Here is a 46,487-nt window from a genome sequence, read left to right as displayed (position 1 = left end):
AGCCACCGCCACCGACAAAGCGCCCCGGCGAGCCGGAAACCAGGCCAGCCAACAGGCCGATGATGGCTGCACCGACGCTGGCCAACAGCAACGAAGTGAACAGCAGGGCGGCGCCGCCGGCGGCGACACCGGTCAACACCGCGCGCAACGGCCGCGGCAAGGCGCCGAGAATGCCGCGCGCCACCATGGCGACCACAAATCCGATGAACAACGCCATGATCCAGCCGCCACCGCCTGCACCGTTGCCCACACCCCCATCGGCGTGCCCGCTGACCGGTTCCGGCAGGGCTTCTCCCTCGATCAGGCCGGCCAGCGTCGCGGTCGCATCGCGAATGCCGCCGCCGTAGTCGCCCTCGCGAAAGCGCGGCGCCAGATACTCCTGGATGATGCGGTTGGCCACGATGTCGGGGATGGCGCCTTCCAGGCCATAACCGGGCTGGATCCGCACGCGGCGATCGTCCTTGGCCACCAGCAGCAGCACGCCATCGTCCACGCCCTGGCGCCCGATCTTCCACTGATCGAACACGCGCTGGGTGTATTGCTCGATCGCCTCCGGCTGGGTCGTCGGCACGATCAGGATCTGCAGCTGCGCGCCCTTGCGCTGCTGCAACGCCAGCGCCTGCTGCTCAAGCTGCTGGATCTGCGCCGCATCCAGGGTGCCGGTGACATCGACCACCGGGGAGCGCAAGGGTGGAATGGCCGCAAGGTCCTGCGCCAGCACCGAAGCGGGCAACAGCAGTAACGCCATTATCCAGAACACCCACCTGTCCATTTTCCGCATTACCAACTCCTACCTGATAAGTGCTGGCAATTCATCAGCACTGACACTTGGCTTTTCCTCCTCCGTGCGGGAGAAGGTGCCCCGAAGGGGCGGATCAGGGGACGAGCGACGCCACGCGCAGTGGGAACTCTGCAAGGGCTTGGCTACGTACCCTCACCCCAACCCCTCTCCCGAGGGGAGAGGGGCTTGATATCCCGCATCTGAACGTCGGTCGATCGAGCAGGCGATAGGGTGGCTGCCATCGCCAACGCAGCGATTGCCTCGACATGCCGTGCAGCACCCCGCGCAGTAGTTGGGACTGCGCGGTGCAGGTATTCAATGCGCAGGCTGCGGTTGCGGTTGCTGCTGCGGCGGTTGCTGCGGCGGCTGTTGCTGCGGCGCTTGCTGATTGCCGAAATCCACCTGCGGCGCGCGCGAGATCTGCGCTTCGTTTTCCACGCTGAAATTCGGCTTGGGCTGGTAGCCGAAGATCTTGGCGGTGATCACCTGCGGAAACGAACGGATGTAGGTGTTGTAGTCCTGCACGGTCTGGATGTAGCGGCCGCGGGCCACGGTGATGCGGTTTTCGGTGCCTTCCAGCTGCACCTGCAGGTCGCGGAACGACTGGTCGGACTTGAGCTGCGGGTAATTTTCGCTGACCACCAGCAACCGCGACAACGCGCTGCCCAGCTCGCCCTGCGCCTGCTGAAAACGCTTGAGCGAGGCTTCGTCATCGGCATTGACCTGGATCTGCCCGACGCGTGCACGCGCATTGGTGACTTCGGTCAGCACCTGGCGCTCCTGCTGTGCATAGCCCTGCACGGTACGCACGAGGTTGGGAATCAGGTCGGCACGGCGCTGGTACTGGTTCAGGACTTCCGACCAACCGGCTTTGACGCCCTCTTCCTTTTGCTGGATCGCGTTGTACCCGCACCCCGACAGAGAGGCGGTCAGGAGTAGCAATACCAGGGCACGCATCAGGACAGACATGCAGGCGATTCCGTTGAAAGAGTGCCGCAGCATGCCACGCGTCGGGTCAAGCCGGCATACACATGCCTGCGCCTGGCGCGCGCGGCATTGCTGCACACCCAAGCGGCCGAAGCTACGCACTGCGCGACGCTGTCGATCGGCGCTCCATCGCGACAGCGCTGGCGCCCAAGCCACTGCCAGCCGATGCATCGCAGCACCTGTCGCCAAGCCGATCCTGCGTTGCGCGAACCGACGAACGTCGCCAACCCGAGTGCCCAACGCGTCATTGCCAATCGCGTGGGTCCGAGCGCGGCATGCAACGCCCAGGGGAGAGAGCAGTAGCGTCCGATCCTGGGGGCGCCAGCGCGCAGTTGCCGCAGCAGCCCGCTGATACGGGAGGGTTCTAAAGACCGATACCGCCCTTCACAGTACCCGCGGCACCAGAATCACTCCCCAGCACAGCAGCACATTGAGCAGCAGCAGAAACACCGCTGCCGAGCCCATGTCCTTGGCGCGCCCGGCAAGCACGTGGTGCTCGGGGCCATAGCGTTCGATCACCGCTTCGATGGCCGAATTCAGCAATTCGGCGGCCAGCACGATCAATAACGGCGCGACCAGCGCAATGCGTTCCAGCGGCGACTGACCCAGCCAGATGCCCAACGGGGCCATGACCACGGCCAGGCAGACTTCCAGCCGGAACGAGGATTCGTGCAACCAGGCTGCACGCAATCCCTGCCACGACCAGATCGCAGCCTTGAGCATGCGGCGCGGTCCGCGCGGCACGTGTCCCAATTGATCGGCCACGCGTCAGTGCTTCCGGCCGCAAGGGCGCGTCGGGGGACAAGGAGAACGCATGGCATGGTCGCTGCTGGGGAAAGTGCGAATCTTGCACCGTGACGCTGCACACCGCCAGCCACGGTTCGGTTTGCCCTCAGCTCGCAGACTGCTGCACCATGGGCAGCCCGCTTCATTTCTGCAGGTTTTCGCATGACTCGATCCGCCTTGCGCGCACTGCTGTGCACCCTCGCACTGTGCACCAGCCACGCCATCGCCCAGGCCCATCCGGCGCCACACGCCGCACCTGCGGTGCCCACACAGATCTCCAACGCGGCCTGGGAAGAAGACATGCAGCGCTTTGCCGCCAGCGACGCGCGCCAGCCGCCGCCCAGGCACGGCATTGTGTTCGTCGGCAGTTCCTCGATCCGCTTCTGGGACACGCTGGCGCAGGATTTTCCCGGCAAACCGGTCATCAATCGTGGTTTCGGCGGCTCGGAAGTGCGCGACAGCACCTGGTACGCCGACCGCATCGTGATCCCGTATGCACCACGCCAGGTGCTGCTGTATGCCGGCGATAACGATCTCAACAGCGGCCGGACGCCCGAGCAGGTGCGCGATGACGTGGTCGCGTTCGTCGCCCGCATTCGGCGCGACCTGCCCGATACGCGCATCAGCTATCTGTCGATCAAACCCAGCCCCTCGCGTGCGCAATTGCTGCCGTCGGTGATCGCCGCCAATCGCCTGATCAAGGACGCACTCGCGCCTCTGCCGCGCGTGGATTTTGTGGATGTCTACACGCCCATGCTCGATGCCAAGGGCAAGCCGCGCCCCGAGCTGTTTCGCGAAGACATGCTGCACATGACTGCGGACGGCTATGCCCTCTGGCGCAAGGCCGTGGCGCCGGTACTGGAGCCAAAATAAGGGATTTTCCAAGCGATCCGATGGCGCAGGCCATCGGATCGCTGGATTGGCAGCGGCCGCCGCGAAAACCTCATGCCCAGGAGGCGCAGCAAGGACGCAGCGCATGGCAACGGCTGCACTCACCGTCCTGCATCGTAGATCCGATTCGCGTTCTCACCACCGCACGCAACGCCAGCGACGGTCCAGACAGCGCCAGCGGATGAAAGCGGGACGAATCACTTGAGGCATCCCGCACCTCGTCGCCCATGTGCGGATGGTGCATGAGCGCCTTCGTGCCGAAGCGATCGATCCACAACGCCGCGCCTGGCGGACAGCCACCGGCTTACGCCACCACGACCGCCACCGCCGTCCCCACGCCTGCCTCGCTGTGCAGTTCGATCCGCCAGCCGAAGCGATCGCACAGCCTGCGCACGATCGACAATCCCAGGCCGGTGCCCTGCGGGCGCGTGGGATCGGCGCGAAAAAACGGCTCGAACGCACGCGCACGCGCTTCTTCGCTCATGCCGATGCCGGTATCGCGCACCACGATGCGGTCCTGGGTCACTTCGACCTCGATGCTGCCGGTATCGGTATAGGCGCAGGCGTTGCGCAACAGATTGCTCAGCACCACCCGCATGACCCGTGGCGGCGCGAACATCTGCAGGCTGCGGTCGCCGACCATGTGCAAGGACACCGGCTTGTCGCCAAGCAATTCGCGGGCGCTCTCGACCTCTTCGCTGGCCAGCTCTGCCGCATCGAAGGTTTCGCTTTGCGGATCGATCTCCGCTTCGCGCGCCAGGATCAGGAACGCGTCGATGACCGCTTCCATGTCGCGGCCGGCGCGCTGGATACGACGCAGGCTGCGCTGGGTACGCTGCGATAGCTCGTCGTCGGCCAGCGCCATGTCGCTGGCCACACGGATCACCGTCAGCGGTGTGCGCAGCTCATGGCTGGCATCGCGGGTGAAATTGCGTTCGCGCGCAACGTGGTCGCTGACCCGCTGGCCGAGCGCATGCAATGCCGCGGCCAGTTGTCGGGTTTCGCCCTGCAACTCTGCGGGCAACCGGTCTGGCGACAATTCATCCACATCGGGGTTACGTGGGTCCCAGTGCGAGACGCGTCGCGCGAGCCAGCTGACCGGCGACACCAGGCGCTTGGACACGCGGTAGGTGAACCAGGAAACGCCGTAGATCCCCAGCAGCACGATGATGGCCGGCACCACGCCGAACCACAGCGTCAGATGCGCGGCACGCGAGCGCGGAAATACCAGATACAAGCGTCCTTCGGGGCGCTGATCCACATAGACCAGCGCATCGGCAGCGGCCACCTCGCTGAAACCCGGCGACAGCGTTTGCAACGCGCGCGGCGCCGCGTCGGCGGAGGTGCCGGCAGGCGAGAAATACCCTTGGATATTGCGTGTGTTCGGCGGCCGGTTGTCCGGTGCGCTCTTGTGCATGCGCCAGAAATGCACTGCCTCGTCGGCAAGCACGGTGCGCACCAGGCTGTACTTGATCACCAAGGAAATCAGATACCCGCCAAGCACGATCGCCAAGCTCGCCAGCGCGACCTGCAGCAGGAAGGCAAGACGTATTTTTCGCGGGAGCCCGTGTGGCATTGCTGCATCCAGGAAACAGCGCCGGATTATAGGCAACGCTTCCGTGAGTCCATCGTGCAACCGGTCAGCGGCACGGGAGAGCGAGCGGCGCGGGGGCGCCTGCAGGAGCGGCCGGCCGCCGAGCGGCAGCCGGCCGGCGACATCAGGTCATCGGTTGGGCGATGTCGGCAATGCGATAGCCAGCGCTCTGCACGGTATGCAGCAGCGGGCGATCGAACGGCTTGTCGATGATCTTGCGCAGGTTGTACAGATGGCTGCGCAGGGTGTCCGAATCCGGCAACCCATTGCCCCAGATTTCGCGCTCGATTTCCTGGCGGGTCACCACGCGCGGCGATTCGCGCATCAGGATGGTGAGCAGGCGCAGACCGATCGGCGAGAGCTGCAGCTCGGTGCCGGCGCGGGTGGCGCGCATGCTGACCGGATCGAGCACCAGGTCGGCGACCTTAAGCACTTCCGAGCCAACCTGGCGGCGCTCGCGGCGGATCAGGGCACGCAGACGCGCTTCCAGTTCCTGGATCGCGAACGGCTTGGTCAGGTAGTCGTCGGCACCGAAGCCCAGGCCGGTGAGCTTGTCGTCCAGCGTATCGCGGGCGGTCAGCATCAGCACCGGGGTGGACTTGCGTGCGTCGTTACGCAGGCGGCGACACACTTCAATGCCGTCCAGACGTGGCAGCATGAGATCCAGCACGACCACGTCGTAGCTGTTCTCGGCGGCCAGACGGTAGCCGTCCAGTCCATCCTGCGCGTAGTCGACCTCGAAGCCACGGCCTTCCAGGTACTCGCCGATCATTTCAGAGATATTGCGGTTGTCTTCGACGACCAGCACGAGGCCGGACGTTTCCTTGGTCTGACGCATGGACTTTCCTCGGTCTTCAGCTTTGTGAAACATGCCGGATCGGCAGTGGAAAGGGCGTGAAGACCAACTAACGTTAGACGACGCGCGGGGTCAGCGGCCCAGCAGCGGGCGCAGCGCGGGCCATACCGTTTCCAGCACCTTGGGCTGGGCCGCCGCGGTCGGGTGCAGGCCGTCGGCCTGCATCAACCCAGGCTGCAGGGCCACCTTCTCCAGAAAGAACGGTACCAGCGCGGTGTTGTACTGTTTGGACAGGTCGGCGTAGGTGGCTTTCAGGCGCTCGCGGTAGGCCGGGCCGTAGTTCGGCGGCACGTCGATGCCCAGTAACAGGACCTTGGCGCCGGCCTGCTGGCTGAGCTGGATCATCTTTTCCAGGTTGCCCTTGAGCTGGGCCGGGGTCAGCCCGCGCAGCGCATCGTTGCCGCCGAGTTCGATCACCACGACGCCGGGGTGGTGCTTTTGCAGCAGCCCAGGCAGTCGGGTCAGCGCGCCGGACGTGGTCTCGCCGCTGATGCTGGCATTGACGACCGGCGGTGGCGTCGCCATGTCACGTTCCAGGCGTTGGTCGAGCAAGGTGACCCAGCCGGACTGCACCGGGATGTTGTGCGCAGCGCTCAGGCTGTCGCCGACAACCAGGATCGGCGCGGTCGTCACCGGACTTTTGGCAGAGGCAATTCCCGGCGCGAGCAGGGAGAGTGTCAGCAGCCACAGGACCAGCGCGCCACATCGCAGTGTTCTTTCACGCATTCGGAGATTCCTCATCGACAGTCTGGCCCCCCGCTCCAGCACCCGCACCGCCATCGACGTTCGCGAGGTCGGCAAATCCGTCAGTGGACCGGAGGGAACACTCCACATCCTCGACAACGTGAGCTTGACGGTCAGTGAAGGCGACAGTATCGCCATCGTTGGCGCCTCCGGTTCGGGCAAGACCACCCTGCTCGGCCTGCTTGCCGGGCTGGACCTGCCCACCCGTGGCAGCATCGCGCTGTCCGGCCAGGACCTGGGCCAGCTCGACGAAGAAGCGCGTGCCGCCCTGCGCGCGCGCGAGGTCGGCTTCGTGTTCCAGAGCTTCCACCTGCTGCCGGCCCTGACCGCCGAAGAAAACATTGCGCTGCCGCTGGAACTGGCCGGGCGCGAAGACCCTGCGCGGGTACGCGAGGTGCTGGAGGCGGTCGGCCTGAGCGCACGTGCGCGGCATTACCCGCGCCAGCTGTCCGGTGGCGAGCAGCAGCGCGTGGCGCTGGCGCGCGCGTTCGTGGCCAAGCCGCGCATCCTGTTTGCCGACGAGCCCACCGGCAGCCTGGACCAGACCACCGGCGCACAGATCAGCGACCTGCTGTTTGCGCTCAATGCCACCAGCGACACCACCCTGGTGCTGGTCACCCACGACATGACCCTGGCGCAGCGTTGCCATCACATCTACCGCATCGACAGCGGCCGCCTGCATGCACAGACCGGTCCTGCCGCATGAACGTGCTGCGACAGGCCGCGCGCGCGGTGCGTCGCGAATTCCTGGCCGGCGACCTGCTGACCGTGTTCGCCGCGCTGGTGCTGGGCGTTGCGGTGATGACGGCGGTAGGCACCCTGGTGGATCGGGTGACGCTGGCATTGACCTCCAGCGCGGCAGAAGTGCTCGGCGGCGATCTGGGCGTCACCGGGCGCCAGGAGATTCCGGCCGGCTTTGCCGACGAGGCACAGCGACGCGGGCTGCAGAGTACGCGCATGGTCAGCTTCCCCAGCGTGCTGTTCCATGGCGATGCCAGCCAGATGGCCAATATCCGCGGCGTCGGCGCCGGCTATCCGCTGCGCGGTCAGTTGCTGGTGTCCAGGGACGGCAGCGGCGGCGAAGGCAGCCCTGCCACCGCACCGCCGCCGGGCCAGGCCTACGCCGACCCGCGGCTGCTGGAAGCGCTGGGCCTGCGCGTGGGCGAGCAGCTGGAATTCGGCGCCGGCCATCTGACCATTACCGGCGTGCTGCGCGCCGAGCCGGATGCCTCGGGCGAGTTGATGCAGCTGTCGCCGCCGCTGCTGGTCAATCGTGCCGACATCGAGGGGGCCGGCCTGCTGGGCCCGGGCAGCCGCGCCTCCTACCGATTGATGTTTGCCGGTGCGCCGGACGCGATCGCCGACCTGCGCGCCTGGCTCAAGCCGCGCGCCAGCGAGTACCGCCTGGTCGGCATCGAAGACACCCAGCGCGGCATGCGCGCCGCGTTCGATCGCGCCGGGCGTTTCCTGGCCCTGTCGGCCCTGCTGGCGGTGTTGTTGTCCGGCGTCGCCACTGCGCTGGCGGCCAACCGGTTTGCGATGCGGCGCATCGACACCGTGGCAGTGCTGCGCTGCCTGGGCGCCAAGCAGCGCGACATCCTGGCGATGCTGTCGCTGCAGCTGCTGTTGACCGCGATCCCGGCCTGCCTGGTCGGCATCGGCTTGGGGATGCTGGCGCAGGAAGGCCTGGTACAGGCGCTGGGCAGCCTGATCCCGAACCGGCTGCCGCTGCCCCAGGCCAGGCCGGCCCTGGCCGGTGCAGGCATCGGCCTGGTGCTGCTGCTGGGCTTCGGCCTGCCACCGCTGCTGCGGCTGCGCAACGTGCCGCCGATGCGCGTGCTCAACCGCAGCTTTGCCGCAGTGCCGCCGAGCTCCTTGCTGGTGTATGCGGCCGCCTTGGCCGCCACGCTGGCGCTCACCGTCTATGCCACCGGCAACCTGGTGCTGGCCGGCTGGGTGCTGGGCGGCCTGGCCGCGCTGGCGCTGGTGGCGATGCTGCTGGGGCTGGGCTTGCTGGCGTTGCTGCGGCCGATCCAGCACCGTCTGCGCGGGGCCTGGAAGCTGGGCCTGGCCTCACTGACGCGCCGACGCGGATTGAGCGTGGTGCAGCTGGTCGGCCTGTCGCTCTCGTTGTGCGCGCTGTTGCTGCTGGCGGTGGTCGGCCCGGGTCTGCTCGGCCAATGGCGCGACCGCCTGCCTGCCGATACGCCCAACTACTTCCTGATGAACATCCAGCCCGAGCAGACCGAGCCGGTGCTGCAGACCTTGCGCGGCCTGGGCGTGGATAACGCGGCGGTGGAGCCGTTTTCCACCGGCCGGCTGGTGGCGATCAACGACAAGCCCCCCGTACGCGGCGACCGCGACCCGCAGGACGATGGCGACGGCGACAACCGCCCGGTCAACTTTTCCTGGCGGCATGCATTTCCGCCGGCCAACACCTTGCTGCAAGGCAAGTTCTGGAGCGCCGACAGCACGCAGGCCGAGGCGTCAGTGGAGGAAGGCTGGGCACAGCGCTATCAGCTCAAGCTCGGCGACCGCATCACCTTGTTGCTGGGCGAACAACAGCGCAGCTTCACCGTCACCAGCATCCGCAAGGCCGATTGGGATTCGTTCCGGGTCAACTTCTTCCTGCTGCTCAACCAGGGCGCGGTGGGCGATGCGCCGTACAACCTGATTTCAGCCTTCCATCTGCCGCCCGGCAACGCGCCCAAGCTGGCATCGCTCAGCCGCGACTACCCCAATATTTCGGTGTTGGACATCGACGCGATTCTCGGCCGCGTGCGCGAGGTGATCGACCAGGTGGCGCAGGCCGTGCAGCTGGTGATGGGCTTCAGCCTGCTGGCCGGCGTGCTGGTGCTGCTGGCTGCGCTGCAGGCCACTGCAGGCGAGCGCCGCTACGACAGCGCAGTGCTGCGCACGCTGGGCGCGCGGCGCGGGCAGTTGCGTGGCGCCGTGCTGGTGGAATTCGGCGCATTGGGGCTGCTGGCTGCGGGCCTGGCGGTCACGGCCGCGGCCGTCATCGGCGCAGTGGTCGGGCAGCAGGCGTTCGACATCGCACTTGCACCGGATTGGCCGCGGCTGCTGCTGGGCGGCGCGTTCGGGCTGGCGTTGAGCCTGCTCGCCGGCTGGTCGGGTACCCGACGCATCCTGTCCACGCCGCCGGCCTTGGCGCTGCGCACGGAATAAGGCCGGCCAAGCGCCGGCCCAGTGGTGGCGATTGGCCAAGGATTGCGCCACCGGATGCGCTGCATGACGCATTGTCATGCAGCGCTGCGCCTGCCGCCGGGTCAGCCATCGCCTGCGTTGCAGTGCATATACCTGCAGCGCATAAGCACCTTGCCAATCGTACGTTCGCAGCGGCGGCATGACTGCCTAGAGTGACCAGTCCGGTCGCCGTTCGGGCGGCCTTTAGCTGTCGTCGAGGTGCCAACGTCATGGCTAGCGTGAGTTCTGCAGCGCGCGTGCAATCGCCGCGCAACGATTCCATCGTCGCGCAGGCGTCGACCGTGCGGATCGTGCCGTTCGACGCGCCACTGGGTGCGGAAGTCCTTGGGCTGGATCTGTCGCAGCCGCTGGATGCCGCCACCTTCGCGCGCATCCACGCCGCGCATCTGGACCATCACGTCCTGGTGTTCCGCGATCAGCGCATCACGCCGGCGCAGCAGGTGGATTTCAGCCGTCGTTTCGGAGCGTTGCAGATCCATGTGCTGCGCAACTTCCAGCTGCGCGGGCATCCGGAAGTGCTGGTGGTGTCCAACATCAAGGAGAACGGCGAGCCGATCGGGCTGGGCGATGCAGGGCATTACTGGCACTCGGATCTGTCGTACAAGCAAACGCCCAGCCTGGGTTCGCTGCTGCATGCGCAGGAACTGCCCAGCGAAGGTGGCGACACCTTGTTCGCCAATCAGCATCTGGCCTGGGCAACGCTGCCCGAGCCGCTCAAGCGTCGCGTGCAGGACCTGCGGGCCGAACATAGTTATCTGGCCAAATACGAGGAGCTGCGCGCACGCAACCCGTGGCGCCCGGCGCTGACACCCGAACAGATTGCCGAAGTCGAACCGGTGCAGCATCCCATCGTGCGGACGCACCCGGAAACCGGGCAAAAGGCGCTGTTTGTCAGCGAACACTTCACCACCCGTGTTGTCGGGCTGCCCGAGGACGAAAGCCGTGACCTGCTGCAGCTGTTGTTCGAACACAGCACGCGCGCGGCGCTGGTGTACCGGCATCAATGGCAGCCCTACGACATGGTGTTCTGGGACAACCGCTCGGTGATGCACCTGGCCGCCGGCACCCCCGATCACCTGCGCCGCCGGCTCAACCGCACCACCATCGAAGGCGACGCGCCGTTCTGAGCGTGCGCCTGCCCCCTCCCCCTTTCGACTGGAGCGCCGCATGTGTCTGACCCTCACCTCTCACGCACCTTCGCAGCGCCGCACAATCTCAAAGCGTGTCGCGGTATTGCTGCTGGCAGCACTGCCGTTGCTGCTGAGCGCCACCGCGCAGGCAGAAGGAAAGCTGCGCATCGCCAAGCAGTTCGGCATCGTCTACCTGCTGCTGGACGTGGCGCAGGAGCAGAAGCTGATCGAGCAGCAAGGCAAGGCCGCCGGCCTGGACATCGACGTGCAGTTCCTGCAGTTGTCCGGCGGCGCGGCCGTCAACGATGCCTTGCTCACCGGTTCGATCGATATCGCAGGTGCTGGGGTCGGGCCGTTGTTCACCATCTGGGACCGCACCCGTGGTCGGCAGAATGTGCGCGGCGTGGCCTCGCTGGGCAATTTCCCGTACTACCTGATCAGCAACACTCCGCGCATCAAGAGCATCGGCGACTTCACTGCGCAGGACCGTATTGCGGTGCCGGCCACCGGCGTGTCGGTGCAATCGCGGTTTCTGCAGCATGCCTCGCAACAGCGCTGGGGCGACAAGGGAACCCATCAGCTGGACCCCCTGCAGGTGGCATTGCCGCACCCGGATGCCGCCGCGGCAATCATCCGTGGACGCAGCGAAATCACTGCGCATTTCGCCAGCCCACCGTTCCAGGAGCAGGAGCTTGCGCGCAACCCGGCCGCCCATATCGTGACCAGTTCCTACGACATCGAAGGCGGCCCATCGTCGGCCACGGTGCTGTACGCCACCGAGAAATTCCGCCGCGACAATCCCAAGACCTATCGCGCCTTCGTCGCCGCATTGGATCAGGCGGCGAAATTCGTCACTGCGCACCCGGAGCAGGCGGCGGACATCTTTTTGCGTCGTAACGGGTCGAGCATCGACCGCGCGCTGGTCCTGCAGATTCTCAAGGACCCCAAGGTGCAGTTCACCGTGGCACCGCAGAACACGCTGAAGCTGGGCACCTTCATGCAGCACAGCGGTGCGATCAAACAGGCACCCGCCAAGGTGGGCGATTATTTCTTCGATGATCCGCTGATTGCGGGCGGGAGCTGAGCGATGCGTGTGCCGCTGCTGCAAGTCGATCACGTCAGCCTGGAATACGCCTCAGCGCAGCGCGTGGTACGCGCCACGCATCGGGTGCGTTTCGATGTGCATGAAGCCGATCGCTTCGTGCTGCTGGGGCCGTCGGGTTGCGGCAAATCCACCCTGCTCAAGGCGGTGGCCGGCTTCGTCACCCCGCGCGAGGGGCAGATCCGCCTGGATGGCAACGCGGTCACCGGGCCGGGGCCGGATCGCGTCGTCGTCTTCCAGGAATTCGACCAGCTGGCGCCCTGGAAGACCGTGCGTGAGAACGTGGTCTTCGGCCTGCGCGCAGCGCGCAAGCTCGGCCGCGCCGAAGCGCACGAGCGTGCCGACGACAGCCTGGCGCAGGTCGGGTTGAGCGCATTTGCCGAGGCCTACCCGCACACCTTGTCCGGCGGCATGAAGCAGCGCGTCGCCATTGCACGCGCGCTGGCGATGCGTCCGCGGGTGCTGTTGATGGACGAGCCGTTCGCCGCCCTCGATGCATTGACGCGTTCGCGCATGCAGGAACAGGTGCTGGAGCTGTGGGAGCAATTGCGCTTCACCCTGTTGTTTGTCACCCATTCCATCGAGGAAGCGCTGGTGGTCGGCAATCGCGTGCTGCTGTTGTCGCCGCATCCGGGCCAGGTGCGCGCCGAGCTCAACGCGCATGCGTTCGGCCCGCACAGCGCCGGCAGCGTGGCGTTCCAGCAAACCGCGCAGCGCATCCATCGGCTACTGTTCGACCTGCCCGACGATGCCCTGGATGATGCCAAGGTGGCGCCGCTGCGTCGCCCGGCCGAGCGCCAACGCGAGGCGCTGCCATGAGCCGCAGCAACGCCGCCGCGCTGCCGCCACTGCCACCGGTGCGGGCCGAGTACGAAGTCGCCCTGCAGCCGCTGGACCCGGCATTGGTTGCAGCCGCCGCGCCGACGCGCTGGCAGGCGCCGCCATGGTTGCGCAAGGCGCTGGTGCTGGCGGTGCTGGTGGCGGGATGGGAGATCGCCGCGCGGGTGATCGGCGACGATCTGATGCTGCCGAGCGCATGGCAGACCGCACACGCGTTTTACGATGGGCTGCTGTCGGGTGAGTTGCTGCGCCGCGTGGGCGCCTCGCTGCGGGTGCTGGCGCAGGGATATGTGCTTGGCGTGGTGCTGGCTTTCGTGCTGACCGCCGTGGCCGCGTCCACGCGCTGGGGCCGCGATGTGCTGGGCACGCTGACGGCGATGTTCAACCCGCTGCCGGCCATCGCGCTGCTGCCGCTGGCCCTGCTGTGGTTCGGGCTGGGCACCGGCAGCCTGGTGTTCGTGCTGGTGCACTCGGTGCTGTGGCCGCTGGCGCTGACCACCTACGCCGGCTTCCAGGCGGTGCCGGAAACCCTGCGCATGGCCGGACGCAATTATGGCCTGCGTGGCCCGCGCTACGTGGCGCAGCTGCTGATCCCGGCCGCCCTGCCGGCGATCCTGTCCGGCCTGAAGATCGGCTGGGCGTTCGCCTGGCGCACCCTGATCGCGGCCGAGCTGGTGTTCGGCGCCACCTCCGGCCAGGGCGGCCTGGGCTGGTACATCTTCCAGAACCGCAATGAGCTCTACACCGACAAGGTGTTCGCCGGCCTGGCCATGGTGATCGTGCTGGGACTGCTGGTGGAAGGCGTGGTGTTCCAGGCCATCGAGCGACTGACCGTGCGCCGCTGGGGCATGCAGCGCTAGCGGGATGCGCGCGGGAGCCGCGCTGCGAGACCGAGCGCTCTACCTAGAGCGTGTTATGCACTTTGAGATGAGATGCGTTGGCCGTCAGCGGTGCGGAGCGGGTGCTGCGTGGCGCCGGCTTGGCTGGCGCCAAGGCAAGCCGCGCGGCGCCCGCTCCGTGCCGCTGACGGCCANNCGCGCCACAGGACGCTTCGCATTCACCTCAAAGTACATAACACGCTCTAGCCATGGCGCATGCGAGCGCTTGGCATCGGCCTTTCGACGGCCTGAACCCGCATGCCGGACTCATCGGCACGGTCGCGTGCGCTTAACGGCGCTGGCTTATGCTGCCGGCCCCTTTCCTGCCGTCCGCCGTCATGCCCACCGCCCCCTTCACTGCTTACCTGTACCCAATCCTGCTGCTGCTCGCCAGCAACGTGTTCATGACCTTCGCCTGGTACGGGCATCTGAAGTACAAGAGCACGCCGCTGATGATCGCGATCCTGGTCAGCTGGGGCATCGCGTTTTTCGAATACTGCCTGCAGGTGCCGGGCAACCGCCTGGGCAGCGCGGTGTATTCGGCACCCCAGCTCAAGGGCATGCAGGAAGTGATCACCCTGCTGGTGTTCGCCGGCTTCTCGACCTTCTACCTGGGCCAGGCGCTGAAGTGGAATCACTGGGCCGCGTTCGGCTTGATCCTCGTGGCTGCGTTTTTGATGTTCAAGGAATAACCGCCGTCTTGCACGTGGGAGCGCACCCGGGCGCGATGGGCGTTCCCCGGAAAGCCGCGTCGCGCCCGGGTGCGCTCCTACGACGTCCGGGTGCGGCATTCGCCGGCGCCTCGACAGCCTCCCTGGGCCAATTGCTGGAAAGGAATCAAGCAGGGCCCTGCAGGAGCGCGCGGGCGCGCGATGCGGCGGTATCGGTAAGGCCTCATCGCGCGCCAACGCGCTCCTACGCATCAGGCGATGTGTTTAATTGGCGCGCTCCACCCACTGCGCAAACACCGCATCGATCTGCGCGTCCTTGACCCGCTTGCCCTTCTGCACGGTCTCGGCCTGTTCGAACATCGGCATGATCATCGCCATGCCATCGGGTTTGGTTTTCAGATGCAGGCCTGGCGGCATGTCCAGGAATGCGGCCCAACGCGTACGCACCTTGGCCCAGTAGCCTTGCGTGCCCTTCCAGTAGGCGTAGGCCGGGGCGAAATCGACCTCGGTGGTCTTGCGATAGTCGTTGAAGCCGAACTCGCGCGCGATCGCCTGCTGGCTGCCATCGGGCTTGCGCAGCACCTTGGTGTTGAACTGTTCGTGCGTCCAGCCGTTGGGCGTGAGCGTATGGCGGTTGATGACCGACAGCGCGTTGTAGTCGCTGCGCTTGGTGTATTCGCGGCGCGGCAAGGGGCGCCAGCTCAGGTCGCTGGTCCAGGTCGGGTGACCATCGGCGTAGTCCCAGCGTCCGCTACCGCAATAGCGCGGTGCATCGCTCACCTCGAAGACGCATTGGGTCCAGGCACCGGCAGTCACCGCCGCCGGCACTGCGCGCACCTGCCAGGTCTGCTCGGAGGTGAATTCGAAGCGCTGCGGCGCCTCGTAGACCCAATCCTGCCGCCAGTGTTTGGTCACATGCCTGGTCTTTTCATCCACCAGCAGGTGCTGCAGCACGATCTTGCGTGGCGTGTCTTCGACCACGATCACCACCTCGCTTGCGCCGCTGCGCATCGCCGATGCGCGCTCGTAACCGGGCTTGAGCAGCACGGTTTCGTCGAAGGCGAAATCCACTGCGTATTCGCCCTGCATCGCCAGGATGCTCTGGCGATCGCGATCGCGCTCGGGTTGCGCGGCCGCGGCGGCGACCACCGGTAACAGGCTCAGCATCACGGCAGGAACATACGGAAACAATCGGCTCATCGGAACTCTCGGTCGTGGTCGTGGAAACGTCAGCGGCGCAGGCGCAGCAGCGACGTGGTCATGTCGGTGGGATCGGTACCGCGCGAGCTGGCCTGCATCGCACGCGAGGCGGCAGCGCGTGCGCAACAGCAATCGTCCACGGCCACACGTCCGTCGATGCCTTCTTCGCGGGCCAGTCGCGCGGCAACCTCGGCGCCCAGCGCGGAGACGGTCGCAAGACTGGCGACCAGCGGCAGCTGGCGATTGGCCGTGGACTGCAGGCGCAGCGCGCTCAACCGCCAGCTCTCGCCGCGCATGCGCCCGGCCAGCCGACGCCATAAGCGCTCGCCGACGCCCAGTCCGTGCGTTTCCGCCGGCAATGGCGGCAAGCGCGAGACCAGGCGATCCCAACTCAAAAAATCGCTGTCCGGCAACAGGTGCAGGCGCCAACAGCATTGGCCGTCGTCACCGAAGAACCAGATGCTTTCGCGCACGCCATCGCTGTCCACCTGGCGCGAGGCGGCCGCGTCGACCGCGTGCCGCCAGCCATCGAGCTCATTGCCCAGCGCCGGACGATACAAGCACAGCACCGTGCCCAGCGCCGACAACTGCGCTGCGCGCGGCAATGCTGCGCGGCTGGCACGTGCACCCGAGGACAACGGCAGTGTGCGGGCGATGGGCATGGCGGCTACCAGCTCACCGCCAGGCTGACCGACGCCGTGCGCCCGGCGCCGGTGAAGCGATCCAGCACCGTGCTGCTGGCCAGCGTGCCGTTGGGCAGCGCGTTCCAGTCCACATAGCGGCGGTCGGCCAGATTGAAGATGCCGGCGGTGACCTTGGCGCCAGGGGCGAATTCCCAGTGGCCCATCACATCCAGCGTGGCGTAGCCGGCCGGCGTGTAGTAGCTGTCCAGCTGCGGGCGACGCTTGCGGGCGACGACCGTGCCGATCAGTTCCGCACCCCAGCCATCGCTGTCGAAGGCGACGCCCAGCGTGCCGCGCAACGGGTCGACCGAATTCAGCGGGGTGTCGTCGGTGAGGTTGTCGCCTTCCGAATAGGCCACCGCGCTGTTCAACGACCAGCCCTGCCAGCCGGCCAGCGCGCCAAGATCCAGACCGCCACGCGCTTCGGCGCCCTTGATCACCACATCGTCGACATTGCGCGACTGGAACAGCAGCAAGCCTTCCGCGTTGACGCCGGCCGGTGCATAGGATTCGATGAAGTTGCGGTAGTCGGTGTAGTACACGCTCACGCCCAGATAGCCCACGGCATCGTTGAAGCGCAGCCCCAGCTCGCCGCCGCGACTGGTTTCCGATTTCAGATCCGGATTGGCGATGGCGGTGTAGCGCGCCTGCAGATTGGTGAAGCCGATATTGACGTCGTTGTACGGCGGCGCACGAAACCCGTGCGCATAGTTGGCATACGCCGACCAGGCTTGCGAGAAGCGCCACACCGCGCCGAATTTGGGCGACACCTGCGTCTGGTCGATGGTTGCGACCGCCACGCCCGGATTGTCTTCGCGGAAGATGCCGTCCAGCTGCGGCGCCAGACGGAAGTAGTCCACGCGCACGCCCGGGGTCAGCGACAGCCTGCCATCCAGCAGGCGGATTTCGTCCTGCGCGTACAGACCGAGCTTGGTGGTTTCGCTCTTCGGGAAATCGCGCACCGGAAACACGTCCTGGCCCACCCGGTTGCTGACCGCGCCATTGGCCAGATTCACCGAATACCCGTCACGCTTGGCGCGCGTATCGGTCCAGGTGCCGTCCAGGCCGTAGGTGATGTCGTGCGTCAGCGCCGCGGTCTCGATGTGCTTGTGCGCATTGATCAGCACGCCATACACGCGCTGGTCGAAATTGTGTTCGTTGTGGCGGCGCGTGTTGTTGCCACGCAACTCGTCGGTGCGTTGCAGGCTTTCGCTGTCCTGGCGATAGAACTGCCACTGCAGGTCGTCGGCCAGCGCTGCGTCCAGTGCGTCCAGCTCATGCCGCAGCGACACCCGCGCACGGGTCTGATGATCGCGACCGTCCTGCGACAGGATGCGCAGCGATGGCGTCGTCACCCGCGGGTCGATGCCGCTCAGCGCTTCGATGCTGCCGTAGTCTTCATTGCCTTCGACAGTAAGCTTGAAACGTTGCTGCGCGTTCGGTGCGTAGACCAGTTTGGCCAGCACGCTGCGCCCGTCGACGGTCTGCGGATTGGACGCGGTACGCGTGACGTCGCGACTGCGGTTGTCGCCCTGGTTCTGCGCTTCCTGGCCCTGGCGATGCGCCACGGCCACCATGCCGCTCCAGCGCTCGCCGCCGAATGCCGCAGTGGCGCCGGCAAACAGGCCGTTCCAGTCGCCTTCGTACCCGAACTTCACACCGAGATAGCTGCGCTTGTCGGCGCTCAGGTAATCCGACGGGTCCTTGGTGACGAACGCCACCACGCCACCCAGCGCATCGGAGCCATACAGCGAGCTGGCCGGCCCACGCACGACCTCCACCCGCTTGAGCGTTTCAAGATCGACGAAATTGCGGTTGGCATTGAGATAGCTGCCGAACGCGAAGGTGTCCGACACCGGTACGTTGTCCACCAGGATCGCGACGCGGTTGCCGTCCAGCCCGCGAATGCGGATGCCGCTGGCGCCGGCAAAGCGGCCGCTGTTGCTGGTCACCGACACGCCGGGCGTGTAGCGGAACAGATCCCTGAGTTCGCGTACCAGTTGGTTGTCCAGTTGTTCGCGGTCGATGACATCCACCGTGCCCGGCACGTCGATCAATGCACGCTGGGTGCGCGTGGCAGTGACCTGCAAACGATCGAAGTCGCGTACCTCACGCGCAGCATCGCCACCAGCGTCTGATTCGGCAGCGTGGGCACACAACGGAACAGCGGGCAGCGCAAGCGATAGCGCGACCACCAGCGGATGCAGGCGAATCATCTAGGGACCTTTGCGGGAGACCCCCGGCAGCGCACGCTGTGGCATGCCGCATGCGGCAACCGGGGGTGGAGAGGGAAGCGATGGGCAGCGGCGGCGTGCCCATATCGATCGTAGTGTGCGGATGCCGGTCGTCACTGCCGCACTGCACAGTGCGACAGGACGTGGCCTGCGAATCCGCAACCATCGCGTGGCGCGCGTTGAAGCGATTGCGCGACGCGTCTGCCTTGGAGCGACGCGTTGACGATCAGGATCGAGTCGCCAGCGCAGGCTCGGCGGGAGTTACTTGGTCAAAATGAGCTTGTCGTTACTGGTATGGCGCAGGCGATAGACGCGGTCGCCGTGCTGGATCAGCACTTCGCGACGGCCCTTGAGCAGCGCCTCGCTGCTGATGAGATCTTCGGCAGGAACGACACGCGGGACGGCGCGGTCGCGCAGGTTGACCGGTTCGGAGCGGAGCAGCACGGGATGAGCGGTCATGGTCTGGTTCTCCAGGCGGTTGGCCAGGCAAATAATAACCATTCTCATTTAATGATCAAGAGCCATTCTCATTTGGATCGCTTGATCTTTAGATGAATTCGCACTTCTCGATTGACACAGTCAATTGGCGACCTTCTACGACTCAACGTGTCGCCGCGTCCACCCGCGCCCAGCCCGCCGCATCGACCTGCGCCAATGTCTCCAGCGCCCCCAGGTTTTCTTCCAGCTGAGAGACCCGGCTTGCGCCCAGGATCACCGTGGACACATGCGGGTTGCGCAAGCACCAGGCGATGGCCAGCCGGGCTGGCGAATGCCCGAGCTCGGCAGCCACTGCGCAGAACGCGCGGGCCCGTTCGAGACGGCGCGACTCCTGAGTGCCCAGGACTTCGTCCTGCAGCCAGGCATTGTCCGGCTGGCCCAGCCGGCTGTCGGCCTCCACGCCGAGGTTGTATTTGCCGGTCAGCAGGCCCGACGCCAGCGGCGACCAGATGGTGGTCCCCAGCCCGCCCTCGCACAGCGGCGCGTACTCGCGCTCCAGCCGCTGCCGGTGCAGCAGGTTGTACTGCGGTTGCTCCATTGCCGGCGCATGCAGGTGTTCCTGCTCGGCGATGGCGATGGCCGTCCGCAACTGCTCGGCGCTCCATTCGGAGGTGCCCCAGTACAGCACCTTGCCCTGGCGGATCAGTGCGTCCATCGCGCGCACGGTTTCCAGGATCGGCGTGTCCGGGTCGGGCCGATGGCAGAAATACAGATCCAGATACTCCACCCGCAGGCGCCTGAGCGCTGCATGGCAGGCATCGGTGACGTGCTTGCGCGAGAGCCCGCGCTGGGTCGGGCGCGGACTGTCCACCGCGCCGAAGAACACCTTGCTCGACACGCAGTAGCCATCGCGCGGCAGGCGCAGATCGGCGATCACATCGCCCATCACCTCTTCGGCGCGGCCGCGTGCGTAGACCTCGGCGTTGTCGAAGAAATTGATGCCGTTGTCCCAGGCCGCGGCGATCAGGTTGCGCGCTTCGCCGCGCCCGATCTGCTTGCCGAAGGTCACCCAGGCCCCGAACGACAAGGCCGACAATTGCAGCCCGGTGGAACCCAGACGACGATAAAGCATGGCGATCTCCTGCAACCTCCAGGGCACCTGCCCCGGACCGGCTTGCGCAGTTTACCGAGCTGGAGGCCTGCGCAAGCCTGTGACGGCCTTCTGAATGCCGTTCGCCTTGCCCGCCGACACCCCCTGCTCTAGGCTTCTCGTTTTGCCGTTGGCAGCCCGGGGATTGGAATGGTCGAAGGTTTGGGAAGGATCGGTTTCGGCCTGTTCGGTCTGGCGGTGCTCATCGGCATCACCTGGCTGTTTTCGACCAACCGCCGCGCGATCGACTGGAAGCTGGTCGGTACCGGCCTGTTGCTGCAGATCTCGTTCGCCTCGCTGGTGCTGCTGGTACCGGGCGGGCGCGACGTGTTCGACTCGCTGGGCAAGGGCTTCGTGAAGGTGCTGAGCTTCGTCAATGAAGGCTCCACCTTCATTTTCGGCAGCCTGATGAACATCGAAAGCTACGGCTTCATCTTTGCGTTTCAGGTGCTGCCCACCATCATCTTCTTCTCTGCACTGATGGGCGTGCTGTACCACCTGGGCGTGATGCAGCTGGTCGTGCGCGCGATGGCCTGGGCGATCACCAAGGTGATGCGCGTGTCCGGCGCGGAAACCACCAGCGTGTGCGCCAGCGTCTTCATCGGCCAGACCGAGGCGCCGCTGACGGTGCGCCCGTACATCCCGAAGATGACCCAGTCCGAATTGCTGACCATGATGATCGGCGGCATGGCGCATATCGCCGGCGGCGTGCTGGCGGCGTATGTGGGCATGCTCGGCGGCAGCGACCCTGCGCAGCAGGCGTTCTACGCCAAGCATCTGCTGGCCGCCAGCATCATGGCCGCGCCGGCGACGCTGGTGGTGGCCAAGCTGCTGGTCCCGGAAACCGGCACGCCGTTGACCCGCGGCACGGTCAAGATGGAAGTGGAAAAGACCACCAGCAACATCATCGATGCGGCCGCGGCCGGTGCCGGCGATGGCCTGCGCCTGGCGCTGAACATCGGCGCGATGCTGCTGGCCTTCATCGCGCTGATCGCCTTGATCAACGCCCCGCTGACCTGGCTGGGCGAAGTGACCGGCGCCGCAGCGGCGCTGGGCCGGCCGACCAACCTGTCGACGATCTTCGGCTACGTGCTGGCACCGGTGGCGTGGGTGATCGGCACGCCGTGGGCGGACGCGACCACGGTGGGTTCGCTGATCGGCCAGAAGGTGGTGATCAACGAATTCGTCGCCTACACCGAGCTGTCGCAGATCGTGAAGGGTCAGGTCGCCGGCGTGAGCCTGAGCGAAGAAGGCCGCCTGATCGCCACGTATGCCCTGTGCGGCTTTGCCAACTTCAGCTCGATCGCGATCCAGATCGGCGGCATCGGCGGGCTGGCGCCGGAACGTCGTCACGATCTGGCCAAATTCGGCCTGCGTGCGGTGCTCGGCGGTTCGATCGCCACCTTCATGACCGCTACCATTGCCGGCGTACTCTCGCACTTCGGTTGAGGCGGCGCGGGTTCATCGGTGTCGCGGTCTAATCGCCGGACGCCACGTTTCATTCAAGTCATTCAAGCAAGCAGGTATTTATGAGTTCGGTCGTCGTTGTCGGGTCTTTCAATGTCGATCACGTGTGGCGCTGCGATGTGCTGCCTGCGCCGGGTGCCACCATCGCCGGCCGCTACAGCACCGGCCCGGGTGGCAAGGGATTCAATCAAGCGGTCGCGGCCGCACGTGCCGGCGCCAAGACGCATTTTCTGTGCGCGCTGGGCGACGATGCCGGCGGCGCGCTGGCGCGCTCGCTGGCCGCGCACGACGGTTTTGCGCTGATCGCCGAGCCGAGCAATGAACCGACCGGCACCGGCGGCATCTATGTCGACGGCCACGGCCGCAACACCATCGTGATCGGTGCCGGCGCCAACTCGGTGCTGAGCACCGGGTTCGTCGAAAACCAGCGCGCGCTGGTGGCCTCGGCCCGCGTGCTGCTGGCACAGCTGGAATCGCCAGCCGAAACCATCGAGGCGGCACTGACCCTGGCGCACGAATGCGGCGTACTGACCGTGCTCAACGCCGCACCGGCCAACGCACCGACCTCGATCGGCCTGCTCAAGCTGTCGGATGTGCTGACCCCGAACGAAACCGAGTTCGCCGCCCTGCTCGGCCGCCACGTGGGCGAGCGCATCAATGCCGACGATGTGGCCGCACTGGATGGCAATACGCTGCATTCGCTGTGCCGCAAGCTGCTGCCGGGCGGCACCGTGGTGGTGACGCTGGGCGCGGTAGGCGCCTTCATTTCGCATGCCGACGAGCAGTTGCGCGGCGATAGCGCGGCGCATTACCGCGTGGGCGCAGAAAGCGCGCAGACGGTGGACACCACCGGTGCCGGCGACGCCTTCAACGGCGCGCTGGTGGCTTCGCTGGCGCAATCGCCGGGCGCGAGCTTCATCACCCATGTCCGCTTTGCCACCCGCTACGCCGCCCGCTCCACCGAAGTGGAAGGCGCCGCGGCATCGATGCCACGGCTGCTGCCGGACGCCGGCTAACCGCCTGCGCCGATGGCGACATCGGCCGGCGTTCACTCGCCACACCTTACCGCCCGTCGGCGCGACGGGCCTGCATCACGACAAGGAGTTCTCGATGCGTGGTTTTTCCCTGATCCGGTTGGTTGCGCTGTGCGCCTGGCTTGTCCCGCTGTCGGCCGCTGCGCAGCGTTGCGACTGGAACGGCACGGCCAGCGATGCCGACCGTGCCGCGGTCACCGTGTCTGCGGACAGCCTGCAGCAGGCGATCGCACCGCATTACGACGATACCGACCAGCAAGACGGCGCCGCACTGGCGCGCACGCTGCTGCAGCGCGCCGGGTCGCCGCAGGTGCCGGGCAAGCTGGACGGCCGCTGGAAGGTGCGCTCGATCCAGGTCGACCAGCGGTTCGCCTATGCCTACCCCTATTTCAAGGCCGAGATCAGCCGCGATGCCTGCGGCTATCGCTTCCGCAAGATCAGCGGCTCGCAGCGTCGCAGCGGCACGCTGTATCCGCTGGCCAAGGACAGCCGCGAGTTTGCCTTCCTCGGTGCCAGCACGGTCAACGACGAACCGGAAGGCGGCTATGCGCCCGGCAACATCTCCGACGGCACCAACGGCAACAGCGTCGGCCGGCTGGTCGCTCTGGGGCCGGACGAACTGCTGCTGATCCTGGACGGCGGCGCCAAGGGCTTCGAGCTGTACCAGCTGATCCGCTGACCTGCCGATCTTGTGCCCGGTCGCGCCCGCGCGATCCGGCCGGCAGGTGCTGGCCTGCTCCAACACCGCTGCGCGTTGGTCGCCGCGCCCCTGCGGCGGCGTCCGAGTTGGCAGCAGCTCCAACCCCAGCGACAATGCCCGCATGCAGATCGGCCCCTACACCATCGCCCCCAAGGTGATCCTCGCCCCGATGGCGGGCGTCACCGACAAGCCGTTCCGGCTGCTGTGCAAGCGGCTGGGCGCGGGGCTGGCGGTCTCGGAGATGACCATCTCCGATCCGCGTTTCTGGGGCACGCGCAAATCGCTGCACCGCATGGACCATGCCGGCGAGCCGGATCCGATCAGCGTGCAGATCGCCGGTACCGAGCCGCAGCAGCTGGCCGAGGCGGCGCGCTACAACGTGGACCATGGCGCGCAGCTGATCGATATCAACATGGGCTGCCCGGCCAAGAAGGTCTGCAATGCCTGGGCCGGCTCGGCGTTGATGCGCGACGAGGAACTGGTGGCGCGGATCTTGCGCGCGGTGGTGCAGGCGGTGGATGTACCGGTGACATTGAAGATCCGCACCGGCTGGGACTGCGACCACCGCAACGGCCCGGCCATCGCGCGCATCGCGCAGGATTGCGGCATCGCGGCGCTGGCAGTGCACGGGCGTACCCGCGATCAGTATTACACCGGCACTGCCGAGTACGCCACCATCGGCGAGATCAAGGCGGCGCTGCAGATCCCGGTGATCGCCAACGGCGACATCGATTCGCCGCAGAAGGCCGCGCAGGTGCTGCGTGAGACCGGCGTGGATGCGGTGATGATCGGGCGCGCCGCGCAGGGGCGGCCATGGATCTTTGGCGAAGTGGCGCGTTACCTGGCCACCGGCACACTGTTGCCGCCACCGACGCTGACCTGCGTGCGCGACACCCTGCTCGGTCATCTGGAAGCGCTGCATGCCTTCTACGGCCAACCGCAGGGCGTGCGCATCGCGCGCAAACACCTGGGCTGGTACGCGAAGGATCACCCGCAGAGCGCCGACTTCCGCGCGGTGGTCAATCGCGCCGAGACGCCCGAAGCGCAGCTGGCGCTGACCCGCGATTATTTCGACGCCTTGATTGCCGGCGTGGCAGCGCCGCTGCCGAACGCCGCCTGAGGCATCTGCACGGCACCCGAACACGCGTAGCTGCAATGCGTGCGCTGCGTGCCGGCATCCGCTGCGCACCATGGCCTGGCATGGCGAACGAAACCTGGCAAGCAGCCGTCAGGCAGGTGTGCACGTCGCTGCGAACGGGAACGAATGTGCGCATGCTCGATGCCGCACCGGGCACCGGCCGCGCGCTCTGGCGGCGGCACGGTCGGGTTGTTGGCGGCTTCTAGTGTGTCGAGTTTGCCGGCGCGTCGACCTGTTCCAGATCGCCGGTCAGCGCGGTGCCGGCGGGCGCATGCCAGATGCGGTGCCACATCTGCGCCAGCACTGCGCCGATCTGATCGCGGGCCACCGGCGCGCGATAGGCCGCCTGGACCTGACGCGGCACGATCGGCTGCCATTGCCCGCCGTCGCGGTGCGCGACAACGAAATTGAAGTTGTAGTCCGGCTCCAGGCCCATGCGCAGATCGCTGAGCATCAGGTCGTCATCGACCAGGCGTGCGCGCATGAAGCCGCGGTTGAACCAGGTCAACCGGCGCACCGAATCGAACGCGGCCACTTCGCCCAGCGCCTGGGTGTTGCTGGAAAACCCGCGGAACTGCATCGGCCCGGTGTCGGCCACCAGCGAGCGCTCGCCGATCACATAGCCACCGGGCGTCATCGCCACCACCCGCCATAGCAAGGTGTTGAGCGGCATCGGCACCGAGAAGCGCGGCGCATCGGCCAGCCCCATCGCTGCCAGCGCGCGGTCGGCTTCCTGATCGACCAGATGCTTGGCGATCAACGACCAGCCCAGATAGGCCGAACTTGCCACCAGCCCGATCACCAGCACGCGCTGGGCGAGTGGGCGCGCGCGCGCGAACCAGGCGATCGCGCAGGCCAGCAGCAGCCACAGCGTGTAGGCCGGGTCGATGATGAAAACGCTCGACCACATGGTCGGATGCGGCTGCAACGGCCACCACAGCTGGGTGCCGTACACGGTGAAGGCGTCCAGCAGCGGATGGGTGATCAAGGCCAGCTGGATCGCCCAGAACCAGCGCCTGGGCGCGCTGGCCACCCGTCCATTGCCGTAGCGCCGGAACAGCCACCAGATCAGCCAGCCCAGCAGCGGCAGCACGAACAGCGAGTGGCTGACGCTGCGGTGCACGGTCATCAGGGTGACCGGGTCGTCGGTCAGCGGCAGCAACGCCAACGCATCGAGGTCGGGCAAGGTGCCCAGTGCCGCGCCAGCCAACAAGGCAGCGCGCCGCTGTCCGGGCGGCGCGATGGCGGCGGCAATCGCGCCACCAAGAACGATCTGGGTCAGGGAATCCATCGCCCGATGCTAGCAGGCCCGACATGCACGGACGGGCATCGCCCCACGCGCTTTCAGTCGGCACACAGCTGCGTCTGCGCGGGCCTGTCTCGAAGATGCGCGCCGCGGCCAGCGGCCGCGCATCGCAGCAGCCGGCACGCCGCACCGCTGCAGCGGATCGGCCGGCGCGCGCGGCCCCGAATCGTCGCGCATTGCCGCCTGCGCGCGCTGCAGACACATCGCTGCCAGCCGCCCCCGGGCGTTTTTCAGTCGCGCTTAACCCCACGGCATCGCGTTCAGGCGCACAATGCAACCGACACACGGGGCGTGTATCATCCGCACCCATCTTTTCATCCGAATTAAGGGATATAAGCCTGATGTCCAGCTACCTGTTCACCTCCGAATCGGTCTCCGAAGGCCATCCGGACAAGATCGCCGACCAGATCTCCGACGCCGTACTGGATGCCATCCTGGCCCAGGACAAGCGTGCCCGCGTGGCGTGCGAGACCATGGTCAAGACCGGTGTGGCGATCGTTGCCGGCGAAGTGACCACCAGCGCCTGGATCGACCTGGAAGCCCTGACCCGCAAGGTGATCCTGGACATCGGCTACAACAGCTCCGACGTCGGCTTCGACGGCGAAACCTGTGGCGTGCTCAACCTGATCGGCAAGCAGTCGCCGGACATCAACCAGGGCGTGGACCGCAAGAAGCCCGAAGAACAGGGCGCCGGCGACCAGGGCCTGATGTTCGGCTATGCCACCAACGAGACCGACAGCTTCATGCCGGCGGCGATCCACCTGTCGCATCGCCTGGTCGAGCAGCAGGCCAAGATCCGCAAGAAGAAGAACTCGGCGCTGTCCTGGCTGCGTCCGGACGCCAAGTCGCAGGTCACCCTGCGCTATGAAGACGGCGTGGCGACCGCGATCGACGCGGTGGTGCTGTCGACCCAGCACGACCCGGGCATCAAGCAGAAGGACCTGATCGAAGCGGTGCGCGAGGAAATCCTCAAGCCGGTGCTGCCGGCCAAGTGGCTGCACAAGGGCACCAAGTTCCACATCAACCCGACCGGCAAGTTCGTGATCGGCGGCCCGGTGGGCGATTGCGGCCTGACCGGTCGCAAGATCATCGTCGACACCTACGGCGGCTGGGCCCGTCACGGCGGCGGCGCGTTCTCGGGCAAGGATCCGTCCAAGGTCGACCGTTCGGCCGCCTATGCCGCGCGCTATGTAGCCAAGAACGTCGTGGCCGCCGGCCTGGCCGACCGTTGCGAAGTGCAGGTCTCCTACGCCATCGGCGTGGCGGAGCCGACCTCGATTTCGGTCACCACCTTCGGTACCGGCAAGATCGCCGACGAGCAGATCGAAAAGCTGATCCGCAAGCATTTCGACCTGCGCCCGTTCGGCATCATCCAGATGCTCGACCTGATCCACCCGATGTACCAGCAGACTGCGTCTTACGGCCACTTCGGCCGCAAGCCGAAGGACTTCACCTACACCGACGGTGCCGGCGTGCAGCATGCCGCCACCTCGTTCTCGTGGGAAAAGACCGACCGCGCCGACGCCCTGCGCGCCGATGCAAAGCTGAAGTAAACCGCGCGCTCTGCGGAGCGCAGGTGTGTATCGCAATGGGCCGCTGACGCGGCCCATTGCGTTTTAAGGCCCTGCCGCCTGCGGTAACACATCGCGGCGGGAAGGGATTCGATGCCTCCCTCCCCCGTGGGAGAGGAGTCGGGGTGAGGGTTGGGGGCAACGTCGCATGGCACGTCCATGCACTATGTGGGCCCCCTCTCATCCGCCCCTGCGGGGCACCTTCTCCCGCAGGGAGAAGGAAACGGCAAGCCCCTCTCCCGTCGGGAGAGGGGTTGGGGTGAGGGTCCGGAGCAAAGCCACGCTTTGCACGGCACGTCTATGCGCTGCGTGCCTCCCCTCATCCGCCCCTGCGGGGCACCTTCTCTCGCATGCGGGAGAAGGGAAGACTCCAGAGCCCCTCTCCCGCCGGGAGAGCAACTGTCTTGATCAACTGATGACGCCAACTGCCAGTTGGGTTGGGGTGAAGGTACGGGCCAAGCTTTCGTGTCGTTCAACCTGCGCGGGACCTGGCCCGCACCCTCATCCGGCGCTGCGCGCCACCTTCTCCCGCCTTGCGGGAGAAGGACAAAAAGGCCACTGGCGGGAGAAGGACAAAAGGACAAACAGTCGAGCTGCCGCTTAAAGCCCCTCTCCCTGCGGGAGAGGGGTTGGGGTGAGGGCCCGGAGCAAAGCCACGCTGCACGGCATCGGTTACCTAAGACAGGAAGCCGCGCCTCAAGCAGACAGCGCACTACCGCGCCTACGGATCCAGCTTCAGCTGCTGCTCCAGCGCCTGCGCCAACATCGGCAATGGGCAGGCCATGCGCTGGTCGGGCGCGCAGACATCCAGCGCCAACTCCTGTTGCAACGGCGGGTGTGCCAGGTCCAGCGGTGAGAGCGCGCGCAGCTGATCCAGCGACTGCGCCAGATAGCGGGCACGCACCACCCGCGTTCCGTCGGGCTGGCGCCACAGGCCGAGCAGCAGCGCGCCGCCCGGCGGTGGGTCGTCGGCGCCATAGCCGGGCAGCTGGAAGTGCACACCGAGCAGGCTGCTCAGCGCGGCGATATGCGTGTCGCTGCCGACAAACAGCGACAGCGCGGGTGCGCGCGCATCGCCGAACCGTTGCAACACCTCGCGTGCCAGCGGTGCGCCGGAGCGCTGCGCCATATAGTGCGGCCGCGCGTAGATAGCGAACAACAGCGCGTGCAGGCGCGAGACCTGCACCAGGCGTTCGGGTGTGGCGCGGCCCCAGCCAACCTGCGACAGCGGCAGGCCGTCGGCGTACTGCAGCAACAGCACTTCGCCGGTGCCGGAGGTCAGATCGATCGGCCCGCTCAGGGCCAGTCCACGGCCATTGGCCGATGGCGCCAACGTCGAGGGCATGCGCGCAAAGTCGCAAGGCGTGCGCGTGCACCCCAGGATCTGCTGCATCGCCTGCAACGCGCCCGCATGGCCTTGCAGCAATACGGCAGGGCCACCGGTCTGCCGCTGGATCGATGCCACCGCGGCTGCAGCATCGAACGCCACCGCGCCCGCCTCGATCGGCCGGAACAGCGGGTCGTTGCTGCCCGCCTCGCGGTGCCCGGCGACGATGCCGCAGCCGGGCGCCAGTGCGTCGGCCAGCAAGGCACCGCTGTCGATGGTGCGCTGATCGGTATTGGCCCAGACCGACACGCTCCCCGGCGCAGGGCATCCCGTGCGCGGCAGCAGCGCCTGCTGCGTCAACCACTGACGCAGATACTCGCCGCTCAATCGCACTGCCTTGCGGCCGCGCGGAGTGAGCAGGCTGGCCGGAGTGGACCACTGCGGCCAGGCTTGGTCGGCGTAGTGCGCGGCAGCCGCCTCGCCTTGCAGCGGCGCACGCACGCCATGGCGGAACACCACCACCACGCGTTCCAGCTGTCCGGCCTGCCGGTCTACGCCGCCAGCGTGGTCGTGGCGATCATTCGCACGACCAGGCGATGCGCTGCGCGACGGCGATGCACAGCCGCCCAACATCGCGGCAAACACCATCAGCAGGCAGGCACCGGCGATCGCAGGCGCGATACCGCGCCGCGGCAGTGGCGCTACGCGCAGCGGAGGCGACGCGATCCCCATCGCACCGCCTGCGCCCCCTGTACATCGCCCGGACTGCGGCGGCTCCCCACCACCAGCGAACGTCCCGCACTGCGATGCGCGCTGCCCCGCAGCGTTGCGGCTGCGCTGCTGCACACCTGTCGACACGCCCCACCCTGCACGACCCGACTCAGAACACATATTTGGCGGTCACCAGGCTGGTCATGCCCGAATCGACGATGTCGGAAATCGCCGTGGTGTCGTGCCCCACATGCGCCCAATAGCTGTGCTGCTTGGTGAGATTGGCAACCGACAGATCCACCCGCAGGTGATCGCTTGGCGCGTAGCCCAGATGCAGATCGACGCGGGTGATCGGCTTGATCCACAGGTTGTCCCAGCGCGCGCCCTGGTTGAGATAGTCGTAGACCGACACGTATTCGCCGGAATAGTGGTAGCTCAGATTGATCGACCACGGCCCCTTTTCGTAGAACACTTCCGCGTTGGCCAGCAGATTCGGTGCGTTCTGGATGCGTTCGTGCGCGAAGCCTGCTTCGCCCAGATCCACGCGTGTGGTCTGGCGGGTGACATTGGCGCCGACGCCGACGCCATCCAGCGGCGCAGGCAAGCCCTGGAAGGTCTGCCGCACGGCGGCCTCCAGGCCCAGCACGCGGCCGTCGCCACCGTTTTGCGGACGCACGAAGCGGGTGCTGGCGGTGCCGCTTTGCCCGGCATTGGCCGCCTCCGAACCGCTTTCGTAGATGTAGTCGGTCAGGCGCTTGTAATAGCCGGCCAGCATCGCGTGGCCGCCAGCGTCGTTCTGCCATTCGCCCGACAGATCCACGTTGAGCGACTTGATCGGTTTCAGGTCCGGATTGCCTTCGGTGATGATGGTCTGGCCATCGCTGGAAATATCCGTGGAGCGGCCACCCCCCAGTTGCACGAATGCCGGGCGCGTGTAGCTGGTCCACACCGAGCCGCGATACACCGCGCTGTCGCCGGCGGGTCGGTAGTTCACGAAGACGCTCGGCAAGACCACGTTGTAACGGGTGTGATTGTTGGCGAATGCGCCGACCTGCTCGGCTCCGTTGACGGCCGCCGGCTGTGCCCAGAAGGTGTTGGTGATGGCGGTATGTTCAAAGCGCACGCCCGGCAGGATGTCCCAATCACCGCTACGCAATGTCGCCATCGCATAGGCTGCGCTGACCGCTTCGGTGGCGCGCATGGTGTTGCAGTTGAGGTTATTGATCGCCAGTTTTCCGCAGCTGTCGAAACTGGCTGGCGTCAGCGTACGTGCGATCAGGTCGTTGAGCGCGGCATTGCTCAGCCGCACCGTGGGCAGTGCGTATTGCCCCGGATAGACCGCGTCGTAGCGCTGCGCGATCAGCCCGGTGTCGCGCAGCAAGGTGCCGTCGGTGTACTTGGCATTGGTCCAGTCGCGATCGGTGAAGCTGCGCGAGCTGTCGACATACTTCACGCCGAACGCGATGCGGCTGAGCAGGCCGTCGTCGAAATCGTAGCCCACATCGAATTTTCCGCCGCCCTTGTCCTGGCCGCTGTGCTGCCTGGAAAGTTGCCCGGTACGTCGCGCGAACAGGCTGCTCACATCGGAGGCCTGCGCCTGCATCGCAGGAGTCAACAGCGGGATCGGGAAGCCGTCGCCGTCGTAACTGATGAAGCGGTTCGCGCCGTAGGCGAAGTTGGTCGAGGTGTATTGATCGTTGCGCGCGGAAATTTCCACGTGATCCGGGCGATCGTTGTTGCCGGTGCCGTAAAAGATGTTCGGCGCAAACGTCCAATGGCCCAGCTGTTTTTCCGCACCGAGCTGGATGGTGGCAAGGTCGGCCTCCTCCGGGTTGGTTTCGTACCAGTAGCGCACCGCGACGCGATTGATCTGCGGCTGGTACACGCCACTGCTGCCGATCCGGGTGAAGCTGACATTGGCCGGTACGAACTGCGTGTAGCCGGTGTTCTGCTCGGTCTTGGCGAAGGCGTAGGTCATGCGCGCATAGAGGTGCAGACTGGGGTCCACACGCCAATCGAACGCCGCATTGCCGCCGTAGCGGCGGGTATCGCCTTGCGAATAACCGATGTTGAGGCCAGTGCTCTGCAGCACCTGTTGCGGGTCGCTGCCTGCAGCCAGATTGCCGCTGGCATCGGCACGCGCAAACTTCCATGCACCATCGTTGCGCGCGGCCGATGCGCCAGCCACTTCGCTGTTCACGAAATGGCGTTCGTCGTAATACGCGCTGACCGCCACGCCGAACTGCCCGGCATCGCCAAAGCGGGCATGCCAATCGCCGGCTGCGCCGCTTCCCAGCCCGGAATCGCCGTAGTCGCGCGCACGGCTCTCCATGCGTCCGCTCAAGGTCACGCTACCGCCCTGGCGATCGGGCGAATCGAAGGCGCTGGGCGTGCGGTAGTCGATGGTGCCGCCGATCGCATCGCCATCCATGTCGGCGGTGGACGTCTTGTTCAACACGATGGTCTGCAGGCCCGAGGGCGGCAGCAGGCTCAATTGCACGCCACGGCTGTACGGCATGCCCTGCGCGACGTTGATGCCGTTGATCAGGTTGACGTTGTACTCGGCATTGAGGCCGCGCACCGACGAAAACATGCCTTCGCCGCGCGCGGCGCCATCGATACCGCCGAAGTACGACTGCCCGGTATTGATGACATTGACGCCCGGCATCAGCCCCAATGCTTCGGCCACGTTGTGCACGGCGGTGGTCTTGAGATCGTCGGCCGACAACACGTTGACGGTGTTGGTCGCGGCCATCTGCATGTCGGTCGCGTTGTAACGGGTGGCAGCGACGGTGACCTTGTCCAGGGTCGCCATCTCGCCTTGCGCAGGCGTTGCGGCGGACTGCGCGGCTGCATGGCCGCACACAATCGACAACGACACGCACAAGGCCTGCGACAGGCGCGAATGACGCAACAACGTACAACGAGCGATCATGATCAAATCCAATGCGTGCAGCAACGCGCCACGGGCGCATGCCACGGCGGCGCCACGGTGATGTGTGGGAGAGCGACGCGGTCAGCGGCGGCGGACCTGCGTCACATGCAAGCAGGCGCCGCGCATGGTGGTGACGGCATATTTCAATGCCGTGACGCGGGCTGCCGACCTGACAAATGCGCGCAGCGAGCGCGCAAGTCGGCATAGTCGCTGGCGTATGGAAGCGCCGATCGCTGCCGGCATGCGCAGACGGCCGCTCGCGCGGGTGCGCACGCGTCTTCGCACAGCGCGACACGACCACGCATGACGCGGTGGCGTCATGGTTTCAGCCGTGCTTCTCGCAGCAACGCGCCTTCCTGTGCGGAGAAGATGCCCACAGCGGCGCTTGAAGCTCCGATTGACGCGACGACGCGTCATGACGCATCGCGGCCATTGGGGCAATTGCGAGGCGACAACCGGCTCGCGACAGCATCCAAAGCCTGCGTCAGCGTGATCGAGAGCGGCGCCTGCGCAACACGCATGCGCAGCCGGTCGCGCTCACCCGATCCTGCAAGGCCCACTCACGTGCGCAAGAAGATCTCGACGCGGCGATTGAGTTGACGACCGCCCGGGTTGTCCTGGCCGTTGACCGTATTGGGCGCCACCGGTTGCGATTCGCCATAGCCTTTTGCGTCGGCGGCCTGTGCCGCGCCGCGCGTACGTAATGCGGCCAGCACCGCATTGGCGCGGCGTTCGGACAGGGACTGGTTGTAGGCGTCGTCGCCCTTTGCATCGGTATGCCCGCGCACTTCCAACTGCCTGGTGGTCACCTTGCCCAGCGCAGCAGCCAGTGTGTCGAGTACGCGCGCGGCATCGGTGCGGATGTCGGACTTGTCGAAGTCGAACAGGATGCGGTCGTTCAAGGTGATCAGGTAGCCGCAAGGCGCACCGGGCGGGGCGAACTTCTGCAGCGGCGGGAAGCGACCGGCCGGCGGCACTTTCGGCAACGGCGGCATGCGCACCTCGCGCGGCGGGGTGCCGACCGTGCCGGTACCGTCGCCACGGTTCTGCACCAGGCCATCCGGACCGTTCCAGGTACCGGAGCCATCGGCGTTGACGGTGACCAACCCGCGCGGCCCATTCCAGGTGCCGCTGCCATCGCCGTGATTGTCGATCAGGCCGCTCTTGTCGCTGTTCCAGGTACCTGCGCCCTTGCCGTTCAAACTGATCAAGCCGGCCGGGCCGTTGTAGGTGCCGCCGCCGTTGGACTGCACGTCGATGAGGGCATCGTCGCCGCCCTGCCCGGATGCGTTGATGGTGCCGCTGCCATCGGCGTTGACGTTGATCAGGCCGCCTTCGAAGTTGGCGGTGCCACTGCCGTCGGCCTTGAGGTTGAACAGGCCGCCGTCGCCGTTGCGCAACAGGTTGCCGTCGGCGTCGACGCTGGTGATGCCGGCATCGTTGATCAACGTGCCGCCATCGCCGCAGCGCGCAGGTGCGACGCTGACGCCTTCGATCGGGTCGAGGATGTCCTGCAGCGAGGCTTCCAGCGCGCGTTGTGCCGGGGTCACGCCGACGATCTCGGGGATGACGATGGTGGGGATGGCCGGAAATTCCGGCACGATTTGATCCGCTGCTGCGGGTGCGTCCGGCGCACCCTTGGCCTGCGCAGCCTGTGCTGCTGCGGGAACTGGATCGGCAGCGGCGGCTGCGTCCTTCGCACCTTCGCCACGTCCGCACCCGACCAGCAACAGGGGCACCCACAGCACTGCCGACAGCTTACGCATCGCCTCTTCCTTGTTCGAGCCTGTACGAGAGGTGCCTGATAGCACGCGCACGGTAAACAAGGCGCCAACGCCGGTACGGCGGATGGTCGACGACACTGCCGGCGCAAGCGGCAACGTGCTCGCAAATGACTGCTGCGCGTCGAGAAACAGACCGATCGAGCAGGGGTACGGCAGCGTGGCAAGCAGCAACACGAGCATGCCGTCAGCGGGCTACTGCTGGATGCGAGGCGAGCCGCAACCAGCATGCGTCCGCCGTACCCGTCACCAGGCGCGACACGCGGCGCGCGTATCTGGGTGCTGGCTCCACCGCGCTTTACGGCAATCGTCCTCGGCGTCCAGCGATCGCGCGGGCCGTAGCCTCACAGCATCGCGGGCGTCGCCGCAGGCGCGGGCGCGGCAACCTGCGCAGGTGCCTGCCCGGCCTCGGCCTGCAATTGCGCATGCAGGATGCGGCGGATCTCCAGGATCGCCTGCGGGGTTTCCTGCACGCTGTGCCAGGAGGTCACCACCAGCTCGGAGGCGGCACCGTCCAGATGCGCGCTGCGATACGGCACCAGGCCGTCGTCGGAATCGGCCAGCGGCACCTGCGGTTTTTCGCGACCGACGATGGTGTGGTACTGCACCTGCGGCGAGATCGGCAGATCCATCGTGGCGCGCACGAACGGGTCGGTATCGCGCAGGTTGTCGATGCTGGTGGGCGGCAGCAGGCGCCGCTTGCGCCGGTCGTCATCGCCGTGCCCTTCACGCTCGCTATTGGCGAGGTCCTGCAGCACGTCGCCGAAGCGATCCAGCAAGGCCACCGGCAGCCGCACCAGGCGGCCGACGAAGCGCCCGAGCCCACCTTCGGCCAGTGGCGTGCCGCGGTGCGGTGCGGCGATGAAGATGGCGCGGTCGATCTGCGGCATTGGCGAAAAATGCAGCAACGGCGACAACTTCGCACGCACCCGTGCGCCGCGCTCGCCTTCCAGCCGATAGTCCTGCAGCAACGTATTCCACAGCCGTTCGCCGGACGCAGACACCAACAGGCGCCCGATCACCCCGCCCATGCTGTGGCCGATCAACACCATGTCCTGCGAGGCGATCGCCGTGCCGGATGGGTCGAAGTGGTGCAGGCTGCGCTCCACCAATGCCTGGATTTCCGCACGATTGACCGCAATCGGCGCATTGGTGGGGTAATACACTTGCCAGATCTGGTAACGCTGACGCAGGGTTTCGTCGCCCATCACTTCATTGGCCACGTTGACCCAGGCTTCCGGGCTGCTGGCCAGCCCGTGCAGCATCAGCAGCACACGGCGGTTGGGGTCGTAGGGCTGCATCAGATACAGGTGCGGGCGATCGATGCCGCGCGCGCTGCCCAGCATCGAGCGCAGCGATTGCGCGGCGAAGCCCGACTTGGCCAGCCACAGCCCGTAGGCGGCGGTGAAGTTGGCTGCCAGCGGTACATGCTGGCCATGCAGCACCACCTCGTTCTGGCGATACGGGTCGTACGGCACCACGGTGACCAGGTCGGTCCGCAGCACCGCATCCAGGGTGTCGCCATCGAAACGCAACAGCAGCGTTGCCGGTGCGTACGGCATCTCGCTGAAGGTCGGCATGGGGCGCTGCGGCGGCGCACTTGCGGCAGCGGCTTGCTGCAGGGCCAGCCCGGCCGGGTCGCCGACCACCTGCGGGTCCACTTCGGCCACCAGTTCGGCACCGAAGCCATCGCGTCGATAGGTGCTGCGCAATCCATTGAAGCGTAGCGCCGAGGCGGCAAAGAGCGCACGTGGCGTGTTGCCGCCGCCCGGCAGCCGATACGCGGACATGTCGGTGGTCACCTGCCATCGGCCCACCTGGGTCGGTGTAGGCACTGTGTCGCCGGCCTGCTGCGCACGCGCGAACAGCCGTTCGACCACCTGCTGCACGGCATAGTTGTAGTAGTCGCGCACCTGCGTCTGGCGGTTTTCGAACGCGCGCGCACTCGGCGCCCGCGCGGTGAAAAACAGATAGGCATAGGCGTGCCGCGCGGCCTCCAGCCAGGCCTGCACCGCTGCGTCGCTCATCTGTGCCGGCTTGCGGCCGCTCAGGTCGATCGCATGCGCCGTCCACAACTCGGCTTGCGTGGCCAGGCGGCGCTCATCGCCGACGCCTGCCACCGTGGTGAGCTGCTGCGCGCAAGGCAACGGCTGCTTGCGGCAGGCCTTGGGTTGCAGCCCGGCCACCTGCAAGGTCTCGCTGCCGGCCTGGCTGAGCGCACCGGTGCTGAGCACGTCGCCACGCGTCTGCGCGATGTAGTCGCCGCTGTTGCGCGCTTGCACCGTGACCATGGCGCAACCGCTCAGCCACATGCAGGTGAGCAGCGCCGCCAAGACCACGGCGGCGCGACGCAGACGCCTGTGCAGCATCACCGTGATGCGCTCGTCGATGCGCCGGGCGCAGGCGCCTGCGGCATGCCGGCGCGGATGCGTTCGGAGAAGTCGCCCGCGGTGTCGGCGGCGATGGCACGTGCGGTGAAATGTCCGCGCTGCTTCAAGGTCGCAAAGTCATAGCCCGGCATCAGGCCATGATGGTCGTACGCGTACTGATCGGCGTAGCCGGACAGCAACAAGCGGTGATCCAGCGGCAAGGTGGGCTGCAACTGGCGCACCAGGGCAAACACGATCGTGGTGCAGTTGCTGGTGAGTGTGTTGTAAAAGGCCGGCTTGCGATTCAAGTCGTTGGCCAGCGCCACGTAGCCCATGAACATGCGCCGCAGGCCGGCCTTGGGAATGGCCAGGCGATACAGATACATGTCTTCGCCACGCACATTGGTGCGCACGCGCAGGATGTCGCGCTCGTCGGCGGCCACCAGGGTTTCTTCGAAGCTGCGAAAGAAGCCGCCCACCGCAGAAAACGATTCGCCACGTTCCTTGCGGATCTCCAGCGAGAACACCACGTGCGAGCCATCGTCGAAGCCGAAGGACACCAGCGTGTGCGCAATCGCCGGGCCCATCCAGTACGACAAGGCCAGATCGGCGCTGACCAGGTGATCCAGATCGTACTGGCGGGTTTCCCAGCGCGGAACGTAGTTGGTTTCGCTACGCCAATCGAAGTTGCGCACGTTGTGCAGGGTGACGCTATTGCCGCGCACCTCCGGCTGCAGGCGCTGGGCGACATCGTCGGCCCAGTCGCGGTCCTGGCTGGGCTGCATCAACCCCCACGACACCGCCAGCACCACGAACGCAGCACCGAAGATGCACACCAGGGCCCAGTTTTCGCGGCCACGGCGCAAGCCCCACAGCGCGGCCAACGCCATCGCGCACCACGATGCCACCCAGCCGCCACGCACCAGGGCGTTGCCGGTGAGCGCGAAATAGATCGCCAGGCCGCCCCACAGCGCCGCCAGCACCAGCAGCGCGCGCAGCGCCCAGCGGCCGATCACCGTGCGGGTGGCGGGTGTCATCGTGTGCCGCCTTCCGGCACGTGCATGCCCAGCGCGTGCATCAGCAGGTCCGCCGAGCGATGCGCCAGGCGCTTGCGCTCCGCTTCGTCGTTACCGCGCAGGCAGCTGCCCAGCATGTCGATCACCAGCAGCAGTTGCTCGTCGTCGACATCGGCCCGGCACAGGCCGGCGTCGCGGGCGCGGTGCACGAACGGCAAAAAGATCGCCACCACCCGCCGGTCGGCCGCGTCCACCGCCGGATTTGCGCGTTCCATCGAGCGCCAGAAATCCACCAGCGGCGCAGACTGGGCGATGTGCTCGGCCACGTCGTGCAGCAGCACGGCCAGGCCGTCCGGTCGGTCGGCCAGATCGGCGGCCAGCCGCTCCAGGCCATCCAGCCCACGCGCCATCAGCGCGGTCATCAGCGCCACACGATCCGGGAAATTGCGGTACAGGGTGGCGCGGCCGAGACCGGCACGCTCCACCACCAGCTCCAACGGGGCATTGACGCCGTGTTCGCTGAACACTTCGTCGGCGGCATCGAGAATCTGCCGGCGGCGTAGCGCGGCATCGGGGCGGGGGGTCGTCATGCCGGCATTATCGGACAGATTTGTCCGCTAATGCCAGAGTCCGCTTGCCGATCGCGCGCCCTCTCCGACCAACGGTCGGATCAGCCGGTGTTCTGCACGCCTTGCGAGACGCCGTTGACGCAGGCGACCAGCGCACGCAGCAGGTTCTCGTCTTCGCCGCCGGTGGCGCGCCAGCGCTGCAGCAGGTCGACCTGCAACACGCTGATCGGGTCGATGTAGGGGTTGCGCAGCCGGATCGACAGCGCCAGCCGCGGGTCGTGCTGCAGCAACGACTGCTGTTGCAGCAGCGCCTTGACCCACCCCTTGGTCAGCGCCAGTTCGTCGCGAATCTGCGGGAAAAACCGCGCATGCAGGTCGCCCGACAGGCGCGAGAACAACTCGGCGATGTTGAGGTCGCCCTTGGACAGCACCATGGCGATGTCGTCCAGGAAGGTGCGGAAGAACGGCCACTCCTGCGCCATCTCGCGCAAGCTGTCCTCATGCCCGGCCTCCACCGCCGCCTGCAACCCGCTGCCCACGCCGTACCAGCCCGGAATCACCGCACGCGCCTGGCTCCACGCAAACACCCACGGAATCGCACGCAGATTCGACAGCGCCGCGTCCTGGCCCAAGCGGCGCGAGGGGCGCGAGCCCAGCGTCATGCGTTCGATCACATCGATCGGCGTGGCCAGGCGGAAGTACTGCATGAAATCCGGCGCACCGACGAACGCGCGATAGGCCACGGTGCTGCGTTCGGCGACCAGATCCATCACCGGCCGCCAGGTGTCCTCGCGCGGCTCGGGCGCACGTGGGCGCAGGCTGGACAGCAACACCGCGCCGGTCATCTGCTCGAGCGAGCGCAAGGCCAGCGCGCGAATGCCGTACTTGCGATGGATCACCTCGCCCTGCTCGGTGACGCGCAGGCGGCCGTCGACGCTGCCGCGCGGCGCCGCATCCAGCGCGCGGCTGGTCTTGCCGCCGCCGCGGGCGATCGAGCCGCCGCGCCCGTGGAAAAAGGTGAGCCGCACGCCGAGTTCAGCCGCCGCTTCCAGCAGTTCCACCTGCGCACGCTGCAGGCCCCAGCGCGACGCTGCGATGCCGCCGTCCTTGCCGCTGTCCGAATAACCCAGCATCACCATCTGCGTATCGCCGCGCGCGGCCAGGTGCTGGCGATAGACCGGGTCGGCCAGCAGGTCCTGCACGGTACCGGTGCCGCTGCGCAGATCGTCCACGGTCTCGAACAGCGGCACGATATCCAGCGGCACGGCACCCGCGTCATCGACCAGGCCGCCGCGCCGCGCCAGGGCGAGCACGGTAAGCACGTCGGCGCGGTTATGCGCCATCGAGATGATGTAGCTGCCCAGCGCATCGGCGCCGTGGCGCGTGCGTGCATCGGCAAGTGCGGCGAACACCGCGTCCAGCCGCGCATTGCCTTCGTCCTGCACACGCGGCAATGCCTGCTCGCCGGATGCATACGGGCCGAGCAATGCAGCGCGCTGCTTGGCGTCCTGTTCGTCCCAATCCGCCTGTCCCAATGCATCGGCCACCGCGCGTGCATGCACGCTCGATTCCTGACGCACATCCAGCCGTGCCAGATGGAACCCGAAGCTGCGCGCGCGCCACAACAGCCGGCGCACCGCAAACCAACCGGCGTGCAGGCCCTTGTTGGCTTGCAGGCTGTCCAGGATCAATTGCAGATCGTGCTCCAGCTCCGACGGTGCGCTGTAGGCGCCATCGGCATTGTCCAGCGTGGCCTGCAGACGTGCGCGCATCAGATCGTTGAGCAGCCGGTACGGCATGTCGCCGTGGCGCGGGCGCGAGCGTGCGGCTGCGTCCGGCAGCAAGGCGCGGTAGCGCTCCAGTTGCGCATTCAATGCCGGGCTCACCGCTACCAGCGTGGTCGACTGGCTGAGCAGGCTGGCCAATTGCCAGAGTTCTTTCTGGTAGCGGTCCAGCACCGCGCGGCGCTGCGCGTCCAGGGTGCCGGCGATGGTGGTGGCATCCACGTTGGGATTGCCGTCCATGTCGCCGCCCACCCAGGTGCCGAAGCGCAGCAGGCGCGGCAGGGTCGGCACGCTGCCGTAGGTTTCTTCGATGGCGTGTTCGAGGGTTTCGTACATCACCGGGATGACGCGATAGAGCACCTGGGTGAGATAGAACCCCACGTGCTCGCGTTCGTCGTCCACGGTGGGACGCACCGGCGAGGAATCGGCGGTCTGCCAGGAGGCGGTCAGGGCCATGCGGAAGCGCGCGGCATCGCTGGCGCGCTCGTTGGGGGTGCGCATGCCGTCGAGGTTGTCGACCAGGCTGGCGACCATCAGCTGTTCTTTTTCCAGCAGCGCGCGGCGCACCGCTTCGGTGGGATGGGCGGTGAACACCGGCTCCACGTCGATGCGCGGCAACCACTGGCTGAGTTCCTCCAGACTCACGCCCTGCGCCTTGAGCCGGCGCAACGCATCGTGCAGGCCATCGGGCTGCGGCGTATCGGTACCGCTGCGCTGGTACTCGCGGCGACGGCGGATGCGATGCACGCGCTCGGCGATGTTGACCACCTGGAAATAGGTGCTGAAGGCACGCACCAGCGACTCGGCGTCGCGCGGCTCACGGCCGCCCAGCTGCTCGCTCAGCGTGGACGGCGGCGCATCGCTCTCGCGGCGCGCAATGGCAGTGGTACGGACGCGTTCGATTTCATCGAGAAATTCCGCAGACACCTGCTCGGCGAGCAGATCGCCGACCAGTGCACCCAGGCGACGCACATCGTCGCGCAAGGGAAGATCGGGGGTAGCGAACACAAGACTGCTGCGGTACTCGTTCATCGGAAACGCACACCCTCATCAAGCGCAAAGTCGTCGAAGACTAACCCAAAAGGATTAGATGATCGCGACCGTCACGACGGTTTCAACACCAACCATCGTATGCCGGCGCGCCTCGATGATGACGCTGGTGTGACGCGCTGACGCGCGATGGGCGTTCCCGGCAATGCCCATCGCGGGAAAGCCCGCTCCTAAGCGGGTGTGGTTTTCCCGGTAACGCCCTCGCGGGCGAGCCCGCTCCTGCAGGCGATCGCGCCACGCATTTGCATGACTCTGCAGACGTTGCCGGGGGGTATCAGCCGCATCTGCCGCAAGAGCGCACCCGGGCGCGACGAAGCGTCACCGGTAACGCCGCATCGCGCGCAAGCGCGCTCCTACCGGTGCCAGCGCAGCATCGATCAACGCCTGCGTGTTGCGGCGCCATCCTTGTTCGGCGCTGGCTCGCCGAGATTGCTCTTCAACCACTGCTCACTCTCGGCCAGCATCTGCAGGATCGATTGCCGCGCGCGATACGCATGCGATTCGTTGGGCAGCATCACCAGCTTCGCGGTGCCGCCCAGACCCTTGATCGCTGCGAACATGCGCTCGCTCTGGATCGGAAAGGTGCCGGTATTGTTGTCGTCCTGGCCGTGGATCAGCAGCAGCGGGTCCTTGATCTTGTCGGCGTAGTTGAACGGCGACATCGCCTGATACACCGATTGCGCCTGCCAGTAATTGCGTTCTTCGGCCTGGAACCCGAATGGAGTGAGCGTGCGGTTGTAGGCACCGCTGCGTGCGATGCCGGCCTTGAACAGGCGCGTGTGCGCAAGCAGATTCGCCGTCATGAACGCGCCATACGAATGCCCGCCGATGGCGATGTGCCCGCGGTCGGTGACGCCGCGCCGCACCACTTCATCCACCGCCGCCTGCGCGTCGGCGATCAGCTGCGGCACATAGGTGTCGTTGGGTTCGGCGTCGCCTTCGCCGACGATCGGCATGGTCGGATTGTTGAGCACCACGTAGCCGATCGCCAGGAACGCCTGCGGCCCCCAGTAGCTGATCGCATTGAAGCGATACGGCGAGTCGGTGACCTGGCTGGCGGTGTCGGCGCTTTTGAACTCGCCCGGATACGCCCACATCAGCAGCGGGCGTGGGCCATCGCGTTTGGGGTCGTACCCTGGCGGCAGCAACAGCGTGGCGGTGAGGTCCACGCCATCGGCACGCTTGTAGCGAATCTGCTCCTTCTGCACGCCGCGCAACTGCGGCAACGGATGCGCGAACTGCGTCAGCGCACGCGGTGCCGGCACTGCCTCGCCCAGCGACTGCACGAAATAATTGGCGGGTTCTTCAGGCGATTCGCGGCTGAGCAGCACCTGCGTGCCCTGCGTACCCAGCACGGCCAGTGGTGCGGAATAGGTGGGCGCCTGCGAATGGAACAGCCGTGTGGCGCGCTTGCCTTGCAGATCGAAGCGATCCACAAACGGGCGGTCGCCTTCCGGTGAGGCGCCCTTGCCGAGCAGGAACAGGCTGTTGCCATCGGCACTGGTCTGCAGCAACAGGCGGCCCTTGCCGTCGGCCACCGTCGCAGGCGTGCCCGGGTCGCTGTAGCGGTCCTGCGAGGAGCGGTCCCACAGCAACTCGGGCGCGTGCTTGGGCTGATCGGGGGCGATGCGCCATTGCTTGGTGCGGCGGGTCTTCCACCAGCTCTCGCTGAGGATGGCCAGATCGCCGCGGCCCCACTGGATGCCCTCGAACCGGCTGCCCAGCTGCGCCAGCGTCACCGGCCCACGCGTGAATGGCGCCGCCTGCATCCGCACCGCATCACGGATCTTGCTCTCGCGTGCCGGGTCGCCGCCATCCTGCGCTTCGGCCCAGACCAGGGTGGCCGGCGCATCGTGCCGCCAGGCGATGTCGCGCACGCCGGTGGGCACGGCGTCATTGCCGGTCGGCAGGCCCTCCACCAAGGGCAACTGGGCAATCTGGCGCACCAGCTTGCCCTGCAGATCCAGCACCTCGATGCGGCGCGCGAAATTGTCGACCGGCACCAGGTAGGAAAACGGCCGCTCGCTGCGTTCGCTCAGGATGTACCGGCCATCCGGGGACACCGACAGGTCGAGGTAGATGCCGGGCGTGGCGATCGGGCGGATCTGCCCGGTGACGCTGACGATGACCGGCTGGCCGGTGGCGTAGTACTCGAACACGCGCGCATCGGCCTCGTTGCGCAGCAGGTCCTGGTAGGTCGGCAGCGAGCGCACGCCTGCGGCGGCGCTGGTCTGCTGGATCGCCGGACCGTCCGGCACCGCGTCGCGGGTGGGCGGCGCGCCCTGCCCTGCCACTTGCTGCTGCAGCAGCAACCCGCTGCCATCGGGCAACCAGCGCAACTCGTCATTGACGCTGGTGTTCAAGCCGGCCACCAGGCGCTTGGCCTGCCCTGCCGCCACGTCCACCAGCCACAACTCGTTGGCGCCGCTGGTCGCGTCCTCGCGCCGGAACGCCAGGTAGCGTTGATCCGGCGACCAGCTCAGCGTGGCCAGCGACAAGGGCGTCGGCAGGCCGGCAATCTGCCGCTCGCTGCCATCGGCGACCGACAGCAGCCACAGCTTGCCGGCGAAGGCAAACCGGCTGCTGGCGAAGGTCTTGGGATGGATGCGCAGGCCGGCCAGCTTGAGCTCGGGCTGGGCCACCTCCGCGATATCCGGCAGCGCCGGCATTTGCAGCATCGCGGCCAGATCGCGTTTGGGCGAGAGGTGCAGCAGCGGGGCGCGCGGGGCGTCGACCACCGCCTGCAGCGCCTTGGAGGGCAGTTGATACCCGCTGGCTGCAGCAGAGGGTTGCCCAGCCGGCGCGCCTGCCGCCGCTGCCAGCAGCGGTGCGCTCAGCGCCAGTACTCCCGCCCACGCCCACGTGTACCGCCGCCAGCCCTGCACATTCGGCTTTGCCTGCATTGTCCTTCCCCGGTCTCGATCGACCCTGGACCTTAGCAGCCGTCGGCCGGCGACTCCCCTGCCGTTGGTTGGGGGTCATGCCGATTCAAGCCGGCCAATTCATGTCGGCGGGGGGAGCTGCCGATATAATCGACGCTCTCGTCGAGGGGCGCTGCGACCGGTATGGCGGACTGATCCGCCACTGCACGAAGAGTGCAGGAAATACGGCCAGGCTCGACAAGCATTCACCGTTCAACGGCGCCCGGAATTGCAGACATTGATCTGCCTACCGGAGCTATTGCATGAACGCTGTCACGAAAATTGCCCCACACAACGACTACAAGGTCGCCGACCTCTCCCTGGCCGATTGGGGCCGCAAGGAGCTGGACATCGCCGAGCACGAGATGCCGGGCCTGATGTCGATCCGCCGCAAACATGCGCAGAGCAAGCCGCTGAAGGACGTGCGCATCACCGGCTCGCTGCACATGACCATCCAGACCGCCGTGCTGATCGAAACGCTCAAGGACATCGGCGCCAACGTGCGCTGGGCCTCGTGCAACATCTTCTCGACCCAGGATCACGCCGCCGCCGCCATCGCGGTCAGCGGTACGCCGGTGTTCGCCTGGAAGGGCGAGACGCTGGAAGAGTATTGGGACTGCACCCTGGATGCGCTGACCTTCACCCTGGCCGACGGCACACAGACCGGCCCGGAGCTGGTGGTGGACGACGGCGGCGACGTCACCTTGCTGATCCACAAGGGCTATGAGCTCGAGAACGGCTCGACCTGGGTCGACGAGCCAGCCTCCTCGCACGAGGAAGGCGTGATCAAGGCGCTGCTCAAGCGCGTGGCAGTCGAGCGCCCGGGTTACTGGACCCGCGTGGTCAAGGACTGGAAGGGCGTCTCCGAAGAAACCACCACCGGCGTGCACCGCCTGTACCAGATCGCCGAAGCCGGCAAGCTGCTGATCCCTGCCATCAACGTCAACGACTCGGTCACCAAGAGCAAGTTCGACAACCTCTATGGCTGCCGCGAGTCGCTGGCCGATGGCCTCAAGCGCGCGATGGACGTGATGCTGGCCGGCAAGGTCGCGGTGGTCTGCGGCTACGGCGACGTCGGCAAGGGCAGCGCCGCCTCGCTGCGCGCCTACGGTGCCCGCGTGATCGTCACCGAGATCGACCCGATCTGCGCGCTGCAGGCGTCGATGGAAGGCTTCGAGGTCAACACCATCGAATCCACCCTGGGCCGCGGCGACATCTATGTCACCACCACCGGCAACAAGGACATCATCACCGTCGAGCACCTGCAGGCGATGAAGGACCAGGCCATCGTGTGCAACATCGGCCACTTCGACAACGAGATCCAGGTCGATGCGCTGAATGCACTCAAGGGCGTGGAGAAGATCAACATCAAGCCGCAGGTGGACAAGTACGTGTTCGCCAACGGCAACGCGATCTTCCTGCTGGCCGACGGCCGCCTGGTCAACCTGGGCTGCGCCACTGGCCACCCGAGCTTTGTGATGTCCAACTCGTTCGCCAACCAGACCCTGGCGCAGATCGACCTGTGGGAAAAGCGCGACACCTACGAGAAGAAGGTCTACATCCTGCCCAAGCACCTGGACGAAGAAGTGGCCCGCCTGCACCTGGAAAAGATCGGCGTCAAGCTGACCACCCTGACCAAGGACCAGGCCGATTATCTCGGCGTGGACGTGGCCGGCCCGTACAAGCCGGATCATTACCGCTACTGATCACCTGGGCTGTTGATTGCCCGGATGTCACCGCTTGAGCAGAACGGGCGCCGCAAGGCGCCCGTTTTCTTTGCCGGATGCTTGGTGGCCTGCGTAGAAGCGGCCCCACATGGCGATCACTCTGCGTTCGCGCCATGCGGCTACATCCACATGCATCGCATCGGTGCAACACCTCGAGCAACACACCCTGGAATCCAGCGACCCATCGTCGAAAGTAACCAACATTTGCGGCTTCAGCATCTGGCACTGGATCATCGTTCTTTTCTTCTTCTGCAGCATTGCTGCCGTGATCAGCCTGATCGTCTGGGTCGCAAAGCGCGCGTCGCGCAAATCGACTGTGGCAACGACAGGGTCAGCAGCGCCAAAGAACGCTCAAGCCACACTGTTGGAGCTGGACCCGCTGGGGGCGCAGCAATTGATCACGGACGCGGACTACCAACAGCGCCGCAGCCATATCCTCAGCGAGATCTGAGCATCGGCTGCAACGCATGAACCATGTTTCTGCTGTGCTGGATCACCATGCCCATGTCATCTGCGACAGTGGCATGCGCCAGAAATTACCGACGCGTGGCACTTCGCTGCAAGACGGCATCAGCCTGAGCTTCAAGAGCTCTCAAGAACTTCCCGACATCCTCAGCCTGCTGCAATCACTGCAGATTCCCTTTGCCGACGTACCTGCGGGTTGGCCGCCGGCGGCTGTCTTCGCGCATCGCAGGGATCAGGGGCTGGTGCAAGGCGCGATCACCACCATCGCATGGGTTGCCCCAGGCATGCCCGTGCTCGGCGTCGGCTAGCACGCATTTGCGTCTGGGCTGCCGCCTGCTCGCCAGGTGCAATCGGCGCAATGCTGCGCTTGAGAAGGTCGGCTGCTGCGCACACGCTGCGGCTAATAACTTTCCAAACTCCGCTGAC

36 protein-coding genes and 1 riboswitch are annotated in these 46,487 nt (G+C 66.5%); of the genes, 16 read left to right on the top strand and 20 right to left on the bottom strand.

From position 1 onward, the window contains the following. The 3 genes from Y887_RS01480 to Y887_RS01470 form a co-directional block, all read right to left on the bottom strand. Positions 1-781: TPM domain-containing protein (locus Y887_RS01480; RefSeq protein ID WP_046962672.1), on the bottom strand; the 781-nt coding region annotated here is incomplete at its 3' end. Between the two features lie 315 nt (positions 782-1,096). Continuing rightward, on the bottom strand, positions 1,097-1,750 hold the full coding sequence (locus tag Y887_RS01475) for a LemA family protein (RefSeq protein WP_046962661.1): 654 nt from the start codon (positions 1,748-1,750) through the stop codon (positions 1,097-1,099). Positions 1,751-2,152: 402 nt separating this feature from the next. Continuing rightward, positions 2,153-2,533 carry a diacylglycerol kinase gene (locus tag Y887_RS01470; protein ID WP_046962660.1) on the bottom strand — a complete coding sequence of 127 codons (381 nt, stop codon included), beginning with the start codon at positions 2,531-2,533 and terminating at the stop codon, positions 2,153-2,155. A gap of 183 nt (positions 2,534-2,716) precedes the next feature. On the opposite strand from Y887_RS01470, the gene Y887_RS01465 reads away from it, so the two are divergent. Beyond that, positions 2,717-3,427 (top strand): SGNH/GDSL hydrolase family protein, encoded by a 711-nt coding sequence (locus Y887_RS01465; protein ID WP_046962659.1) that lies wholly within the window; start codon positions 2,717-2,719, stop codon positions 3,425-3,427. Positions 3,428-3,749: 322 nt separating this feature from the next. Here Y887_RS01465 and Y887_RS01460 read toward each other — a convergent pair whose 3' ends face one another. The 3 genes from Y887_RS01460 to Y887_RS01450 all read right to left on the bottom strand — a co-directional run bounded on the left by Y887_RS01460 (position 3,750) and on the right by Y887_RS01450 (position 6,636). Next, positions 3,750-5,021 (bottom strand): sensor histidine kinase, encoded by a 1,272-nt coding sequence (locus Y887_RS01460; RefSeq protein WP_046962658.1) that lies wholly within the window; start codon positions 5,019-5,021, stop codon positions 3,750-3,752. Between the two features lie 142 nt (positions 5,022-5,163). Then, positions 5,164-5,877 carry a response regulator transcription factor gene (locus Y887_RS01455; RefSeq protein ID WP_005408123.1) on the bottom strand — a complete coding sequence of 238 codons (714 nt, stop codon included), beginning with the start codon at positions 5,875-5,877 and terminating at the stop codon, positions 5,164-5,166. Between the two features lie 90 nt (positions 5,878-5,967). Beyond that, the gene (locus Y887_RS01450) at positions 5,968-6,636 is read right to left on the bottom strand and encodes an arylesterase (RefSeq protein WP_181112836.1); all 669 of its coding nucleotides are present in this window, start codon (positions 6,634-6,636) and stop codon (positions 5,968-5,970) included. A gap of 103 nt (positions 6,637-6,739) precedes the next feature. Here Y887_RS01450 and Y887_RS01445 point away from each other — a divergent pair, with 103 nt between their 5' ends. The 7 genes from Y887_RS01445 to Y887_RS01415 all read left to right on the top strand — a co-directional run bounded on the left by Y887_RS01445 (position 6,740) and on the right by Y887_RS01415 (position 14,506). Further along, positions 6,740-7,345 (top strand): ABC transporter ATP-binding protein, encoded by a 606-nt coding sequence (locus Y887_RS01445; RefSeq protein ID WP_281256836.1) that lies wholly within the window; start codon positions 6,740-6,742, stop codon positions 7,343-7,345. Further along, positions 7,342-9,825: an ABC transporter permease gene (locus Y887_RS01440; protein ID WP_046962655.1), complete on the top strand. Its 2,484-nt coding sequence runs from the start codon at positions 7,342-7,344 to the stop codon at positions 9,823-9,825. Before Y887_RS01445 ends, Y887_RS01440 begins: the two co-directional genes overlap by 4 nt. A 248-nt stretch (positions 9,826-10,073) precedes the next feature. Then, complete coding sequence (locus Y887_RS01435) at positions 10,074-10,991, top strand: TauD/TfdA dioxygenase family protein (RefSeq protein WP_046962654.1); 918 nt, start codon at positions 10,074-10,076, stop codon at positions 10,989-10,991. Positions 10,992-11,031: 40 nt separating this feature from the next. Beyond that, the gene (locus Y887_RS01430; RefSeq protein ID WP_046962653.1) at positions 11,032-12,078 is read left to right on the top strand and encodes an ABC transporter substrate-binding protein; all 1,047 of its coding nucleotides are present in this window, start codon (positions 11,032-11,034) and stop codon (positions 12,076-12,078) included. Between the two features lie 3 nt (positions 12,079-12,081). Continuing rightward, on the top strand, positions 12,082-12,915 hold the full coding sequence (locus tag Y887_RS01425; protein WP_046962652.1) for an ABC transporter ATP-binding protein: 834 nt from the start codon (positions 12,082-12,084) through the stop codon (positions 12,913-12,915). Then, entirely contained in the window at positions 12,912-13,796 is an 885-nt protein-coding gene (locus Y887_RS01420; RefSeq protein WP_046962651.1) for an ABC transporter permease, read from the top strand. The genes Y887_RS01425 and Y887_RS01420 overlap by 4 nt, the downstream gene beginning before the upstream one ends. 356 nt (positions 13,797-14,152) lie before the next feature. Next, the gene (locus Y887_RS01415; RefSeq protein WP_046962671.1) at positions 14,153-14,506 is read left to right on the top strand and encodes a DMT family protein; all 354 of its coding nucleotides are present in this window, start codon (positions 14,153-14,155) and stop codon (positions 14,504-14,506) included. Between the two features lie 243 nt (positions 14,507-14,749). Here Y887_RS01415 and Y887_RS01410 read toward each other — a convergent pair whose 3' ends face one another. From Y887_RS01410 to Y887_RS01390, 5 genes are all read right to left on the bottom strand, one after another. After that, positions 14,750-15,685: a DUF6607 family protein gene (locus Y887_RS01410; protein ID WP_046962650.1), complete on the bottom strand. Its 936-nt coding sequence runs from the start codon at positions 15,683-15,685 to the stop codon at positions 14,750-14,752. Between the two features lie 29 nt (positions 15,686-15,714). Next, complete coding sequence (locus Y887_RS01405) at positions 15,715-16,347, bottom strand: ChuX/HutX family heme-like substrate-binding protein (protein WP_046962649.1); 633 nt, start codon at positions 16,345-16,347, stop codon at positions 15,715-15,717. 5 nt (positions 16,348-16,352) lie between these two features. Next, positions 16,353-18,584, bottom strand: coding sequence for a TonB-dependent hemoglobin/transferrin/lactoferrin family receptor (locus tag Y887_RS01400; protein ID WP_046962648.1), 2,232 nt, complete (start codon positions 18,582-18,584; stop codon positions 16,353-16,355). 279 nt (positions 18,585-18,863) lie between these two features. Further along, positions 18,864-19,103, bottom strand: a complete 240-nt coding sequence (gene hemP, locus Y887_RS01395; RefSeq protein WP_181112839.1) for a hemin uptake protein HemP — start codon at positions 19,101-19,103, stop codon at positions 18,864-18,866. A 100-nt stretch (positions 19,104-19,203) separates the two neighbouring features. Beyond that, positions 19,204-20,187 (bottom strand): potassium channel beta subunit family protein, encoded by a 984-nt coding sequence (locus Y887_RS01390; RefSeq protein ID WP_181112818.1) that lies wholly within the window; start codon positions 20,185-20,187, stop codon positions 19,204-19,206. Positions 20,188-20,340: 153 nt separating this feature from the next. On the opposite strand from Y887_RS01390, the gene Y887_RS01385 reads away from it, so the two are divergent. The 4 genes from Y887_RS01385 (at position 20,341) to dusB (ending at position 24,511) form a co-directional block, all read left to right on the top strand. After that, a complete protein-coding gene (locus tag Y887_RS01385; protein WP_046962646.1) occupies positions 20,341-21,639 on the top strand; it encodes a NupC/NupG family nucleoside CNT transporter in 1,299 nt (432 codons plus the stop codon). A gap of 80 nt (positions 21,640-21,719) precedes the next feature. Then, a complete protein-coding gene (locus Y887_RS01380) occupies positions 21,720-22,673 on the top strand; it encodes a ribokinase (protein ID WP_046962645.1) in 954 nt (317 codons plus the stop codon). Between the two features lie 94 nt (positions 22,674-22,767). Beyond that, positions 22,768-23,370: a DUF4893 domain-containing protein gene (locus tag Y887_RS01375; RefSeq protein ID WP_046962644.1), complete on the top strand. Its 603-nt coding sequence runs from the start codon at positions 22,768-22,770 to the stop codon at positions 23,368-23,370. Positions 23,371-23,512: 142 nt separating this feature from the next. Continuing rightward, entirely contained in the window at positions 23,513-24,511 is a 999-nt protein-coding gene (gene dusB, locus Y887_RS01370; protein ID WP_046962669.1) for a tRNA dihydrouridine synthase DusB, read from the top strand. Positions 24,512-24,731: 220 nt separating this feature from the next. Here the strand turns inward: dusB and Y887_RS01360 are convergent, their stop codons facing one another. After that, positions 24,732-25,820, bottom strand: coding sequence for a metal-dependent hydrolase (locus Y887_RS01360; protein ID WP_046962642.1), 1,089 nt, complete (start codon positions 25,818-25,820; stop codon positions 24,732-24,734). A gap of 356 nt (positions 25,821-26,176) precedes the next feature. Between Y887_RS01360 and metK the strand changes: the two genes are divergently transcribed. Continuing rightward, a complete protein-coding gene (gene metK / locus Y887_RS01355) occupies positions 26,177-27,388 on the top strand; it encodes a methionine adenosyltransferase (RefSeq protein WP_046962641.1) in 1,212 nt (403 codons plus the stop codon). A gap of 739 nt (positions 27,389-28,127) precedes the next feature. Here the strand turns inward: metK and Y887_RS01350 are convergent. The 8 genes from Y887_RS01350 to Y887_RS01315 all read right to left on the bottom strand — a co-directional run bounded on the left by Y887_RS01350 (position 28,128) and on the right by Y887_RS01315 (position 43,851). Continuing rightward, positions 28,128-29,624, bottom strand: coding sequence for a histidine-type phosphatase (locus Y887_RS01350; RefSeq protein ID WP_046962640.1), 1,497 nt, complete (start codon positions 29,622-29,624; stop codon positions 28,128-28,130). Then, the gene (locus Y887_RS01345; RefSeq protein WP_046962668.1) at positions 29,614-32,379 is read right to left on the bottom strand and encodes a TonB-dependent receptor; all 2,766 of its coding nucleotides are present in this window, start codon (positions 32,377-32,379) and stop codon (positions 29,614-29,616) included. The genes Y887_RS01350 and Y887_RS01345 overlap by 11 nt, the downstream gene beginning before the upstream one ends. 560 nt (positions 32,380-32,939) lie before the next feature. Next, the gene (locus Y887_RS01340; RefSeq protein ID WP_046962667.1) at positions 32,940-34,145 is read right to left on the bottom strand and encodes an OmpA family protein; all 1,206 of its coding nucleotides are present in this window, start codon (positions 34,143-34,145) and stop codon (positions 32,940-32,942) included. Between the two features lie 359 nt (positions 34,146-34,504). After that, positions 34,505-36,529, bottom strand: a complete 2,025-nt coding sequence (locus Y887_RS01335) for an esterase/lipase family protein (protein ID WP_046962639.1) — start codon at positions 36,527-36,529, stop codon at positions 34,505-34,507. Continuing rightward, the gene (locus tag Y887_RS01330) at positions 36,529-37,566 is read right to left on the bottom strand and encodes an Lnb N-terminal periplasmic domain-containing protein (RefSeq protein WP_046962638.1); all 1,038 of its coding nucleotides are present in this window, start codon (positions 37,564-37,566) and stop codon (positions 36,529-36,531) included. The genes Y887_RS01335 and Y887_RS01330 overlap by 1 nt, the downstream gene beginning before the upstream one ends. After that, positions 37,563-38,135 (bottom strand): TetR/AcrR family transcriptional regulator, encoded by a 573-nt coding sequence (locus Y887_RS01325; RefSeq protein WP_046962637.1) that lies wholly within the window; start codon positions 38,133-38,135, stop codon positions 37,563-37,565. Before Y887_RS01325 ends, Y887_RS01330 begins: the two co-directional genes overlap by 4 nt. An 80-nt stretch (positions 38,136-38,215) precedes the next feature. Further along, entirely contained in the window at positions 38,216-40,930 is a 2,715-nt protein-coding gene (ppc, locus tag Y887_RS01320) for a phosphoenolpyruvate carboxylase (RefSeq protein WP_046962636.1), read from the bottom strand. 395 nt (positions 40,931-41,325) lie between these two features. Then, positions 41,326-43,851: a S9 family peptidase gene (locus Y887_RS01315; RefSeq protein WP_046962635.1), complete on the bottom strand. Its 2,526-nt coding sequence runs from the start codon at positions 43,849-43,851 to the stop codon at positions 41,326-41,328. Positions 43,852-43,988: 137 nt separating this feature from the next. Further along, positions 43,989-44,101, top strand: a riboswitch (S-adenosyl-L-homocysteine riboswitch). A gap of 31 nt (positions 44,102-44,132) precedes the next feature. On the opposite strand from Y887_RS01315, the gene ahcY reads away from it, so the two are divergent. The 3 genes from ahcY (at position 44,133) to Y887_RS01300 (ending at position 46,369) form a co-directional block, all read left to right on the top strand. After that, positions 44,133-45,575: an adenosylhomocysteinase gene (gene ahcY / locus Y887_RS01310; protein ID WP_046962634.1), complete on the top strand. Its 1,443-nt coding sequence runs from the start codon at positions 44,133-44,135 to the stop codon at positions 45,573-45,575. Positions 45,576-45,684: 109 nt separating this feature from the next. Further along, positions 45,685-46,047: a hypothetical protein gene (locus Y887_RS01305; protein ID WP_245879346.1), complete on the top strand. Its 363-nt coding sequence runs from the start codon at positions 45,685-45,687 to the stop codon at positions 46,045-46,047. Between the two features lie 16 nt (positions 46,048-46,063). Continuing rightward, on the top strand, positions 46,064-46,369 hold the full coding sequence (locus Y887_RS01300; RefSeq protein ID WP_046962633.1) for a hypothetical protein: 306 nt from the start codon (positions 46,064-46,066) through the stop codon (positions 46,367-46,369). The last annotated feature ends 118 nt before the right edge of the window (positions 46,370-46,487 follow it).

This window comes from Xanthomonas pisi DSM 18956 (genome assembly GCF_001010415.1).
Classification (GTDB): Bacteria; Pseudomonadota; Gammaproteobacteria; order Xanthomonadales; family Xanthomonadaceae; genus Xanthomonas; species Xanthomonas pisi.
This window is presented reverse-complemented; position numbering and strand designations above follow the sequence as displayed.

Coding starts and splice junctions, on each gene's coding strand:
- Y887_RS01475 (WP_046962661.1), bottom strand. CDS start 1,750: ATGTCTGTCCTGATGCGTGCCCTGGTATTGCTACTCCTGACCGCCTCT.
- Y887_RS01465 (WP_046962659.1), top strand. CDS start 2,717: ATGACTCGATCCGCCTTGCGCGCACTGCTGTGCACCCTCGCACTGTGC.
- Y887_RS01460 (WP_046962658.1), bottom strand. CDS start 5,021: ATGCCACACGGGCTCCCGCGAAAAATACGTCTTGCCTTCCTGCTGCAG.
- Y887_RS01455 (WP_005408123.1), bottom strand. CDS start 5,877: ATGCGTCAGACCAAGGAAACGTCCGGCCTCGTGCTGGTCGTCGAAGAC.
- Y887_RS01450 (WP_181112836.1), bottom strand. CDS start 6,636: ATGAGGAATCTCCGAATGCGTGAAAGAACACTGCGATGTGGCGCGCTG.
- Y887_RS01440 (WP_046962655.1), top strand. CDS start 7,342: ATGAACGTGCTGCGACAGGCCGCGCGCGCGGTGCGTCGCGAATTCCTG.
- Y887_RS01435 (WP_046962654.1), top strand. CDS start 10,074: ATGGCTAGCGTGAGTTCTGCAGCGCGCGTGCAATCGCCGCGCAACGAT.
- Y887_RS01430 (WP_046962653.1), top strand. CDS start 11,032: ATGTGTCTGACCCTCACCTCTCACGCACCTTCGCAGCGCCGCACAATC.
- Y887_RS01425 (WP_046962652.1), top strand. CDS start 12,082: ATGCGTGTGCCGCTGCTGCAAGTCGATCACGTCAGCCTGGAATACGCC.
- Y887_RS01420 (WP_046962651.1), top strand. CDS start 12,912: ATGAGCCGCAGCAACGCCGCCGCGCTGCCGCCACTGCCACCGGTGCGG.
- Y887_RS01415 (WP_046962671.1), top strand. CDS start 14,153: ATGCCCACCGCCCCCTTCACTGCTTACCTGTACCCAATCCTGCTGCTG.
- Y887_RS01410 (WP_046962650.1), bottom strand. CDS start 15,685: ATGAGCCGATTGTTTCCGTATGTTCCTGCCGTGATGCTGAGCCTGTTA.
- Y887_RS01405 (WP_046962649.1), bottom strand. CDS start 16,347: ATGCCCATCGCCCGCACACTGCCGTTGTCCTCGGGTGCACGTGCCAGC.
- Y887_RS01400 (WP_046962648.1), bottom strand. CDS start 18,584: ATGATTCGCCTGCATCCGCTGGTGGTCGCGCTATCGCTTGCGCTGCCC.
- hemP (WP_181112839.1), bottom strand. CDS start 19,103: ATGGTTATTATTTGCCTGGCCAACCGCCTGGAGAACCAGACCATGACC.
- Y887_RS01385 (WP_046962646.1), top strand. CDS start 20,341: ATGGTCGAAGGTTTGGGAAGGATCGGTTTCGGCCTGTTCGGTCTGGCG.
- Y887_RS01380 (WP_046962645.1), top strand. CDS start 21,720: ATGAGTTCGGTCGTCGTTGTCGGGTCTTTCAATGTCGATCACGTGTGG.
- Y887_RS01375 (WP_046962644.1), top strand. CDS start 22,768: ATGCGTGGTTTTTCCCTGATCCGGTTGGTTGCGCTGTGCGCCTGGCTT.
- dusB (WP_046962669.1), top strand. CDS start 23,513: ATGCAGATCGGCCCCTACACCATCGCCCCCAAGGTGATCCTCGCCCCG.
- Y887_RS01360 (WP_046962642.1), bottom strand. CDS start 25,820: ATGGATTCCCTGACCCAGATCGTTCTTGGTGGCGCGATTGCCGCCGCC.
- metK (WP_046962641.1), top strand. CDS start 26,177: ATGTCCAGCTACCTGTTCACCTCCGAATCGGTCTCCGAAGGCCATCCG.
- Y887_RS01350 (WP_046962640.1), bottom strand. CDS start 29,624: ATGTGTTCTGAGTCGGGTCGTGCAGGGTGGGGCGTGTCGACAGGTGTG.
- Y887_RS01345 (WP_046962668.1), bottom strand. CDS start 32,379: ATGATCGCTCGTTGTACGTTGTTGCGTCATTCGCGCCTGTCGCAGGCC.
- Y887_RS01340 (WP_046962667.1), bottom strand. CDS start 34,145: ATGCGTAAGCTGTCGGCAGTGCTGTGGGTGCCCCTGTTGCTGGTCGGG.
- Y887_RS01335 (WP_046962639.1), bottom strand. CDS start 36,529: ATGCTGCACAGGCGTCTGCGTCGCGCCGCCGTGGTCTTGGCGGCGCTG.
- Y887_RS01330 (WP_046962638.1), bottom strand. CDS start 37,566: ATGACACCCGCCACCCGCACGGTGATCGGCCGCTGGGCGCTGCGCGCG.
- Y887_RS01325 (WP_046962637.1), bottom strand. CDS start 38,135: ATGACGACCCCCCGCCCCGATGCCGCGCTACGCCGCCGGCAGATTCTC.
- ppc (WP_046962636.1), bottom strand. CDS start 40,930: ATGAACGAGTACCGCAGCAGTCTTGTGTTCGCTACCCCCGATCTTCCC.
- Y887_RS01315 (WP_046962635.1), bottom strand. CDS start 43,851: ATGCAGGCAAAGCCGAATGTGCAGGGCTGGCGGCGGTACACGTGGGCG.
- ahcY (WP_046962634.1), top strand. CDS start 44,133: ATGAACGCTGTCACGAAAATTGCCCCACACAACGACTACAAGGTCGCC.
- Y887_RS01305 (WP_245879346.1), top strand. CDS start 45,685: ATGGCGATCACTCTGCGTTCGCGCCATGCGGCTACATCCACATGCATC.
- Y887_RS01300 (WP_046962633.1), top strand. CDS start 46,064: ATGAACCATGTTTCTGCTGTGCTGGATCACCATGCCCATGTCATCTGC.